Source organism: Variovorax sp. Soil_C_17, assembly GCF_057657265.1.
On sequence record NZ_JBDGIT010000013.1, the window covers coordinates 54,084 to 108,896 of the forward strand.

At 69.9% G+C, this 54,813-nt stretch carries 52 protein-coding genes and 2 pseudogenes (1 of these 54 cut by a window edge); 20 read left to right on the forward strand and 34 right to left on the reverse strand.

Annotated features, from left to right (window positions below; translation table 11 throughout):
• A protein-coding gene (locus tag AC3A6Y_RS31415) for a MaoC family dehydratase (RefSeq protein WP_487872134.1) crosses the window boundary here: on the reverse strand, positions 1 to 518 show its 5' portion. The gene continues 340 nt to the left of window position 1, outside the view; only the first 518 of its 858 coding nucleotides appear in the window; the start codon lies at positions 516 to 518; its stop codon lies off the left edge, out of view.
• Between the two features lie 176 nt (positions 519 to 694).
• On the opposite strand from AC3A6Y_RS31415, the gene AC3A6Y_RS31420 reads away from it, so the two are divergent.
• Genes AC3A6Y_RS31420 through AC3A6Y_RS31430 form a run of 3 tightly spaced genes read left to right on the forward strand, consistent with a single transcriptional unit; the run spans position 695 to position 3,758 of the window.
• Entirely contained in the window at positions 695 to 1,870 is a 1,176-nt protein-coding gene (locus AC3A6Y_RS31420; protein WP_487872135.1) for a CaiB/BaiF CoA transferase family protein, read from the forward strand.
• Positions 1,867 to 2,787, forward strand: a complete 921-nt coding sequence (locus AC3A6Y_RS31425) for an NAD(P)-dependent oxidoreductase (RefSeq protein WP_487872136.1) — start codon at positions 1,867 to 1,869, stop codon at positions 2,785 to 2,787. The genes AC3A6Y_RS31420 and AC3A6Y_RS31425 overlap by 4 nt, the downstream gene beginning before the upstream one ends.
• The gene (locus AC3A6Y_RS31430; protein WP_487872137.1) at positions 2,784 to 3,758 is read left to right on the forward strand and encodes a tripartite tricarboxylate transporter substrate binding protein; all 975 of its coding nucleotides are present in this window, start codon (positions 2,784 to 2,786) and stop codon (positions 3,756 to 3,758) included. The genes AC3A6Y_RS31425 and AC3A6Y_RS31430 overlap by 4 nt, the downstream gene beginning before the upstream one ends.
• A gap of 61 nt (positions 3,759 to 3,819) precedes the next feature.
• Here AC3A6Y_RS31430 and AC3A6Y_RS31435 read toward each other — a convergent pair whose 3' ends face one another.
• The 19 genes from AC3A6Y_RS31435 to AC3A6Y_RS31525 form a co-directional block, all read right to left on the reverse strand.
• Positions 3,820 to 4,806 (reverse strand): Bug family tripartite tricarboxylate transporter substrate binding protein, encoded by a 987-nt coding sequence (locus AC3A6Y_RS31435; protein ID WP_487872138.1) that lies wholly within the window; start codon positions 4,804 to 4,806, stop codon positions 3,820 to 3,822.
• Positions 4,807 to 4,952: 146 nt separating this feature from the next.
• On the reverse strand, positions 4,953 to 5,948 hold the full coding sequence (locus AC3A6Y_RS31440) for an NAD(P)H-dependent flavin oxidoreductase (RefSeq protein WP_487872139.1): 996 nt from the start codon (positions 5,946 to 5,948) through the stop codon (positions 4,953 to 4,955).
• Entirely contained in the window at positions 5,945 to 7,153 is a 1,209-nt protein-coding gene (locus AC3A6Y_RS31445) for a CaiB/BaiF CoA transferase family protein (RefSeq protein WP_487872140.1), read from the reverse strand. The genes AC3A6Y_RS31440 and AC3A6Y_RS31445 overlap by 4 nt, the downstream gene beginning before the upstream one ends.
• A gap of 19 nt (positions 7,154 to 7,172) precedes the next feature.
• Entirely contained in the window at positions 7,173 to 7,904 is a 732-nt protein-coding gene (locus tag AC3A6Y_RS31450) for an enoyl-CoA hydratase/isomerase family protein (RefSeq protein WP_487872141.1), read from the reverse strand.
• Positions 7,901 to 8,842 carry an SMP-30/gluconolactonase/LRE family protein gene (locus AC3A6Y_RS31455; protein ID WP_487872142.1) on the reverse strand — a complete coding sequence of 314 codons (942 nt, stop codon included), beginning with the start codon at positions 8,840 to 8,842 and terminating at the stop codon, positions 7,901 to 7,903. The genes AC3A6Y_RS31450 and AC3A6Y_RS31455 overlap by 4 nt, the downstream gene beginning before the upstream one ends.
• A 17-nt stretch (positions 8,843 to 8,859) precedes the next feature.
• On the reverse strand, positions 8,860 to 9,663 hold the full coding sequence (locus tag AC3A6Y_RS31460; RefSeq protein WP_487872143.1) for an enoyl-CoA hydratase-related protein: 804 nt from the start codon (positions 9,661 to 9,663) through the stop codon (positions 8,860 to 8,862).
• A gap of 26 nt (positions 9,664 to 9,689) precedes the next feature.
• On the reverse strand, positions 9,690 to 10,895 hold the full coding sequence (locus tag AC3A6Y_RS31465; protein WP_487872144.1) for a CaiB/BaiF CoA transferase family protein: 1,206 nt from the start codon (positions 10,893 to 10,895) through the stop codon (positions 9,690 to 9,692).
• 10 nt (positions 10,896 to 10,905) lie between these two features.
• Positions 10,906 to 11,895: an NADPH:quinone oxidoreductase family protein gene (locus AC3A6Y_RS31470; protein WP_487872145.1), complete on the reverse strand. Its 990-nt coding sequence runs from the start codon at positions 11,893 to 11,895 to the stop codon at positions 10,906 to 10,908.
• The gene (locus tag AC3A6Y_RS31475; protein WP_487872146.1) at positions 11,892 to 12,764 is read right to left on the reverse strand and encodes a MaoC/PaaZ C-terminal domain-containing protein; all 873 of its coding nucleotides are present in this window, start codon (positions 12,762 to 12,764) and stop codon (positions 11,892 to 11,894) included. Before AC3A6Y_RS31475 ends, AC3A6Y_RS31470 begins: the two co-directional genes overlap by 4 nt.
• An 18-nt stretch (positions 12,765 to 12,782) precedes the next feature.
• Positions 12,783 to 13,598 (reverse strand): enoyl-CoA hydratase/isomerase family protein, encoded by an 816-nt coding sequence (locus AC3A6Y_RS31480; RefSeq protein WP_487872147.1) that lies wholly within the window; start codon positions 13,596 to 13,598, stop codon positions 12,783 to 12,785.
• Positions 13,595 to 14,647 (reverse strand): DUF7064 domain-containing protein, encoded by a 1,053-nt coding sequence (locus tag AC3A6Y_RS31485; protein WP_487872148.1) that lies wholly within the window; start codon positions 14,645 to 14,647, stop codon positions 13,595 to 13,597. The genes AC3A6Y_RS31480 and AC3A6Y_RS31485 overlap by 4 nt, the downstream gene beginning before the upstream one ends.
• Before the next feature lie 19 nt (positions 14,648 to 14,666).
• Entirely contained in the window at positions 14,667 to 15,884 is a 1,218-nt protein-coding gene (locus tag AC3A6Y_RS31490; protein WP_487872149.1) for an acyl-CoA dehydrogenase family protein, read from the reverse strand.
• A 7-nt stretch (positions 15,885 to 15,891) separates the two neighbouring features.
• Positions 15,892 to 16,803 (reverse strand): SMP-30/gluconolactonase/LRE family protein, encoded by a 912-nt coding sequence (locus tag AC3A6Y_RS31495; protein WP_487872150.1) that lies wholly within the window; start codon positions 16,801 to 16,803, stop codon positions 15,892 to 15,894.
• Positions 16,804 to 16,817: 14 nt separating this feature from the next.
• On the reverse strand, positions 16,818 to 17,534 hold the full coding sequence (locus AC3A6Y_RS31500) for an ABC transporter ATP-binding protein (RefSeq protein WP_487872151.1): 717 nt from the start codon (positions 17,532 to 17,534) through the stop codon (positions 16,818 to 16,820).
• Entirely contained in the window at positions 17,531 to 19,333 is a 1,803-nt protein-coding gene (locus tag AC3A6Y_RS31505) for a branched-chain amino acid ABC transporter ATP-binding protein/permease (RefSeq protein ID WP_487872152.1), read from the reverse strand. Before AC3A6Y_RS31505 ends, AC3A6Y_RS31500 begins: the two co-directional genes overlap by 4 nt.
• Entirely contained in the window at positions 19,330 to 20,196 is an 867-nt protein-coding gene (locus AC3A6Y_RS31510) for a branched-chain amino acid ABC transporter permease (protein ID WP_487872153.1), read from the reverse strand. The genes AC3A6Y_RS31505 and AC3A6Y_RS31510 overlap by 4 nt, the downstream gene beginning before the upstream one ends.
• Before the next feature lie 39 nt (positions 20,197 to 20,235).
• Positions 20,236 to 21,414 carry an ABC transporter substrate-binding protein gene (locus AC3A6Y_RS31515; protein WP_487872154.1) on the reverse strand — a complete coding sequence of 393 codons (1,179 nt, stop codon included), beginning with the start codon at positions 21,412 to 21,414 and terminating at the stop codon, positions 20,236 to 20,238.
• A gap of 141 nt (positions 21,415 to 21,555) precedes the next feature.
• A complete protein-coding gene (locus tag AC3A6Y_RS31520; protein ID WP_487872155.1) occupies positions 21,556 to 22,590 on the reverse strand; it encodes a phosphotransferase in 1,035 nt (344 codons plus the stop codon).
• Complete coding sequence (locus AC3A6Y_RS31525; RefSeq protein ID WP_487872156.1) at positions 22,587 to 23,360, reverse strand: SDR family NAD(P)-dependent oxidoreductase; 774 nt, start codon at positions 23,358 to 23,360, stop codon at positions 22,587 to 22,589. Before AC3A6Y_RS31525 ends, AC3A6Y_RS31520 begins: the two co-directional genes overlap by 4 nt.
• Positions 23,361 to 23,436: 76 nt before the next feature.
• On the opposite strand from AC3A6Y_RS31525, the gene AC3A6Y_RS31530 reads away from it, so the two are divergent.
• The 5 genes from AC3A6Y_RS31530 to AC3A6Y_RS31550 are packed head-to-tail and all read left to right on the forward strand — an operon-like array spanning position 23,437 to position 28,206.
• Complete coding sequence (locus tag AC3A6Y_RS31530; protein WP_487872157.1) at positions 23,437 to 24,603, forward strand: thiolase domain-containing protein; 1,167 nt, start codon at positions 23,437 to 23,439, stop codon at positions 24,601 to 24,603.
• A gap of 4 nt (positions 24,604 to 24,607) precedes the next feature.
• On the forward strand, positions 24,608 to 25,006 hold the full coding sequence (locus tag AC3A6Y_RS31535; protein ID WP_487872158.1) for a Zn-ribbon domain-containing OB-fold protein: 399 nt from the start codon (positions 24,608 to 24,610) through the stop codon (positions 25,004 to 25,006).
• 10 nt (positions 25,007 to 25,016) lie between these two features.
• Positions 25,017 to 25,829: an enoyl-CoA hydratase/isomerase family protein gene (locus tag AC3A6Y_RS31540; protein WP_487872159.1), complete on the forward strand. Its 813-nt coding sequence runs from the start codon at positions 25,017 to 25,019 to the stop codon at positions 25,827 to 25,829.
• A complete protein-coding gene (locus AC3A6Y_RS31545) occupies positions 25,826 to 26,638 on the forward strand; it encodes an SDR family oxidoreductase (protein WP_487872160.1) in 813 nt (270 codons plus the stop codon). The genes AC3A6Y_RS31540 and AC3A6Y_RS31545 overlap by 4 nt, the downstream gene beginning before the upstream one ends.
• A gap of 14 nt (positions 26,639 to 26,652) precedes the next feature.
• Positions 26,653 to 28,206: a malonate--CoA ligase gene (locus AC3A6Y_RS31550; RefSeq protein WP_487872161.1), complete on the forward strand. Its 1,554-nt coding sequence runs from the start codon at positions 26,653 to 26,655 to the stop codon at positions 28,204 to 28,206.
• A 54-nt stretch (positions 28,207 to 28,260) separates the two neighbouring features.
• Here AC3A6Y_RS31550 and AC3A6Y_RS31555 read toward each other — a convergent pair whose 3' ends face one another.
• From AC3A6Y_RS31555 to AC3A6Y_RS31580, 6 genes are all read right to left on the reverse strand, one after another.
• On the reverse strand, positions 28,261 to 29,943 hold the full coding sequence (locus AC3A6Y_RS31555; RefSeq protein WP_487872162.1) for an MBL fold metallo-hydrolase: 1,683 nt from the start codon (positions 29,941 to 29,943) through the stop codon (positions 28,261 to 28,263).
• Positions 29,940 to 30,953, reverse strand: coding sequence for a Bug family tripartite tricarboxylate transporter substrate binding protein (locus AC3A6Y_RS31560; RefSeq protein ID WP_487872163.1), 1,014 nt, complete (start codon positions 30,951 to 30,953; stop codon positions 29,940 to 29,942). Before AC3A6Y_RS31560 ends, AC3A6Y_RS31555 begins: the two co-directional genes overlap by 4 nt.
• 39 nt (positions 30,954 to 30,992) lie before the next feature.
• The gene (locus AC3A6Y_RS31565) at positions 30,993 to 32,234 is read right to left on the reverse strand and encodes a CaiB/BaiF CoA transferase family protein (protein ID WP_487872164.1); all 1,242 of its coding nucleotides are present in this window, start codon (positions 32,232 to 32,234) and stop codon (positions 30,993 to 30,995) included.
• Between the two features lie 10 nt (positions 32,235 to 32,244).
• Positions 32,245 to 33,132: a CoA transferase subunit A gene (locus AC3A6Y_RS31570; RefSeq protein ID WP_487872165.1), complete on the reverse strand. Its 888-nt coding sequence runs from the start codon at positions 33,130 to 33,132 to the stop codon at positions 32,245 to 32,247.
• Positions 33,133 to 33,153: 21 nt separating this feature from the next.
• Positions 33,154 to 33,948 (reverse strand): CoA-transferase, encoded by a 795-nt coding sequence (locus AC3A6Y_RS31575; RefSeq protein WP_209501231.1) that lies wholly within the window; start codon positions 33,946 to 33,948, stop codon positions 33,154 to 33,156.
• A 215-nt stretch (positions 33,949 to 34,163) separates the two neighbouring features.
• The gene (locus AC3A6Y_RS31580) at positions 34,164 to 35,075 is read right to left on the reverse strand and encodes a FadR/GntR family transcriptional regulator (protein ID WP_487872166.1); all 912 of its coding nucleotides are present in this window, start codon (positions 35,073 to 35,075) and stop codon (positions 34,164 to 34,166) included.
• Positions 35,076 to 35,231: 156 nt separating this feature from the next.
• On the opposite strand from AC3A6Y_RS31580, the gene AC3A6Y_RS31585 reads away from it, so the two are divergent.
• From AC3A6Y_RS31585 to AC3A6Y_RS31595, 3 genes and pseudogenes are all read left to right on the forward strand, one after another.
• The gene (locus AC3A6Y_RS31585; protein WP_487872167.1) at positions 35,232 to 37,487 is read left to right on the forward strand and encodes an acyl-CoA dehydrogenase family protein; all 2,256 of its coding nucleotides are present in this window, start codon (positions 35,232 to 35,234) and stop codon (positions 37,485 to 37,487) included.
• Between the two features lie 104 nt (positions 37,488 to 37,591).
• A pseudogene (locus tag AC3A6Y_RS31590) lies at positions 37,592 to 37,699 on the forward strand (tripartite tricarboxylate transporter substrate binding protein); the annotation flags it as partial.
• Between the two features lie 139 nt (positions 37,700 to 37,838).
• Positions 37,839 to 38,171, forward strand: a pseudogene (locus AC3A6Y_RS31595) (tripartite tricarboxylate transporter substrate-binding protein); the annotation flags it as partial.
• 97 nt (positions 38,172 to 38,268) lie between these two features.
• Here AC3A6Y_RS31595 and AC3A6Y_RS31600 read toward each other — a convergent pair.
• Complete coding sequence (locus AC3A6Y_RS31600; protein ID WP_487872168.1) at positions 38,269 to 39,054, reverse strand: FadR/GntR family transcriptional regulator; 786 nt, start codon at positions 39,052 to 39,054, stop codon at positions 38,269 to 38,271.
• Between the two features lie 107 nt (positions 39,055 to 39,161).
• On the opposite strand from AC3A6Y_RS31600, the gene AC3A6Y_RS31605 reads away from it, so the two are divergent.
• Genes AC3A6Y_RS31605 through prpB form a run of 8 tightly spaced genes read left to right on the forward strand, consistent with a single transcriptional unit; the run spans position 39,162 to position 47,189 of the window.
• Complete coding sequence (locus AC3A6Y_RS31605) at positions 39,162 to 40,793, forward strand: FAD-dependent oxidoreductase (protein WP_487872169.1); 1,632 nt, start codon at positions 39,162 to 39,164, stop codon at positions 40,791 to 40,793.
• A 17-nt stretch (positions 40,794 to 40,810) separates the two neighbouring features.
• Complete coding sequence (locus tag AC3A6Y_RS31610; RefSeq protein ID WP_487872170.1) at positions 40,811 to 42,229, forward strand: FAD-dependent oxidoreductase; 1,419 nt, start codon at positions 40,811 to 40,813, stop codon at positions 42,227 to 42,229.
• Positions 42,226 to 43,110, forward strand: coding sequence for a fumarylacetoacetate hydrolase family protein (locus tag AC3A6Y_RS31615; RefSeq protein WP_487872171.1), 885 nt, complete (start codon positions 42,226 to 42,228; stop codon positions 43,108 to 43,110). The genes AC3A6Y_RS31610 and AC3A6Y_RS31615 overlap by 4 nt, the downstream gene beginning before the upstream one ends.
• A complete protein-coding gene (locus AC3A6Y_RS31620) occupies positions 43,091 to 43,486 on the forward strand; it encodes a hypothetical protein (RefSeq protein ID WP_487872172.1) in 396 nt (131 codons plus the stop codon). The genes AC3A6Y_RS31615 and AC3A6Y_RS31620 overlap by 20 nt, the downstream gene beginning before the upstream one ends.
• 17 nt (positions 43,487 to 43,503) lie before the next feature.
• Positions 43,504 to 44,499 carry a cupin domain-containing protein gene (locus tag AC3A6Y_RS31625; protein ID WP_487872173.1) on the forward strand — a complete coding sequence of 332 codons (996 nt, stop codon included), beginning with the start codon at positions 43,504 to 43,506 and terminating at the stop codon, positions 44,497 to 44,499.
• Positions 44,500 to 44,521: 22 nt separating this feature from the next.
• A complete protein-coding gene (gene prpF, locus AC3A6Y_RS31630) occupies positions 44,522 to 45,706 on the forward strand; it encodes a 2-methylaconitate cis-trans isomerase PrpF (protein WP_487872174.1) in 1,185 nt (394 codons plus the stop codon).
• 14 nt (positions 45,707 to 45,720) lie between these two features.
• Positions 45,721 to 46,302, forward strand: a complete 582-nt coding sequence (locus AC3A6Y_RS31635; RefSeq protein WP_487872175.1) for a nuclear transport factor 2 family protein — start codon at positions 45,721 to 45,723, stop codon at positions 46,300 to 46,302.
• Positions 46,302 to 47,189 (forward strand): methylisocitrate lyase, encoded by an 888-nt coding sequence (gene prpB / locus AC3A6Y_RS31640; protein WP_487872176.1) that lies wholly within the window; start codon positions 46,302 to 46,304, stop codon positions 47,187 to 47,189. The genes AC3A6Y_RS31635 and prpB overlap by 1 nt, the downstream gene beginning before the upstream one ends.
• 4 nt (positions 47,190 to 47,193) lie before the next feature.
• On the opposite strand, the gene AC3A6Y_RS31645 is transcribed toward prpB, so the two are convergent.
• The gene (locus AC3A6Y_RS31645) at positions 47,194 to 47,820 is read right to left on the reverse strand and encodes a DsbA family protein (protein WP_487872177.1); all 627 of its coding nucleotides are present in this window, start codon (positions 47,818 to 47,820) and stop codon (positions 47,194 to 47,196) included.
• A gap of 10 nt (positions 47,821 to 47,830) precedes the next feature.
• Positions 47,831 to 48,526: a glutathione S-transferase N-terminal domain-containing protein gene (locus AC3A6Y_RS31650; protein ID WP_487872178.1), complete on the reverse strand. Its 696-nt coding sequence runs from the start codon at positions 48,524 to 48,526 to the stop codon at positions 47,831 to 47,833.
• 124 nt (positions 48,527 to 48,650) lie between these two features.
• Here AC3A6Y_RS31650 and AC3A6Y_RS31655 point away from each other — a divergent pair, with 124 nt between their 5' ends.
• Positions 48,651 to 49,622, forward strand: coding sequence for a Bug family tripartite tricarboxylate transporter substrate binding protein (locus AC3A6Y_RS31655; RefSeq protein WP_487872179.1), 972 nt, complete (start codon positions 48,651 to 48,653; stop codon positions 49,620 to 49,622).
• Between the two features lie 24 nt (positions 49,623 to 49,646).
• On the opposite strand, the gene AC3A6Y_RS31660 is transcribed toward AC3A6Y_RS31655, so the two are convergent.
• From AC3A6Y_RS31660 to AC3A6Y_RS31680, 5 genes are read right to left on the reverse strand one after another with little or no spacing between them, the layout of a single operon-like run.
• On the reverse strand, positions 49,647 to 50,405 hold the full coding sequence (locus AC3A6Y_RS31660) for an SDR family NAD(P)-dependent oxidoreductase (RefSeq protein WP_487872180.1): 759 nt from the start codon (positions 50,403 to 50,405) through the stop codon (positions 49,647 to 49,649).
• Positions 50,406 to 50,420: 15 nt separating this feature from the next.
• Positions 50,421 to 51,236, reverse strand: a complete 816-nt coding sequence (locus AC3A6Y_RS31665; RefSeq protein ID WP_487872181.1) for an enoyl-CoA hydratase/isomerase family protein — start codon at positions 51,234 to 51,236, stop codon at positions 50,421 to 50,423.
• Position 51,237: 1 nt separating this feature from the next.
• A complete protein-coding gene (locus AC3A6Y_RS31670; RefSeq protein WP_487872182.1) occupies positions 51,238 to 52,395 on the reverse strand; it encodes an acyl-CoA dehydrogenase family protein in 1,158 nt (385 codons plus the stop codon).
• Positions 52,396 to 52,432: 37 nt separating this feature from the next.
• On the reverse strand, positions 52,433 to 54,046 hold the full coding sequence (locus AC3A6Y_RS31675; RefSeq protein ID WP_487872183.1) for an MFS transporter: 1,614 nt from the start codon (positions 54,044 to 54,046) through the stop codon (positions 52,433 to 52,435).
• Positions 54,047 to 54,055: 9 nt separating this feature from the next.
• Positions 54,056 to 54,754, reverse strand: coding sequence for a nitroreductase (locus AC3A6Y_RS31680; RefSeq protein WP_487872184.1), 699 nt, complete (start codon positions 54,752 to 54,754; stop codon positions 54,056 to 54,058).
• Positions 54,755 to 54,813 lie beyond the last annotated feature (59 nt).

The window sequence follows — 54,813 nt, forward strand, 5'->3', positions numbered from 1 at the left end:
GCGCACGTGCCGTCGGGGTAGCGCGCGGGGATCGCCTGGCGCACGATCGGCGCAGCGCCCTCGTCGCCGCCGCGTCCGCCCTCGTCGACGCAGAAGCTGCTCGAGGTGAGCGTCGCCAATGCCTCGCCGCTGCCCGCGTCGCGGATCTCGGTGCGGTAGTAGATCAGGAGCCCGCGGCCCGGGCCCTTGTCGAGCCGATGCACCACGCGGGTTTCGCCTTCCAGTTCGGCCTCGACCGGCAGCGGCCGGTGCAGCTGGAAGCGCTGTTCGCCGTGCAGCACGCGGTGCGGCACGATTCCGGCCGCCTCGTAGGCTGCGAGCAGCGGCGGGTACGTGAGCGTGATCGCCAGCGTCGGCAGCGCCTTCAAGCCGTCTTCGTGCACGTAGCGCAGTTGCTGCTCGTCGAGCGGGTCGGCACCGAGGCCGACGCCGAGCGCATAGAGCATCACGTCGCGCGGCGTCAGGGTCTGGCGGCGGGTCAGCCGCAGACCGTCGATCGCTGCGAGGTCGACCGTCACCGCGCCACGGCGTCGCGGCGATCGAACGTCGGCAGGACGGCAAAAAGATACTTCGGGAACGGCATCGGAACTCCAGACCCGGCCGGGGTCGCATTCGGGATCGCCCCATGTTATCAATGGTTGGACCAACATACAATCCGGCGGGTGCCGAATAAACCCTGCGACTGGAGCAACATATGACCCCGTCCCGTTCCGGCCCGCTGGCCGGCCTGAAAGTCGTCGAGTTCGCCGGCCTCGGCCCGGCGCCGATGGCCGCGATGCTGTTGGCCGACCAGGGCGCGACGGTGCTGCGCATCGAGCGCACCGAGGCGGTCGAACTCGGCATGAAGCGGCAACTGCGCCACGACCTGCTGCAGCGCAATCGGGAGCCGCTCGCGCTCGACTTGAAGAGCGCCGCTGGCCGCGCTGCGGCAATGGAGATCGTCGCCGACGCCGACGCGCTGATCGAGGGCTTCCGCCCCGGCGTGATGGAGCGCCTCGAACTCGGCCCCGCGCCCTGCCTCGCACGCAACCCGCGGCTGGTCTATGGCCGCATGACCGGCTGGGGCCAGCACGGCCCGCTCGCACAGGCCGCCGGCCACGACGCCAACTACATTGCGTTGACTGGCGCGTTGCATGCGATCGGGCGGCGCGGCGAGCCGCCGACGATCCCGATGAACCTGGTCGGCGACTTCGGCGGCGGCTCGCTGTACCTCGCGTTCGGCCTCATGGCGGCACTGTTCGAAGCCCGCCGATCGGGCCGCGGCCAGGTCGTGGATGCCGGCATCGTCGACGGCGCACTGTCGTTGCTGACGATGCAGTACGGCAGCCTTGCCGCCGGCCTGGTGAGCACCGCGCGCGGCAGCAACGTCGGCGACGGCGGCGCGCCGTTCTACAACGTCTACCGATGCGCCGACGGCGAGTGGGTGTCGGTCGCGGCGGTCGAGACGCGCTTCTTCGACGAACTGCTGCGGCGCCTGGAGATTCCCGAACAGCGCGTGCCCGATCGCTGGGACCGCAGCAACTGGCCGGCGCTGCACGAACTGTTGACGGCGCGCTTCGAGACCCGCACCCGCGCGCAGTGGTGCGCGCTGCTCGAAGGCAGCGACGCCTGCTTCGCACCGGTGCTCGCGATGGACGAGGTCGCGTCGCACCCGCACATGGCCACACGCGGCGCGATCGTCGAGGTCGACGGCGTGCCGCAGCCGGCCCCCGCACCGCGTTTCAGCCGCACGCCCGCGGGGCCGGTGCGTGCGCCGCACAAGGCCGATCGCACGGCGGCGCTCGCCACGCTGTCGGCATGGTTCGGTGCCGATCGCTTCGAGGCGCTGCGCGAAGGTGGCGTGCTCGACGCGGTGCGCGGCACGGCATGAAGCGCGACACGGACACCGCCGCATTGCGCGTCGGCTTCGCCGGCCTCGGCGCGATCGGGGCGCCGATGGCGCGGCGCATCCTCGATGCCGGCTTCGCCCTGCAGGTGTGGAACCGCGATCCGGCCAAGTCCCAGGCGCTGGTCGATGCGGGCGCGCAGCGCGCCGCGAGCCCGGCCGCGCTGGCGCGTTCGGTCGACTTGCTGTGCCTCTGCGTGACCGACGGCGCTGCCGTAGAACAACTCGTGTTCGGCGACGAGGGCATCGCGCATGGCGCCCGCGCCGGCCTGGTCGTGGCCGATCATTCGACCATCCACCCGGCTGACGCGCGTCGCCTTGCCGCACGGTTCGCCGCGGACTGCGGCGGCGCCTGGGTCGACGCACCGGTGTCCGGCGGCGTGGCCGGTGCCCGCGCCGGCACGCTGTCGGTGCTGGCCGGCGGCGCGGCGGCGGACATCGAACACATCCGCCCGGTCGTGCTGTCCTTCGCCGCCAAGCTGACCCATCTCGGCCCGGCCGGCAGCGGCCAGATCGCGAAGGCCTGCAACCAGATGATCAGCTTCGGCACTGCCGCCGTGCTGGCCGAGGCGCTGAACCTGGCCGCGCGCTCGGGCCTCGACGTCGCACGGTTCCCCGAGGCGATCGAAGGCGGCTTCGCCGACTCGACCGTACTGCGCCGCTGCGCGCCGGCCATGCTGAGCGGCGAGCTGATCGGCTCGACGCTGATTGCGCTGAAGGACATGGAGATCGCGCTCGACCTCGGCCGCGCGTCGCTCGCGCCGATGCCGATGATCGGCCTGCTGACCTCGTTGCTGCGGCTGCTGGTCAGCCAGGGGCACACGGTCGGCGGCCTCTCAACCCCGATCCGCCTCTACGCGGACGGCCCGCTCACGCCCACCGAACAGGAGCCTTCGCCTTGAACACCTCCAACACCTCGATTTCCCGTCGCACCACGCTCGGCCTGCTGGCCGCGCTCGCCGTTCCGCTCGCGCGGGCCGACGACGCGGGGCCGCTGCACATCATCGTGCCGACACCGCCCGGCGGCACCAACGACGGCGTCGCGCGTGCATTGCAGCAGCCGCTGCAGAAGCTGCTCGGCCGTACCGTGGTCGTCGAATACAAACCGGGCGCCGCGGGCTCGGTCGGCTCGGCCTTCGTGGCGCGCAGCAAGCCGGACGGCAACACGCTGCTGCTCAACAACAACGCGGTGCTGATCAACCCGCTGATCTCGCGCGACACCGGCTACACGATGGCCGACCTGAAACCGCTGGTGGTGGCGGCGGTCTCGCCGCTGGTGCTGATCTGCAACGCGGCCATCCCGGCCACCGACGTCAAAGGCCTGATCGACTACGCGAAACAGCAGGCCCAGCCGCTCGCCTATGCGTCGGCCGGCGGCGTCGGCTCGCTCGGGCACCTGGCGATGGAGAGTTTCGCGCGCGAGGCCGGCATCAAGCTGCTGCACGTGCCCTACACCGGCGGCGGACCGGCCCAGCAGGCGATCACCTCCGGCGAGGTCGCGTGCGTCATGACCACGCTGAACGCCGGGCTGAAGGGCCAGGCCGATGCCGGGCGCATCCGGCTGCTCGGCGTCGCGGCCGCGAAGCCGACGCCGCTGGTGCCCGGCGTGCCGACCATCGATGCCGCGCTGCCCGGTTTCGCGCTCGACGCCTGGTTCGGCCTGCTGGCGCCATCGAAGACCGACCCCGCCGTGCTCGGCCGGCTCGAGCAGGCGCTGCTGCAGGCATTGGCCACGCCGGAGACGCGCACCATCCTCGGCAACATCGGCGTGCAGCCTTCCAGCATCGGCAGCGCCGCCTTCGCGGCCATGGCGACCGAGGAATCGCGGCAGTGGAGCGAGGTCGTGCGCGAACGAAGGATCAGCAAGGAATGAACGCCCTCGCCGAGAAACGCCCGCGCAGTGGCGGCACCGGTAGGGCGCGTGGCGCCGCGCCCTATTCCACCTTCACGCCCGACTGGCGGATCACCTTGGCCCATTCGTCGGCCGAGGTCTTCATGACCGTGGCGAACTGCACGCGCGTGGTCACGGCCGGCACCTCCAGCGCGTAGCTGAGGATCTGATCGCGCACCTCGGGTCGCGCGGTGATGCGTTCGATCTCGGTCGAGAGCCGGTCGACGATGGGCGACGGCGTTCCCTTCAGCATGAAGAAGCCGACGAAGCCCTCGACGTCCATGCCGGGGATCTTGAGTTCGTAGCCGGTCGGCACGTCGGGGAAGTTGGTGAGGCGCTTGCGCACGCTCACCGACATCAGCGGCCGGATGTCCTTCTGGAACTGCTTGGTCAGCACGCCAGTGAGCCAGCCTGCATCCAGGCGGCCGGTCGCGAGATCCGGTGCCAGCGCGGTTTCGCCGCGGTACGCGATGTGCGAGACCTTGAAGCCCGCATGTTGAGCCAGGACCTCCATGTACACGTGCGTCGCCGATCCGTTGCCCGGCGTGCCGTAGTTGATCGGCACGGGCGACTTCTTCGCGTACTCGATGAACTCCTGCATCGTGCGCACCCCGAGCGAACTGTGCACGCACAGCAGGCTGCTGGTGCTGGCCATCTGCGACACCGGCACGAACAGCTCGAACGGGTCGTACTTCATGCTCGTATAGAGCAGCGGCACGCGCACCAGTTCGGTCGAGGCCTGCAGCAACGTGTACCCGTCCGCCGGCGACGAGGTGACGGCCGAGATGCCGATGGTCTGGTTCGCGCCGGGCCGGTTGTCGACGACGACGGTCTGGTTGAGGGCCGTCTTCAGGTGCTCGGAATAGATGCGCGCCAGGTTGTCCACCGACGTGCCGGCCTGCGACGGGACCACGATGCGCAGCGGCCGGGACGGCCAGTCGGCCTGGGCGCGTGCAACCGCGGGCAACAGGGGCAAAGCGGCGGCAGCGAGGGCGCGGTGCGTGAAATCTCGGCGGTGCAGATATCTCATCGATGGCCTTCTTTGTGGTTGGCCATAGTCTGGTTCAACCATTGATTAGTGATATTCGGTGAAAACCCTGGGTCGCATGTGGCGAGGCCGGTGAGTTCCGCCGGCGCCGGGGTCCGCGCGCGCCGCATGCCTGAAGGCGTTGCCGCCTATTCGGCCCCGAAGCGGTCGATCAGTGCCCGTGCGTGTGCCATTGCCGCGACGTACTCGGCGCGCGTGCGGGCAATCAGTTCGGCCACCGGCTCGATGTGATCCACGCCGCTCACCGAATGCCCGGCGCTCCAGATGTCGCGCCAGCGTTGCGGGCCGGCCGGCGCGCCGGCATTGTCGAAGGTCGAGCGCGAGGCACTGAACAAGGCTTTGGTCTGCTCGGGCGTCGCCTGCTCGTCGAGCGACTCCGGATCGAGGCCGGCCGCGAGGATCGAAGGCCGCAGCATGCTGGTGCGCAGGCCGGTGAAGGCGCGCGTCAGCAGCACGTCGTCGAGGCTGGAGTCCACCAGCATCCGGCGGTACGCGGGCGTGGCGCCGCTCTCTTCGGTGGCGATGAACCTGGTGCCCATGTAGGCCAGGTCGGCGCCCGCGGCCTGCGCAGCCCAGAGCGCCCACCCGTCGGCGATGCCGCCCGCGAGCACGATCGGGCCCTCGAAGAACGCGCGCACCGCCCGGATGAAGGCGAGGCCGTTGAGCCAGCCGGTCTGCCCGCCGGCACCGGCACTCAGCAGCACCAGGCCGTCGACGCCGGCCTGCACCGCCTTCTTTGCATGCGCGAGAGTGCCCACATCGGCGAAAACGGTGCAGCCGGCCGCGTGCAGCGGCGCGAGCACCGGCGCCGGCGAGCCGACGCTGGTGATGACCAGCTCGACGCGATGCCGCCGCACCGCATCGATGTCGGCGGCAAGCGCCTCGGGCGAGCGGTGGACGATGATGTTGGCGCAGCACGGCGCATCGTCCGGCCCGAGGGCGGACTGGATCCGCGTGAGCCATGCGTCCAGGCCTTCGGCGCCACTGGCGTTGGCGGTCGGGAAGGCGCCGATCACGCCCTGCCGGCACGCCGCAATCACGAGTTCGGGCCGCGACGCCTTCAGCATCGGCGCGGCCACGAGCGGCAGCGCGAGGCGTCGCGCGAGCGCGTCGGGCAGGCTCATCCGGCCACCACGCGGTCGCGCCGCAGCGCGGCGATCTCGGCGGCATCGAAGCCGTGCTCGCGCAGTACCTCGTCGCTGTGTTCGCCGAGTTCGGGCGCGCGACGCGGCCGCACCTTGTCGATGCCGGCGATGCGGAACGGGCTGTCGACCGTACGGTCGGTGCCGCCGATGCCGTCGGCCGGCACGATTGCGCCGGCATGCACGGCCTGCGCGTCGTTCGGCACGTCGGCCAGGCGCGTGACGACCGAGACCGTGAAGCCGCGGCCTTCGAAACGCGCGAGCCAGTCGGCCGCATCGCGGGTCGCGAACACGCGGTCGAACTCGGCCGTCAACGCAGGCGCGTTGGCACGCCGCTCGGGCAGCGCGGCGAAGCGCGGGTCCTGCGCCAGCGCCTCGAGCCCGAGCAGCTCGACCAGCCGCGGCCAGAGCTTGTCCTCGGCCGTCATCGCGATCTGGAACCAGCGCCCGTCGCGGCACGCGTAGACGTTGCTGAGCGCGCTGCGCGGCGCCTCGCGCGGCCAGCGGTAGCGGATCTCGGCGCCGCACAGGGCGGCCTGCACCATCGGGCCGTTCGACCAGATTCCGTTCGCCAGCAGCGAGGTCGTCACGCCGGCGCCCTGGCCGGTGCGCTCGCGCTGGTAGAGCGCGGTGACGATCGCGCCGTACAGCATGGCGGCGGTCGGGCCATCGCCCTGCGCCAGCGCCGGCGAGACCGGCGCCGCGTGCTCGTGCGGGCGCGTGACGTCGGTCAGGCCGGAGCGCGCGAAATACGCGGTGGCGTCGAAGCCGAGCTGATTCGCATCGGGCCCGGTCTCGCCGTAGCCGCTGACGGCGGCATGGATCAGGCGGGGGTTCAGCGCGGCGAGCGTCGCATGGTCGAGCCCGAGCTTGGCGCGCACGTCCGGCGGGTAGTTGGTGATCAGCACGTCGGCCGCTTCGACCAGGCGCCGGAGCACGCGCTGCCCGGCAGCGGATTTCAGGTCGAGCGCCAGCCCGCGCTTGTTGCGCGACACCAGTGCCCAGGTGTAGTTGTGCTCGCTCTTCGGCAGGTTCGGCAGCGCCGACATCCAGCGGTAGCCGTCGCCGCCTTCGGGCGGCTCGATCTTGATCACGTCGGCACCGAAGTCCGACAGGATCGTGGCGGCGGCCGGTGCCGCCACGTAGCTCGCGACATCGATCACCTTCAGCCCGTTGAATATGCTCATGGCGGTTCCCGTGTGTGGATCAGGCCTGCGCGCCCGGCACGCGCTTTTGCGATCCGGGCGAGCGGAACAGCTCGTGCGCCATGCCCTGCCCGAGGCTCATGCCGTCGGTGTCGTGCACCAGCCGCTTGTTGACCGTGTTGCTGTGGCGCGCGTTCGCGAGGATCGCGCGCGCCAGTGCGGCCACGCCCGCGTCGAACTGGTCGTCGGCGATGCAGCTGTTCGCGAGGCCGATGCGCTCGGCCTCGTGCCCGTCGACGCGCCGGCAGGTGGTCATCAGCTCGAGCGCACGCGCCGCGCCGACCCGTCGCGGCAGGCGCTGGCTCATGCCCCAGGCCGGCACCAGGCCGTATTTGCCGTGCGTGTCGGCGAAGCGTGCCGACTCGGCCGCGACGATCCAGTCGGCCGCGAGTGCGAGCTCGAGCCCGCCGGTGATGCAGTGGCCGTGCACCGCGGCGATCACGATCTGCGGCAGCTGCGCGAACATCTCGAGCGTGCGCGACTCGTGCCGCAGCCAGGCCAGGTCCATCGCGCCGACCTCGGCCAGGTCGTGGCCGGCGCAGAAGCTCTTGCCCGCGCCGCGCAGCACGATCACGCCGAGCGCGTCGCCGTCGGCCGCGATCGCGTCGAGGTGCGCGCGCAGTTCGGTGAACAGCGCGGGCGTCACCGCGTTGAGCTTGTCGGGGCGGTTCAGGGTCAGCGTGCAGATGCCGTCGGCATCCTCGCGCAGCACCAGTGCGGTGGCGCCGCTCATGGGTTCAATGCCAGTCCGGGCCGCGCCCACTGCAGCTGCGCGAGCCGGCCGGTGCGCGAGAGCGTGATGCTCGCAGTGCGCAGGTCGGCGCCGCCGAAGCAGAGGTTGGTGGTCGAGCGATCGGGCATCGGAACGCGCTCGACCAGTTCGCCCTGCGGCGAGATCACCGTGATGCCTGCGATGCCGGGCGGCCCGATGGTCGCGACGCAGACGTTGCCGTTGGCCTCGACCGCGAGCGAGTCGAACATGCAGTAGACGCTCGACGCATAGAGCAGCGTGCCCGGCGTCAGCGCGGGGAACGGCCGCAGCGCCAGCTCGCCCGGCCCGCCGACCTCGAAGGCCCAGACGCGCGCGGTCACGGTCTCGGCCACGTAGAGCGTCTTGCCGTCCGGCGCGAGGCCGATGCCGTTCGGCGTGAGCATCGGCACCACCACGTCGCGGACCATCGAGCCGTCGGCGCGTGCATAGCAGATGCGGCCGCGCTCGATCTCGCGCTCGCCCATCGCGCCGAGGTCGGTGAACCAGAAGCCGCCGTGCGCATCGAACACGATGTCGTTCGGCCCTGAGAGCGGCCCGCGCTCGGTGCGCTCGTAGAGCCGCTCGACCTTGCCCGTGGCCAGGTCGATGCGCTCGATGCGGCCGCCGGCATAGTCGGGCGCGCGGCCATGCGGATAGCGCCCGCCGTTCGGGTCGGTGTGCCAGACGAAGCCGCCGTTGTTGCAGACGTAGCAGGCGCCGTCGGGGCCGATCGCGGCGCCGTTCGGCCCGCCGCCGGGCTTCGCGACCGCTTCGACGCTGCCGTCCGGCCGGCATCGGCTCAGTTGTCCGGCGCCGATCTCGACGAACACGACCGAGCCGTCGGGCATCGCGATCGGCCCCTCGGGAAAGTCCAGGCCGGTGGCCAGGATCTTCAGGTCGTCATGCGCATCGGTGGTCATCGTGCTTCCGCCTTTTCTCAACGGCCTTGCCAGACCGGCTCGCGATGTTCGGCGAACGCGCGCGGGCCTTCCTTCGCGTCCTCGCTCGCGTGGATGCGTTCGGTGACGTGGTGCGCCAGGCCGCGCGCCGTCACGTCGTCGAGTTCGTGCGCGCGGCGCGCGAGTTCGAGGCTCAGCGCCACGGCGAACGGCGCATTGCGGCTCACCCGTTCGGCAATGCGCAGGGCCTCCAACAGCACCTCTTCGGGCGCGACCAGGCGGTTGACCAGCCCGAGCGCCTGCGCGCGTTGCGCATCGATCGGCTCGCCGGTCGCGATCATCTCGAGCGCGATGCCGCGCGGCACACGGCGCGGCAGTCGGTAGATGCCGCCTGCCGTCGCCGCCAGCCCGCGCTGGACTTCGGGCAGGCCGAAGATCGCCGCGCTGGAGGCCACCGCCATGTCGCAGGCGAGCATCAGCTCGAAGCCGCCGGCGACCGCGGCGCCATTGACGGCGGCGATCCACAACTTGCTGCGCGGCGCGAACACGAAGCCGGCGAAGCCGCCCTCGGGCGTGGAGCGCTGCCGCGAGCTCGCGCCGGCCGACATCTCCTTCAGGTCTGCGCCGGCGCAGAAGGCCTGCGTGCCGGCGCCGGTCAGGATCGCGACGCGGATCGTCGGGTCGGCCTCGATCGTCTTGACGTGCGCGGACAGCGCCTGCGTCAGTGCGGTGCTGACCGCGTTGCGCGCGTGCGGGCGGTTCAGCGTGACGACGGCGATGTGCGCGCCGACGCGTTCCATGCGGACGACCTCGTCGACGTTCTCGGTGCTGGTGAAGCTCATGGGGACTCTCGTGATGGAAAGCAGGTTCAGGCGACCACGCCGGCCTGGCGCAGCCGGGCGATCTGTTCCGCGTCGAAGCCGGCATCGCGCAGCACCGCATCGCTGTGCTGGCCGACCGCGGGCGCGGGCTGCGGCCGCGTCTTGGCCTCGCCGTCGATGCGGAACGGGCTGTCGACCGTGAGGCCGGTGCCCGGGATGCCGTCTGCCTCGATCAACGCGCCGCACAGGCGCATCTGTTCGTCGGTGACGACATCGGCGGTGCGCGCGACCAGCCCGACCGTGTGGCCGGCGGCCTCGAACAGCGCCTGCCATGCGACGCTGTCGCGCTGCGCGAAGGCGCCGTCGAGCTGCAACGTCAACTCCGCGGCATGGGCGCGCCGCTGCGCCAGCGTCGCGAAGCGCACGTCGTCGCGCAGGTGGCCGAGACCGACCAGCGGTGCGAAGTTCGGCCAGTCGCGCTCCTCGCTGATCAGGCTCAGGATGAACCAGCGGCCATCGGCGCAGCGGTAGAAATTGGTCAGCGCGTTGCGCGGCCGCGAGCGCGGCTGCCGGTAGACCACGTCGCCGCCGACCAGCGCGGCCTGGATCTGCATCGCATTGGCCCAGGCACCGTTGGACAGCAGCGAGGTGGTGACTCGCCCGCCCCGGCCGGTGCGCTCGCGTCGGTACAGCGCGGTGACGATCGCGCCGAACAGCATGCCTGCGGTCGGCTGGTCGCCCAGGCCGTTGGCCGGGTTCGCGGGCGGGCCGTCCGGGTCGGGCCGGGTCAGGTCGGCCAGGCCGCTGCGCGCCCAGTAGGTCGTCGCATCGAAGCCGGGCTTGTCGGCCTCGGGGCCGGTCTCGCCATAGCCGGTGAGCGACGCATAGACCAGGCGCGGATTCAGGGGCTCGATCTGCTCCCACGCCAGGCCGAGCCGCGCGCGCTGGTGCGGCGGGTAGTTGGTGATCAGCACGTCGGCCGACGCCGCGAGGCGGTGCAGCACCGCCCTCCCCTCGGCCTGCTTCAGGTCGAGCGCGAGCGCACGACGGTTGCGGGCGACCTGCATCCACAGGTAGTTGTGTTCCGAGACCGGCTGGTTCGGGATCCGGAAGACCTTGCGGAAGCCGTCGCCCTCGCCCGGCGGCTCGATCTTGATGACCTCGGCACCGAAGTCGGACAGGATCGTCGCCGCGCCCGGCGCGGCGATGAAGCCGGCCGCGTCGATCACCTTCAGGCCTTCGAAGATCTGCATGGATCGTCCCTCAGAACTCGAGCCAAACCTTGCCGACACTGGCGCGGCCGTCGAGCGCCGCGAGCGCCTCGGGCGCCTGCTCGAAGCCGTAGCCGCGGCCCGGCAGCAGCTGCAGGCGGCCGTCGCCGTGCCAGCCGTAGATCTCGCGCGTGAGTTCGGCCGCAAACGCCGGGTCGCGCTTGCGCACCTCGCCCCACAGCACGCCGACCGCGCTCGCGTTGTGCAGCAGCAGGCGGTTCGCCGGCAGCGCCGTCAGCGTGCCGCCGGCGAAGCCGATCACCAGGTAGCGCGCGCCGAACGTGAGGCAGCGCAGGCTCTGCGCCCCCGTCTCGCCGCCGACGGGGTCGTAGACCACGTCGACGCCGCCGGGCGCGAGCTGCTTGACCTCGGCGACCCAGTCCGCGTCGCGGTAGTCGATCGCCGCATCGGCACCGGCATCGAGGCAGGCCTGCACCTTGGCTGCGCCGCCGGCGGTCGCGATCACGCGCGCGCCCATCAGCTTGCCGAGTTGCACCGCGGCGCTGCCGACGCCGCCGGCACCGGCGTGGACCAGCAGCGTCTCGCCGGCCTTCAAGTGGCCGGCATGGCGCAGTGCGAACAGCGAGGTCGGGAAGTTGCTTCGCAGCGCGAGCGCGGCACCGGCCGGCGTGCGCGCGTCGAGCGGCCAGGCCGCGTTCTGCGGCGCCACCGCGTAGTCGGCGAAGCCGCCCTGCTGGCAGGAACTCGCGATGCGCGTGCCGACCGCGAGCGGGCCGTCGCCGCGGACGATGGTGCCGACGATCTCGGAACCGGGCGTGAACGGCAGCGGCGGCTTGACCTGGTACTTGCCACGCACGATCAGCGTGTCGCCGAAGGCCAGGCCGGCGGCCTCGACGCGCACCAGGTACTGGTCGGCAGCCGGCGTGGGCACCGCGATCTCGCGCTGCTCCAGCGTGCCGGCTTCGCTTAACGCCTCCACGCGCCAGGCGCGCATCGTCCGCGGGATCGTGGGCAGGGTCATGGCCGGAGCGTGGCGCGCCCGTTGGTCAGCACCACCACGTCGCGCGCCGGAACGCGCGCACGGAACGCGACCTCGCCGGCACCGGCGCGCCAGAAGTCCATGCTCAATGTCTCCCCCGGAAAGACCGGCGACGACAGCCGCGCGCGGATGGACGTGAGCCGCGCCGGGTCGGCATCGCAGAACTGCTGCACCACGGCGGCGCACGCCATGCCGTAAGTGGCCAGCCCGTGCAGGATCGGCTTCGGAAAGCCTGCTTTGGCAGCGAATGCGGGGTCGATGTGCAAGGGATTCAGGTCGCCCGAGAGGCGGTACAGCAAGGCCGCATCGGGGCGCGTCGGCAGCTCGATGGTGAGGTCGGGCGCGCCGCCGGGCATCGCGGCCGGCGCCGGTGCCGGCGCGTCGCCGCCGCTGCCCTTGGAAAAGCCGCCGTCGCCGCGCAGGAACAGCACCTGCTCGGCGCTCGCGATGAGCTGGCCGCTGGTCTCGTCGGTCAGCTCCTTCTCGACGTGCATCACCGCGCCCTTGCCCTCGCCCTTGTCGACGATGCGCGTGACGCGGCTGCGGCCGATCAGCGTGCCGGCGGCCGGCATTGGCGCGTGCATCGTCACGCCCTGCTCGCCGTGCACGAGCTTGAAGAAGTCGATGCCGAGCTCGGTGCGCTCGCGCATCCACGGGCCGGGCGAGGCCAGCACCGCCGCCATCGTCGGCAGCGCGACCAGGTCCTTCTCGTAGGTGAAGCGCAGCTGCTTCGCGTCGAGCGGGTCGGCACCGATGCCCAGGCCGAGCGCATAGAGGATGGTGTCCTTCGAGGTGTAGCTATGGCGCACGTCGGCAGAGCGCCAGGCGCGGGTCTTGTCGTAGTCGATCATGAAGTGGTGTCGTTCGGATCAGGTCTTGGAGGAAGGTGCGGCGGCGGGCCAGCGGAACTGCGCCGGCTCCTTGGCGCCGAAGCGGCGCACCGCCTCGGCGGCGTAGTCGCTGCCCGCGGCGATCGGCTGTGACAGCGCTTCCAGGTCGAGCATGGTCGCGAGCTCGCTCTGCAGCGACGACTGCAGCGCCTTCTTGCTCAGGCTCATCGCGGTCGCCGAAGCGCCGACAAAGCTCTGCGCGATCGCGCGGGCGCGCGGCATCAGGTCGTCGGGCGCCAGCACTTCGAGCGCCAGGCCGATGCGCTGCGCCTCGTCGGCGCCGACCTCGCGCGCCGAGAAGATCAACTCCTTCGCGCGCTGCAGCCCGACCACGCGCGGCAGCGTATACCAGGCACCGACGTCCGGCACCAGGCCGATGCGGTGGAACACCATGGCCAGGCGCACGCGGCTGCTGACCAGCACGATGTCGGCCGTCAGCGCCATGCTCATGCCGGCGCCGTAGGCGACGCCGTCGAGCGCCGCCACGAGCGGCTTGTCGAGGCCGAGCAGCGCCAGCGCCAGCTCGCGGTAGCGCGTCATCGCGGCTCGGCGCTGCTCGGCGTTGCGCGGACCGCCCTGGCCCATGCCCTTCACGTCGCCGCCGGCGCAGAAATCCCCGCCGGCGCCGGTCAGCACGATCGCGCGCACGCCGTCGTCGCGCTGCAGTTCCTGCAGCGCGCCGGCGAGTGCATCGGTCAGCGCGATGTCGAGCGCGTTCTTCGAGCTGGGCCGGTTCAGCGTCAGGATCGCGACGCCGCCGTCGCGCTCGATCAACAGATTGCTCGCTGCACTCATGCCGTCGCCTTGGCCGTGCCGGCTTCGGAGATCGGCACGCCTTCGTTCATCACGTCGCAGAACTCGGTCATGCCCAGCACGGTGCGGCCGTTGCAGGTGTATTCGGTCATGCTCTCGGTGATACGCGTGTAGGTGCGCCAGTCGCTGCTGCCTTTGCGCTTGTGCCGCAGCGGCACGGTCGACAGGACCTTGCCCTCGATCACGTAGACGCCCTGCGCGGTGGTCATCGTGACGGTCAGGCCGCGCGGATACCAGGCGTCGTCGTAGTCGGTCTCGATGCGGCCGTCGACGACCGGCTCGTAGACGCCGTTGCGCAGCACGTTGCCGCTGATGCGGTTCGGCCCGCCTTCGGGGCGGCCCTTGATCGAGAGCAGCACGCCGAAGTCGCGGTCGAAGGTGACCGGAATCCACTTGTACCAAAAGAAGCTGTGCCAGTGGCGCGGGCCCCAGGACTTGTCGCGGTAGCCGGTGCCGTCGGTGAAGTCGTGGCGCTGGCCGTCGACCGTGATGTGGCCGGTCACCGCCATGTTCTGCTCGGTGTGGCCGCGGTAGACGGACTCCTCCGGGTCGACCTCGATCGGTTGGCCGTCCATCGTGACGATCTCGCCGCCGTGCATCGGCGAGATGCCCTCGAAGTCGAGCACGAAGGAACCGGGCTTCTTCGGGTAGGCCTTGAACGCCTTGCTCGGGTCGGCCATCGCATGCGGGTCGTCCATGATGAGCAACTCGCCCTCGTAGCTGCAGCGCAGCCGCTTGAAGGGTTCGACCACGTCGAAGCGCATGCCGGCCGCGTCCATCGCGTCGTTGTTCGCGATGCTCGGCCGGTTGAACATGAAGGCGACCTTCCCGTTCGGCAGGTAGATGCAGCAGCTCATCTCGGCATGGCCCTCGTTCGGCCGGTTGCCGATGCGGAACCACGCACCGATGCCGACCTTCGAGTCGAAGGCATTGAAGTACATGCTCTCGTTGTAGTTGCCGGCGGCTTCGGGCGTGTGGGTGTATTCGTCCTTCGGATCGAGCTTGAGTCTGGAATTCGGCGGCATGTACATGGGGGGTTCTCCGGTTGGCTCAGTGGGCCGTGGGTTTGAAGCGGGCCAGCTCGAGCCGGCCGATCTGGTTGCGATGGACTTCGTCGGGGCCATCGGCGATGCGCAGGCCGCGTGCCTGCGCATACGAGCGCGCCAGCAGGAAGTCGCCCGAGACGCCGGCCGCGCCGTGCGCCTGGATCGCCCAGTCGATGACTTTGCAGGCCATCGCCGGCGCGGCGACCTTGATCATCGCGATCTCCTTGCGCGCGTGCTTGATGCCGTGCGCGTCCATCTTCCAGGCCGCGTGCAGCGTCAGCAGCCGGACCTGGTCGATCGCGACGCGCGCCTCGGCGATGCGCTCCAGCGTCACCGTCTGGTTCGCGATCGGCTTGCCGAACGCGACTCGCTGGCCGACGCGCTGGCACATCAGGTCGAGGCAGCGCTCGGCGCGGCCGATCAGCCGCATGCAGTGGTGGATGCGGCCCGGGCCGAGGCGGCCCTGGGCGAGTTCGAAGCCTCGGTCCTCGCCGAGCAGCATGTGATCGAGCGGCACGCGCACGTTCTCGTAGAGCACCTCGGAGTGGCCGTGCGGCGCGTCGTCATAGCCGAACACCGTCAGGTTGCGCACGACCGTGATGCCGGGCGTGTCGCGCGGGATCAGCACCATCGATTGCTGGCGGTACTGGTCCGGGTTGGTCGGGTTGCTCTTGCCCATGAAGATGATCACCGCGCAGCGCGGGTCGGCGATGCCGGAGGTCCACCACTTGCGTCCGTTGATCACATAGTGGTCCCCGTCGCGCACGATCTGCGCCTCGATGTTGGTCGCATCGGACGACGCCACGCCCGGCTCGGTCATCGAGAAGCAGGAGCGGATGCGGCCTTCGAGCAGCGGCCCGAGCCAGCGCTCCTTCTGCGCCGGGCTGGCATAGCGCGCCAGGATCTCCATGTTGCCGCTGTCGGGCGGCGAGCAGTTGAAGACTTCGGGCGCTATTGGCGAGCGGCCCATGATCTCGGCCAGCGGTGCGTAGTCGAGGTTGCTGAGACCGCCGCCCTGGCCGTCGTCCGGCAGGCACAGGTTCCACAGGCCGGCCTGCCTGGCCAGCGCCTTCAGCTCCTCCATCACCTCCGGCTCGTGCCAGCGCCCGCCGGCATCGAGTTCGGCGGCGAAGCGGGCCTCGGCCGGGTAGACGTGGCGCTCCATGAAGGCGAGCAGTTGGTCCTGGAGTTGCTGGGCGCGGGGCGAAAGCGTGAAATCCATGACGGTCCTAGAAGTTCAGCCGCAGCCCAGGCCGCGGCCACGGCACCGCGACCAGCCGGCCGGTGGACGACAGCGTGATGTACGCGGTGCGCATGTCGGGGCCGCCGAAGCAGATGTTGGTGGTGAACAGGTCGGGCATCGGTACATGCTCGATCGATGCACCGTCGGGCGAAATCACCGTGATGCCGCCGTTGAACAGCGTCGCAACGCAGATGTTGCCGCCGGCCTCGACCGCCAGCGAATCGAACAGCTGGTAGCCCGGCAGGCCGGCGACCAGCGTGCCGCCGTGGGCCGCGAGCGAGGACGCATCGCGCACGATCGTGCCGGGCTCGCCGAGGGTCCAGGCCCAGAGGCGGCCGGTCGTGGTCTCGGCGACGTACAGGCGCTTTCCGTCGGGCGACAGGCCGATGCCGTTCGGCGTCGTCAGCGGCTGGATCACCTCGCGGCAGCCGCTGCCGTCCGGCAGGGCGTAGCAGACGGCGCCATGGTCGCCGTCGCGCGGGCGGCGCTTGCCGATGTCGGTGAACCAGAAGCCGCCGTGGGCATCGAACACGATGTCGTTCGGGCCGCGCAGCGGTGCCTTGTCGCTGTGGGTGTAGAGCACGCTGGCGGCACCGGTCGCGAGGTCGACGCGGGCGATGCTGCCGCCTGCGTAGTCGGCCGGCTGCAGGCCCGGGCGCACGCTGCCGTCAGGCTGCGGGTGCCATTCGAAGCCGCCGCCGTTGCAGACGTAGCAGGCGCCGTCGGGGCCGATCGCGGCACCGTTCGGGCCGGGGCCGGGGTGCGCGATCGTCTGCCGGCGGCCATCGGGCCCGACGCGCGTCAGCAGGCCGGACCGGATCTCGACCAGCAGCACGCTGCCGTCGGCCAGCGCGATCGGCCCTTCGGGAAAGCCGAGCGGCTCGGTCATCGATTGCATCTCGCCGTCCTTCATCAGAGGCCCAGGTAGGCGCTGCGCACCTCGGGCCGAACCGCCAGTTCGGCGGCCGGGCCGTCCATCACGATCTCGCCGTTCTGCAGCACGTAGGCGCGGTCGGCCACGCCGAGCGCCATCTCGGCGTTCTGCTCGGCCAGCACCACCGCGACGCCGGCGGCGCGGATCTCGCCCACGAACTGCGCGATCTCGCCCACGATGCGCGGCGCCAGGCCGAGCGTCGGCTCGTCGAGCAGCAGCACGCTCGGGTCGGCCATCAGGGCGCGGCCGATCGCGAGCATCTGCTGCTCGCCGCCGGACAGCGTGCCGGCGCGCTGCAGCCGCCGTTCGAGCAGACGCGGAAAGCGTCTGCAGACGACCGCGCGGCGGACCTGACGTTGCGCGAGATCGCGGCCCAGGTCGCCGAGGTCGAGGTTCTCCTCGACCGACAGGTCAGGGAACACGCGCCGCCCTTCCGGTGACAACGCAAGGCCGGCCGCGATGCGGGCGCGCGTCGGCAGTCCGTCGAGCACGGTGGTGCCGCAACGCAGGCGCCCGCCTGCGGCCGGCACCAGGCCCATCAGCGCGTTCAGCAGCGACGACTTGCCGGCGCCGTTGGCACCGATCAGGGCGATCACCTCGCCGCGCGCGACCGCGATCGAGACGCCGCGCAGCGCCGTGGTTTCACCATAACGCACCGCAAGACTCTCGACCTTCAAGATCGCATCGGAAGTCATGCGCTGGCCTCCGCCATTTCTTCGGCCGGAGCGGCCGCCTGGCCCAGGTACGCCTGCACGACCTCGGTCCGCGTCGTCACCTCGTGCGGTGCGCCATCGGCGATCTTGACGCCGTGGTGCAACACGACCACGCGGTCGACCAGCGACATCAACATCTTCAGGTTGTGATCGACCACGACCAGCGTCATGCCCTTGGCGCGCAGTTCGCGCAGCACGCCGGCCAGGCGCGTGGCCTCGGTGTGGTTGAGGCCGGCGGCGGGCTCGTCGAGCAGCAGCACGGCCGGCTCGGCGGCGAGTGCCATCGCGACGCCGAGCAGCTTCTGCTCGCCATAGGGCAGGCTGCCGGCCAGTGCGTCGAGCCGGTCGACCAGCCCCACCTCCTGCAGGCAGCCCAGTGCATGCGCGAGGCGCTCGCGTTCGCGCAGGCGCGCCGCCGTCGTCCCCACCAGCGCACCGAAGAAGCCGACCGGCCGGTGCAGGTGCGCCGCGATGCGCATGTTGACCAGCACGGTCTGCGACGCGCACACCGCCGTCTGCTGGAAGCTGCGCACCACGCCGCCGCGTGCGACGCGGTGCGGCGCCAGGCCCGCGATGTCCTGGCCGAACGCCTGGATGCTGCCGTGCGTGGTCGGCAGGAAGCCGCTCAGCATGCTCAGCAGCGTCGTCTTGCCGGCGCCGTTCGGACCGATCAGGCCGACGATCTCGCCGCTGCGCACCTCGAAGGACACATCCTCCACCGCCTTCAGGCCCTTGAAATGGCGGCTGACCTGGCGCACCTGCAGCGCGGGATCGGCCCGGTGTGCGCGCGCGACCAGTGGCGTGGCCGGCGGCAGCGCATCGCCTGCAGCGCGGCGCGCGAAGCGGCGTTGCAGCGCCGTGCGCTTCATGAGCCAGCCGACGATGCCGTCCGGCAGCACGCGTACCGCGATCAGCAGCATCAGCGCGAACGCGGCGAAGTTCAGTTCGCCCAGGAAACGCAGCGCCTCCGGCAGCGCCGCGAACAGCGCGCCGCCGAGCAGCGGCCCGAACAGCGTGGCCTTGCCGCCGAGGATCACCGCGAGGATGCCGGTGGCCGAGTTGGTGACGCCGAACAGCGCCGGCGACAGCACGAACACCTTCGGGACCAGCAGGCCGCCGGCCAGCGCCGCGAGCCCGCCCGAGAGCGCGATGTTGAGCACCCGCGCCTGCGCCGTCGCGATGCCGAGCGACTCGGCCAGCGCCGGCGCCTCGCGGATCGCATCCCAGCAGCGGCCGGTGGCGCTCGCGCGCAGGTTGCGCAGCAGCACGAAGGCCGGCACCAGCGCCGCGCCGACCACCGCCAGATAGGCCTGCTGCGCATTCCACCCGATCGCCTGCGCGCCGGGCACGGGGGATACCGACACCATCAGTCCCATCGGCCCGTGCGTCAGCTCGACCCAGTGGCTCGCGAGCAGCAGCAGCATCTCGGCGACGACCAGCGTAGCGATCGCGAAGTAGGCGCCGCTCAGCCGCGCCGAGATCACGCCGAGCAAGGCGCCGAGCAGCAGCCCGGGGATCACGCAGAGCGGCAGCACGGCCCAGTAGTTCCAGCCCAGCGCGGTGACGAGCAGCCCTGCCGTGTAGGCGCCCAGCCCGAGGAAGGCGGCATGGCCGAAGCTGACGTAGCCGAGCTGGCCGAAGGCCACTGCGACGCCGAGCGCGAACACTGCGAGCACGCCGGCGTAGGCCGCGACGTCGAGCCAGTAGGCCGAGCGCAGCACGGTGGCGACGATGGCGACCAGCAGCAGGCCGAGCAGCAGATCTCTCACGCTGCGGGTCATGTGCGCGACCCCAGCAGCCCCTGCGGCCGCAGCAGCAGCGTCAGCAGCATCAGGCCGTAGACGCAACCGGTGGCGACGCTCTCGTCGACATACAGCCCGAGCATCGCCTCGATCACGCCGATGCCGAGCGCACAGACCACCGCGCCGAGCGCGCTGCCGAGCCCGCCCATGACGACGATCACGAAGGCCTTGATCAGCACCGCCTGGCCGAGCGCCGGCGAATAGGAAGTGATCGGCGCAAGCAGGCCGCCGCCGAAGCCGGCGATCCCGGCGGCGAGGATGAAGGCGCGCGAGCCGAGCGACTTGACGTCGATGCCGACCACGCGCGCCGCGTGCTCGCTCTGCGCGACGGCGCGCAGTTCGACGCCGAAGCGCGTGCGCCGCGCCAATTGCTCCAGCGCGAGCAGCGTGGCAATGCTGGCGCCGATGATGAACAGGCGCTGCGCCGTCAGGGCGACGCCACCGAGCTCGAAGCGGCCCTGCAGCCCGTCGACGCGCGCCGGCGCCGGACCCCAGATCGACAGCACCACCTGATAGGCCAGCACGCCCATCGCGAAGGTGGTCAGCAGGATGTCGGTGCGGCCACTCTCGCGCGGCAGCAGCGGCGCGACCGCGAGGCGGTTGAAGACCCAGCCGACCAGCGCGCCGACCAGCGCCGCGAGCGGCAACGCGATCAGGTACGGCAGGCCGAGCTTGGTGGTCGCGATCACGACCGTCAGCGCGCCCAGCATCACCACCTCGCCGTGGCCGAAGTTGATGACGTGCAGCACGCCAAAGGCCAGCGTCAGCCCGAGCGCGATCAGCGCATAACCGAAGCCGACCGACAGGCCGTTGACGATTTGCTGGAGCAGCGCTTCGGACATGGAGAAGGATGGGTCGCGGCAGCGCCTACAGCCGCACGATCATTCGCCGACGACGATCTTGCCGTCCTTCACCACCAGCGTGACCCACTTCTCCGAGGTCGCCTGGCCGGCAGGGAACTTGACCGGCCCGCGCGGCGAATCCCAGGTGCCGGCGCGCAGCGTGGCGGCGAGCTTGGCGGTGTCGGTCGCCGTCTCGGCCTTGCGGATCGCATGCCCGAGGATCCATATCGATTCGAAGCCGAGGAAGTCGACCTTGCCCGGCATCTCGTTGAACTTGGACTGGAATGCGGCGACAAACTTCTTGTTGGTCTCGGTGGCCATGGTCGGCGCCCAGATGTCGACCGTGAACGAGCCTTCGACGGCCGGGCCGGCGACCTGGAGCAGCACCGGCGTGATCGAGCCCGGCAGGATGCAGCGCTTGGCGGTCACGCCCGCTTCGGCCAGCGTGCGCAGCAGGTTGCCGCCCTGCTCGGGCGCCGACCAGGCGAAGCAGACCACGTCCGGATTGGCCGACTTGATGCGCGAGGCGAGCGTGCTGAAGTCGCTCTGCTTCAGGATCTCGAACATCTCGCTGGCGACGACGGCGCTGCCGAACGCGGCCTTCATGTTGGTGATGATCGAGCGGCCGTAGTCGCCGTTCTCGACCACGATCGCCAGCCGCTGCGGCTTGACCTTGTCCTTCAGGTAGGCGTTGAAGACCTCGCCGTCGGTCGAGACCAGCGGGTTGAAACGGAACGCGCGGTCGTAGTCGGTGATGGCCGGCGCCTTGGTCACGGCAGCCAGGAACATCATGCCGTTCTGCTGGGCGACCTGGTTGATGCCGAGCGACACCGAGGTGTTGATCGCGCCGACGATCACCGGCACCTTGTCCTCGCTGGCGAGCTTGCGCGCTGCGGCGACGCCGTCGGCCGGCGTGTAGTTGTCGTCGTAGACCACGAGCTTGAGCGGGGCGCCCCTGAGCACCCCGCCGCTCGCATTGAGCATCTCGGCCGCCAGCTCGGCGCCGCGCTTGCCCTGCTGGCCGAGCATGGTCTTGATCGGATAGACGACGCCCACCGTGACCGGCGCCGGCTGGGCCATCACCAGCGTGCAGGTGAGGCTGGAAAAGGCGACGGCATAGCCGGCAACGAGGAAGCGCGCGGCCGAACGCAGCTGCGCGCCCCGACGGAAAAATGCGCCGGCGCGGCGGGCGATGGGAAGTCCGAGGATCGATGGCATGGGGAGTCTCCAGGAAAGGCTGGCGGCCGGTTGGCGCGGTGCCCCGGATATTGACTTCAATGGTACAACCAAATAGGGATTCACACCACATCGGATGGCTACGGGAAAACCCCGGCGCCGCGACCCTCTCCGCTCGGGCGCTCAAAGGCGGCGCGCAATCTCCCAGCCGGCCGTCGCGGTCGCCTCGACCCGCGCCGCGACCGCCTGCGCACGGCTGTTCGCCGCATTGCCTTCGAGCGCACGGCGTGCGATGCCCTGCTGGATCGCCGCCAGGCGGAACATGTTGAACGCCAGGTAGAACGACCAGTTCGGGATCTGCCCGCTCTCTCCGCGCCCGGTGCGCGCGCAGTACGCGGCGACGTGTTCGGCCTCGGTCGGGATGCCGAGCGCGGCGAGGTCCGCATCGCCCATGCCGACCAGCGTGCGGTGCACGCCGAGCGCGAGCCGCCAGCTCAGGCAGTGGTAGGCGAAGTCGACCAGCGGGTCGCCGATGGTCGACAGCTCCCAGTCGAGCACGGCGACGATGCTCGGCTCGGTGGCATGGAAGATCACGTTGTCGAGCCGGAAGTCGCCATGCACGATGCCGGCGCCCGCCTGCGCGGGCACGTGCGCCGGCAACCAGGCCAGCAGCGATTCCATCGCTTCGATGCGGCGCGTCTCGGCGCCGCGGTATTGCTTCGTCCAGCGCTCGATCTGGCGCTCCAAGTAGCGCTCCTCGCGCCCGTAGTCGGCCAGACCGATCGCGCGGTGGTCGACGCCGTGCAGCGCCGCCATCACGCGGTTCAACTCGGCATAGTGGGCGCGGCGCTGTTCCGGCGTCATGCCGGGCAGCGTCTGGTCGGTCAGGATGCGGCCGTCGACGAAGTCCATCAGGTAGAACGCGCTGCCGAGCACCGAGAGGTCTTCGCACAGCGCACGCGCACGCGGCACCGGCACGGTCGAGCCCTGCAACGCCCGAAGCACGCGGAACTCGCGGTCGACCGCATGCGCCGACTGCAGGATCTGGCCGGCGGGCTTGCGCCGCAGCACGTACCGGCGCGCGCCGGCGTCGACGATGAAGGTCGGGTTCGACTGCCCGCCTTCGACCTTGCGCACCGCCAGCGGGCCGTCGAAGGCCTCGACGTGCTCGCGCATGTAGGCCGCGAGGCGCGCGGCATCGGGCACCTCCGCGCTCACAGGCTGATGTGGAAGCCGCCGTTGACGCCGATGTGCTGGCCGGTCATGTAGCTGGCCGCATCGGATAGCAGGAACGCCAGCATGCGCACCGCCTCCTGCGGGGTCGACCAGCGCCCGAGCGGGATCTGCGCCAGGATGTTGTCCTTGAACTTCTCGCCGCGCACTACCTCGGTCATCGGCGTTTCGACCACGCCGAAGCAGATCGAGTTGGTGCGGATGTTGTAGCGGCCCCATTCCTTCGCGGCCGTCATCGTCATGCCCAGCATGCCGGCCTTGGCGGCGGCGTAGTTGATCTGGCCGATCGAGCCCTTGCGCCCGGCGTCGGACGAGATGTTGATGATCGAGCCGCCGGTGGTGTCGCCGTCGCGCGAGCGCGCCAGCATGTGGCGGCCGACCGCCTGCAGCCAATAGAAGCTGCCGGTGAGATGCACGTCGATCACGTCCTTCCACTGTTGCGCGGTCATCTTCTCGATCATGGCGGGGCGCGTGATGCCGGCGTTGTTGACCAGGCCGTGGATGGCGCCGAAGCGCTCCACCGCTTCCGCGACCGACTTCGTCGCGAGGTCCAGGTCGGCGACGCTGCCGACCACCGTCATCACGCGTTCGGCGGGCAGCGGCGCCATCGCGGCCTTCAGCGTGTCGCCGTTCATGTCGACCGCGACGACCTGGCCTTCGAGTTCGATGACGAGTTCGGCCAACGCCTTGCCGATGCCCTGGCCGGCGCCGGTGACGACGACGGTGTGGCCTTTGAGAGAGACGAGAGGCGTCATGGTTCTGATCCTTGTTTGATGGTAGAACCAATGATATGCTTTACCAGCAAATCGCGTCAACACGAAAGACTCTCGCATGTCCCTCAAACGACAGGCCTGCATCGCAGGCGCGTTCGAACACCCCACCCGCAAGGCCCCCGACAAGACCATCGCCCAGCTGCATGCCGAATGCGCGCGCGGCGCGCTGCAGGACGCCGGGTTGTCGCTGAAAGACGTCGACGGCTACTTCTGCGCCGGCGATGCGCCGGGCCTGGGCGCCAACAACATGGTCGACTACCTCGGGCTGAAGGTCCGCCACATCGACAGCTCCGACACCGGCGGCTCGGCCTACCTGCTGCATGTCTCGCACGCGGCGCAGGCGATCGCGGCGGGGAAGTGCAACGTCGCGCTGATCACGCTGTCGGGCCGGCCGCGCAGCGAAGGCTCCAGCGGCGTCGCGCCGCGCTTCACCATGCCGATCACGCCCGATGTGGCCTGGGAGCAGCCCTACAACCCGGTCACGGTCAACATGTATGCGCTCGCCGCGGCGCGCCACATGTTCGAGTACGGCACCACGGCCGAGCAGCTCGCCTGGATCAAGGTCGCCGCGTCGACCCATGCGCAGTACAACCCGAACGCGATGCTGCGCGACGTGGTCACGGTCGAGGACGTGATCGACTCGCCGATGATCTCCGACCCGCTGCACAAGCTCGACTGCTGCGTGGTCAGCGACGGCGGCGGCGCGCTGCTGGTGGTGCGCCCCGAGATCGCGCGCTCGCTGAAGCGCCCGGTGGTCAATCTGCTCGGTGCCGGCGAGGCCATCAAGGGCCAGGACGGCGGCCATGTCGACCTCACCTACTCCGGCGCGGCCGTGTCCGGCCCGATCGCGTTCGCCGAGGCCGGCGTGAAGCCGTCCGACATCCAGTACGCATCGATCTACGACAGCTTCACGATCACCGTGCTGATCCAGCTCGAGGACCTGGGCTTCTGCAAGAAGGGCGAAGGCGGCCGCTTCGTGATGGACGGCAACCTGATCTCCGGCATCGGCAAGCTGCCGTTCAACACCGACGGCGGCGGCCTGTGCAACAACCACCCCGCCAACCGCGGCGGCATCACCAAGGTGATCGAGGCAGTGCGCCAGCTGCGCGGCGAGGCGCACCCGAAGGTGCAGGTGCCCAACTGCACGCTGGCACTCGCGCAAGGTACCGGTGGACTGCTCGGCTCGCGCCACGGCAGCGGCACTCTGATCATGGAAAGGGCTTGAGATCATGACCACCCCCCAACAGGACCGCCCGCTCGCCGCGCCGATCATCGACGCGGCGACCGAGCCCTACTTCACCGCCGCGAAGCAAGGCGTGCTCAAGCTGCGCCGCTGCACCGCCTGCCAGAAGCCGCACTTCTACCCGCGGGCGCTGTGCCCGTTCTGCCTCGGCGACACCGAGTGGATCGATGCCAAGGGCACCGGCGAGATCTACAGCGTCAGCGTGACGCGCCGCGCCGGACCGATCCCCTACGCGATCGCCTATGTGAAGCTCGACGAAGGCGTGACCATGCTGACCAACATCGTCGACTGCGACCTGGATGCGTTGCGCATCGGCCAGCGCGTGAAGGTCTGCTTCAAGCCGGCCGAAGGCGATGCCGCCATCCCGATGTTCACCCCTGCATAAGAGTAGACGCATGGACACGGTGAACTTCGAAGTCAAGGATTCGATCGGCTGGATCCGCCTGGCGCGGCCCGAGAAGCGCAACCCGTTCGACAGCGAGCTGCGCCGCGACCTGATGACGGTGCTCGACCGCGTGCGCGACGACCAGGGCATCCGCGTGCTGGTGCTCGCCGGCAGCCCGGGCGCCTTCTGCGCGGGCGGCAACCTGAACGACCTGAACACGAACCTCGACGCCGGCGCGGCCTACTGGCAGCAGCGCATCAACGGTGGGCTGCGCCTCATCAACGACCTGCTGCGCCTCACGCGACCGCTGATCGCGGTGGTCGACGGCCCGGCCTTCGGCGCCGGCTTCTCGCTCGCACTGACGGCCGACCTGGTGATCGCGTCGCCGCAGGCCCGCTTCTCGATGGCTTACCTGAAGCTCGGCCTGATCCCCGACCTGGGCCCGATGTACCTGCTGCCGCGCATCGTCGGGCTGCAGCGTGCGAAGGAGCTGATCTTCTCCACGCGCGAGATCGACGCGGCAGAGGCCAGGTCGATGGGCATCGTGATGGAGATCCACGAAAGCGCACGCCTCGAAGCGCGCGCGCAGCAGATCGCACTGAGCATGACCCAGGCCTCGCCCACCGCGCTGGCGCTGACCAAGTCGGCGCTGAACGCCTCGCTGGACAGCGACCAGGCCACCATGTTCACGCTCGAGGCGAACAGCCAGGCCGCCGCGTTCATGACCCCCGAGCCGCGCGCCGCGATCACCGCGATGCTGGGCAAGAAGGCGCCGCCCTACAAGGGCTTCCCGCCCATCGAGAAAACGGAGCCCTCGACATGAGTGACCTGAAGGGCAAGACGTTGTTCATCAGCGGCGCGAGCCGCGGCATCGGCCTGGCGATCGCGCTGCGTGCGGCGCGGGACGGCGCCAACATCGTGATCGCCGCCAAGACGGCCGAGCCGCATCCGAAGCTGCCCGGCACGATCTACACCGCCGCGAAGGAGATCGAGGCCGCCGGCGGCCAGGCGCTGCCGCTGGTGGTCGACATCCGGCACGAGGAGCAGGTGCTCTCCGCCGTCGAGCAGGCGGTGGTGCGCTTCGGCGGCATCGACATCTGCGTGAACAACGCCAGCGCGATCAGCAAGACCGGCACGCTTGCGACCGACATGAAGCGCTTCGACCTGATGCACGGCATCAACGCCCGCGGCACGTACCTGGTGAGCCGCGCCTGCCTGCCGCACCTGCTGAAGGCGCCGAACCCGCACGTGCTGATGCTCTCGCCGCCGCTCAACATGGAGGAGCGCTGGTTCGCACCGAACGTGGCCTACACGATCGCCAAGTTCGGCATGAGCATGTGCGTGCTCGGCATGGCCGGCGAGTTCCGCGATCGCGTCGCGTTCAACGCGCTGTGGCCACGCACCGTGATCGGCACGGCGGCGGTGCAGAACCTGCTCGGCGGCGACTCGACGATGCAGCGCACGCGCAGCCCGCAGATCATGGCCGATGCGGCGCACCGCATCCTGACCGCTCCGACCTCGTTCAGCGGCAACTTCTGCATCGACGAGGACCTGCTGCGCCAACACGGGCAGACCGACTTCTCGATGTACAGCCCGGCTGGGGCGGAGTTGATTCCCGACGTCTTTCTCTGACAACTCCACTTCCGATGCCCGACGCCAATCTGTTCAGCGCGCTGCGCCGCGCTTTCCCGGCCGACCTCGACCAGATCGCGATCGAGGCCGTCGACGCGATGCCGCCGCGCCACTACACATGGCGGGAGCTCGACGCCGGCAGCGCGCAGCTGGCCAACCTGCTCGCATCGCTCGCGCTGCCGTCGGGCTCGCGCATCGCGGCGCAGGTCGAAAAGAGCGTCGAGGCGCTGATGCTGTACCTGGCGGTGCTGCGCGCCGGCCACGTCTTCCTGCCGCTCAACAGCGCCTATCAGGCGGCCGAGATCGAGTACTTCGTCGGCAATGCCGAGCCGGCGGTGGTGGTCTGCGATCCGCGCCACGTCGACTGGATCGAGCCGATCGCGCTGCGCGCCGGCTGCCGCATGGTCTGCACGCTGGCCGGCGACGGCAGCGGCACGCTGATGGCGAGCGCGGCCGGATTCGGCGACGAGCAGACGCCGGCCGCCGTTCGACGCTCGGACCTGGCGTCGATCATCTACACCAGCGGGACGACCGGGCGCAGCAAGGGCGCGATGCTGTCGCACGACAACCTGCTCAGCAACGCGCGCACGCTGAAGACCTATTGGGACTGGCAGCCCGACGACGTGCTCATCCACGCGCTGCCGACCTTCCACGTGCACGGCCTGTTCGTCGCGATCCACGGCGCGCTGCTGAACGGCAGCAAGATGATCTGGTTCGGCAACAAGTTCGATCCGAAGCGCGTGATCGCGCAGATGGCGCGTGCCACCGTTTTCATGGGCGTGCCGACGCTGTACTCCCGGATGCTGGCCGAGCCCACGCTCACGCGCGAGGCGAGCGCCTCGATGCGCCTCTTCATCAGCGGCTCGGCGCCATTGCTGGTCGAGATCTTCGACGCCTGGACCGATCGCACCGGCCACGTCATCCTCGAACGCTACGGCATGAGCGAAACCGCGATGCTGGCCAGCAACCCGTGCCGCGCCGCCGACGGCCAGCGCCGCCGCGGTACCGTCGGTCCGGCGCTGCCGGGCGTCGACGTGCGCGCGGTCGACTACGACGGCACCGGCCCGGCTGGCGCGCCCTGCCCGCCCGGTGCCATCGGCAACCTGGAGGTACGCGGCCCGAACGTGTTCGCCGGCTACTGGCGCATGCCGGAAAAGACGAAGGAAGAGTTCACGTCCGACGGCTGGTTCAAGACGGGCGACGTTGGACGGATCGAGGCCGACGGCTACATCACCATCGTCGGCCGCAGCAAGGACCTGATCATCAGCGGCGGCTACAACGTGTACCCGGCCGAGATCGAAGGCTTCATCAACGAGCTGCCCGGCGTCGAAGAATCAGCCGTGATCGGCGCGCCGCACCCCGACTTCGGCGAAGCCGTGGTCGCCATCGTCGTCGCCAAACCCGGCGGCACGCTCGACGCCGGCGCAATCGTCGCGCGCCTGAAAGCCGACATCGCGAACTTCAAGGTGCCGAAGGAGCTGTACGTTCTGCCCGACCTGCCGCGCAATGCGATGGGGAAGGTCCAGAAGAATTTACTGCGGGAGCGGTATAGGGGGCTGTTCGGCTGAAGGGGACTTGTGCTGGCCGCCTCTAGCCGTCGAATGTCGGGAAGCGCGGCAAGCCTATTTCCTTATCCACCACCGCCCCTGCCCATCCAGCCCCACCGCCCGTTCCCCATGCAGCTTCTGCAGGTGCGCCTGCAGCGACCGCAGCGCCACCCCGTGCAGACGCACTGGCGTGTCGGCATAGACGATGGGCAGCAGCGTCGCCGCTTCGGCCGGGCCGTGCGCCGTCACGGCCGCAAGCACCTTGGCCTGGCGCCCGAGTCGGTGTGCGATCGTCATGCGCACCACCGCGTGCGGCTCGTCGATGAGGAAGCCGTGCCCCGGCGCCAGCCATTCGATGTCTTCGGCAAGTAGCCGCTCCAACGAGGCAAAGTACGCGGCCATGTCGCCGTCCGGCGGGTTGATGACAACGGTCGAGCCCTGCATCAGGTGGTCGCCGGTGAAGAGCAGCTTTTCTTCCTCGAGCAGATAGCACAGGTGGTTGCTCGCATGGCCCGGCGTGTGGATTGCGCGCAGCGTGACGCCCTCCCCCAACGCGATTCGCTCGCCGTCCTCGACCCTATGGTCAGGCACGAACGCGGTGTCCTGCCACTCGGAAAAGTCGGCGACACGGCCGAAGGTCGGTGCGCCGGTCGCTTCCTTCAGCGCGGCGGCGGCGGGCGAATGGTCCTTGTGGGTGTGCGTAACGAGGATGCGGGTGACCTTGCCCGGTGCCGCTTGGCGCAGCGCCTCCACGTGCGCGGCGTCGGCCGGGCCGGGGTCGAGCAGCGCCCATTCGTCGCCGCCGGGGGCGCCGATGAAGTAGCTGTTGGTACCCGGGCCGGTCATCATGTTGCCGTTCGGCGCGGTGACGCGCAGCACGCGCGGCGACAGCCACACGCCGCGGCCCGGCAGCAACTCGGTACTGACGTGGCCACGGCCCTGCGGGTCGAGGCGGCCGATCTCGGCGAAGGCCCATGCCCCGCGGTCCACCGGCGTGCGGCCCTTCGGGCCGATCGCCAAGCGCGGACGCGTCACCGGGACGACGTCTTGCGCGCGTGCCGCAGCCACGGCCTCGGCGGCAGTCGCGAAGCCGGCGAGATGCTTCAGCGTGACCGAGGTCACATGCATGAGCTTCAGCGCGCGCGCCTTGTCGAGCGCCTCGGCAGGCGTCAGCCACAGCACCTCGACGGACTCGCCGCCGTCGTGCAGCGCGGTCTGGCCGGCCGGCGCCTCGGCGATGAAGAAGCGCGTGTCGAAGATTTTTGGCATGCCGAGCGGCGTGATCCAGTGGCTGTAGTAGGCCAGGTCGGCCGCGCTGAGGCGCACATTCAGGCGCGCGCAGAGCTCGGCCATGCCGATCTTGTTGGCATGCAGCGACCGGCGCAGCGCGAACAGCTCGTCGGCCGGGAAGCGGGCCAGGTCGACCATTGCGCCCGAGGCGTCGGTCGCGAACAGCAGGCCGGACTCTTCGAAGCATTCGCGGATCGCGCCGATCCAATAATTCAGCCCCCCCGCCGGCAGGCCGAGGCGCGCGCTTGCCGCAACGTCGTCGAGTCCGCCGCACAGCGCGTGGTGGCTGCCGTCGGCCGGGTCGAGCAGACCACCGGGGAAGACCGCTGCACCGCTGTTCTGGTCGCCTGGGCGCTCGGCGCGGCGGAGCAACAGCACCTCGAGGCCGCGCGGCCCGTCGCGCAGCACGATCAGCGTGGCCGCGACACGCGCCTCGATGGGCAGCGGCGGCGTGGCGCTCATCGTCATTCCGGCTTGATACCGGCGTCCTTGATCACCGCGGCCCAGCTTGCGTACTCGTCGGCGATGCGCGTTCCGAGCTGCTCCGGCGTGCTGGACGCAGCCAGCGCCCCAGCCTGCTCGAAGCGGGTCTTGATGTCGGGGGTCGCCAGCACCTTGACGATTGCGTCGTTCAGGCGCGCAACCACGTCGGGCGGCGTACCGGCCGGCGCGAACAGCCCGAACCACACCTCGAGGTTGAAATTCGGCAGCGTCTGGCTCAGCGGCACCGCGCCCGGCGCGAGGGTCGAGGGCTGGGCCGAACCGGTGCCGAGCATGCGCAACCTGCCCTCCTTGGCAAATGCGTTGAGCTGCGGCGAAGTCGTCGACAGCAGCATCTTGACCTCGCCTGTCAGCACCGCCTGAGTCGTTGGCGCTTGACCCTTGTACGGGACGTGCAGCAGTGAAATGCCCGCGCGGCGCGCGAACAGTTCGCTCGACAGTTGGCCGAACGAGGCCGGCCCGGCGCTTGCATACTCGACCTTGCCCGGGTTGGCCTTCGCATAGTCGATGAACTGCTGCGTCGTGGTCGCCGGCACGCTAGGGTTGATCACCAGGACCATCGGCTGCAGCGAGACCAGCGAGACCGGGGCGAAGTCCTTCAGCGGCGCATAGTTCGCCTCCTTGGAGACCTGCGGCGAGATCACCAGGCCGTTGTTCGGGAACAGCAGCGTGTAGCCGTCGGGCGCCGCCTTTGCGACCAGCTTGGTGCCGAGCACCGCCGACGCGCCGGGCCGGTTGTCGATGACGACCGGCTGGCCGAGCTGCTTCTGCAGCGGCTCCTGCATCAGCCGCGCCAGCGCGTCGGTGGTGCCGCCTGGGGGGTACGGCACGACGATGGTGATCGGCTTGTTCGGGAACGCCTGGGCGAACGCGGCGCCGGGCAAGCCGATAGCGGCTGCGGCGGTGCCGAGCGTCAGTGCCAGCGCAAGGCCGCGGCGGCGTGCATTCGATGGAGGGGCTTGTCTCGTGTGGGTCATGGTCATCCTCGTCGGGGCGTTTGGCAAGAGGTTCACGCGTCAGTGCGCAGCAGCGGCCGACGCCGGCAGATGCAGCACGCCCTCGGTCGCCAACGCGTCGATCGCATCGTCGCCCAGGCCGAGTCCGCGCAGCACGTCGGGGCCGTCGGCGCCGAGCTCGGAGACGCTGTTGCGTGCGTGCGCCGCGGTGTGCAGGAAGCGGAAGGCCGGGTTCGGCACCGCGAACAGGCCGGAGCCGTCGTCGATGGTCTGCATCGCCTGGCGCTCGACGATCGGCGGCAGCTGCATCGCCTGGCCGACGCTCAGGTAGCGCGAACAGGGCACGCCGCCGGCGTGCATCGCCTCCTCGCATTCGGCCGCGCTCAATTCGCCGGCCCAGTCGTCGAGCAGGCCCATCAGCTCGCCCCAATGGTGTTCGCGCGCGTGGATGGTCGCGAAGCGCTTGTCCTGAACCCATTCGGGATGGCCGGTCGCGCGCGCCAGCGCCTCGAAGTTGTTCTGGCTCACCGGCGCGATCAGCACGAAGCCGTCGCGCGCCTTGGTCGGCTGGTAGAGCGGACGGCGCCGCTCGGCCGGGAACTGCGCCTCCTGGCATTCGTAGACCAGCAGGCTCAGCATCGCGTCCATCAGCGACAGGTCGACCTGGTCCCCCTTGCCCGTGCGCGCTGCGCGGAACAGCGCCGCCTGGATCGCGCCGAACGCGAGCGAACCGCCGAGCACGTCGGCCACGAAGATGCCGTTTTTCAGCGGGCGCTCGATGCCGTCCTGGTAGTTCAGCGTCGCCATGTCGTAGCCGCTGCCGGCATGCAGCACCGGCGCATAGGCGCTGCGTCCGGCCCACGAACCGGTCTGGCCGAAGCCCGAGATCGAGCAATAGACCAGTTTCGGATTGATCGCCGCGAGCGTCTCGTAGTCGAGGCCGAGGCGCTTCATCACGCCGGGCCGATAGTTCTCGACGACGACGTCGCAGCTTTCGACCAATTGCTTGATGAGCGCGACCGCGGCGGGCTTCTTCAGGTCGAGCGCAAGGCTCTTCTTGCCGCAGTTGAGCTGTGCGAAGTAGGTGCTGCGGCCCTCGCGCGTCGGCGGACGGCTACGGATGTGGTCGCCTTCGGGCGGCTCGATCTTGATGACCTCGGCACCCATGTCGGCCATCATGCGCGTGGTGTAGGGGCCGGACATCATCGCGGTGAAGTCGAGCACCCGCACACCGTCGAGAATGCCGGGGCGAGAATCGGCTTTGTCAGCCACGGTCCTGGCGGCCGGCTTCGGGTTCGACATGCGAAGTCCTTCAGGTCAGGTTGGATTCGGACGTCGTGAGGGTGCCGAGCCGTGCGCCGCCGAGCGCATCGAGGTAGGTCGGCTGCGTCGCTGCATCGCCTGCGTATTTCTTCAGGTAGGCGGCGAAGGCCTCGTCGCTGACGCTGGCCTTGACGTATTCCTTCAGGTGCTTCTCGTCGCCGCGGTAGAGGCTGGGCGACGCGGTCGGGTGCGCGCCCCATGGCGCCTCTACGACCATGTCGACCATCGCACTGGGGATCTTCGTCAGGTGGTTGTTGCGTCGGATGGTCTCGGTCGAGACGATGCGGTCGACCGACACGATCACCTTGCGCGAGGCCTGCGCCAGCATGGCGTCGAAGAACGGAGAGCCGAGGTACTGCACGTTGCCATATTCGTCGGCCTGCTGCGCGTGAAGCAAGCACACGTCAGGTTTGACCGCGGCGGCCGCCAGCATCTTGCGTTCGCCCGGCTTGCTCGGCAGCGGCAGGTAGAACTCAGGTGCGTGGCGCGGCAGATCGGTGCCGAGGTCGGGGATCGGCATGTACGGCAGATCGCAGATCGCCGCGCGCAGGCCGCCGGCAATGGCCGGGCCGTCGAGGTCGTACACCTTCAGCGTGCCGGCCTCGGCCTGCTTGCGAAAGTGCGGCGCGAGGCCGAACTGCTCGAAGCTGATGAACACGCAGACGGTGCTGCGCGCGCAGCCTGCGCCGATCAGCATGTCGGGCGCGATCGAGCCCGGCGTCGGGATCAGGTCGAGATTGCGGGCGCCCTTGCGGATCAGCGCACGCACCAGCGCCATCGGCTGCGCATTGAAGATCCAGCCGCCCATGCCGACCTTGCTGCCGTCGGCGATGTCGGCGACGGCTTCGTCGAGGGAAGCGAGTTTGCTTTTGATCATGTGGTCTGTCTCGTCAGGCGATCAGGGGAACTTGCGCAGCAGCGTGCGGCGCGTGTCGACGCGGGTGCGCAGCAGGTGCAGCTCTTCGGCGGTCGGCATCGTCGTGACGGGGGGCGTGCCTTCGACGACGAGGTCGAAGCCGGTCGCATCGCGCACCTGCTCGAGCGTGACGCCGGGGTTGACCGACAGCACGCGCATCGCCTTGGTGCCGGGCTGGAAGTCGAACACGCCGAGCGGCGAGATCACCAGCTTCGGCCCGCCGGCCGGGATGCCCATGCGCTCGCGCGAATCCCCGCCTTCCATGTGGCCGGCGCCGCAGAGGAAGTCGACGCGCGGCACGAACGCGCTCTTGTCGTGCCGCGTGAGCACGACGTAGAAGCGCTTGGCCAGCCCGCAGAGCGCGCTGATGCCGACCGTGCCGGGGCCGCGCACCTTCGGCTTGGCCTGCTCGCCCACGACCACCGTGTTGATGTTGCCGAAGCGGTCGACCTGCAGCGCCGACAGGATCGCGAAATCGAAGAAGTGGATCTTCCAGTCGATGAAGTCGATCATGTTCGGCAGGTCCATCCAGGCCTCCGACGATTCGAGGTTTTCGAAATCGGCAGTCGGCAGCAGGTGGTCGCGCGTCGGGTTCACCATGCCGCCGGGGCCGGAGATCCACCACAGGCGCGGCGCCTGCATCTGCCGCGCCAGGTTGCAGGCAGCCAGCTGGATGTCGGAGTTGGTGCCGATGATGACCTTCTCGCCATCGACCATGTCGCGCGCCAGCAATACCGCAAGCGTCTCGCCCAGTGCGGGCGCTTCTGAGTTTTCCATTCGTGTGTCCTGCCGTCGGTTCAGGGATTCTTCAATGGTTTTGGTTCAACCATTGCGATCATCGTACGGGCGTAAGCGCGGGCTGTCAACGGTGCAAACCGGAATCGGCGGGCGTGCAGGGGCGCGGGGGCGCGCCGGCGCGACATTGGTCGTACCAAATACACTCGGCGCTGTCGCGCCGCTTCCGCGCCGCCGCTGGCGGGCCGGCCGAGACCTCAGGCCCTGGTCTTGGGAGCCGGCTTGGCGGCCTTCTCGGACTGGCTGGATTCGGCGGACTTCGCCGCCGCGCGCTTGCGGGCCGGCGCCTGCGCGACGGCCTGTACCGGCGCCTCGTCGGCCGGCTCGACCTTCGAAAGATAGGCGCGCTGCAGCCGCTTCAAGCTGCTCTCCATCTCGGCGACCGCGGCCTCGACGTTGCCTTCTTCCATGTGCTTCATGAAGCGGCGCCGCGAAGGCAGGACGAACGCGTTCTGGTACTCGCCGATGGTGCGCACGAAGTGGTGCAGCACGTCGAGCACGCCGTCCATCACGATGATCATGATGGGGTTGCCGGTCATGCGCGCGAGCAGGCGGTGGAAGTCGATGTGCTTGGCCGCGCGCGCCGGGAAATCGCCGCGCGCCGAGGCTGCCTCGGCCTCCTCGATGTTCTTCTCCAGGGCGGCCAGGTCCTCCTCGGTCGCCCGGGTGCAGGCTTCGCGCACGATGATCGATTCGAGCCAGATCCGCGCCTCGGTCACCTGCGCCGGCCGGATCGTGCCGACGTGGTAGAGATCGAACAGGCCGGTCACGATCGCATCCCCGCTGCGCTCGCTGATGAAGGCCCCGCCGCTGGCGCCCTTCAGCAGCTGGATCAGGCCGGCATGCTCGAGCGAGCGGAGCGCCTCGCGCAGGGTGTTGCGCGACACGCCGAACTGCTCGGCCAGGGCGCGCTCCGACGGCAGCCGGCTGCCGACCTTGAGCCGGCCCTCGGCCAGTTCGTTTCGGATCTGCGAGGCGATCTCCTCGAAGGCCCGCGTGGAGCGGATCGCCTGGAACTTCGCCGCGGGCGGCAGCGCCGTGCGTGCTTCGGGCGCCGACTTGGGCGCGGCGGTGGCGGTCTTAGCGGCAGGGGCCTTGGCAGTGGACATTCGGGCGCTTTCGCTGGGTGGAGGGCAGGCCAAACAAGGCCGCTTCAATGATAAGACCATGCGCGCAGCAGCCGCTGGCTGGCGTCGAACCCTTCCGACGAATACAATGGTTGGACCTTTAAATCCCGCGCGGCGGGACCGCCCCCTGGAGACCCGATGAGCACCGCCCTGTCGCCCGACCTTTCCGCCTTGCCCTCCGACGACGAGCGCACCATGTTGCGCGACTCAGTGCGCGGCTTCCTCGAGCACCACTGGCCGGCGGCCGGCGCGGTGCAGGCGGCAGCCGACCCGGCACGCGTCGCGTCGGTCTGGCAGCAGCTTGCCGAGCAAGGTCTGACCAGCCTCGGCACCGACCCGAGCGAAGGCGGCTTGCGCGAGATCCTGATCGTGATGGAGGAGCTCGGCCGCGCCGCCTGCCCGGTGCCGCTGCACCATGCAGCGCTGCTGAACCTGTCGGCGCTGGACGCGGCGCCGCTCGCGGCGATGCGCGGGGGCAGTGCGCTTATCGCCCTCGCCTTCGCACAGGCCGATGGCGACGCCGCGGCCGGCGCGCTGCGTTGCGACGGCACGGCGGTCAGCGGAGAAATCGCGTTCGTCGAGGCGGCCGCATCCGCGACCCACTTCGCGCTGGTGCTGCCGGGCCCCTCGATCGCGTTCGTCGAGGCCGGCGCGGCCGGCGTCGTCGTCGAAGCCACTCCGGCGATGGGCACGCAGGGCCTGTCACGCGTGCGCTTCGAGCGTGCGGCGGCGACGCTCGTCGCCTTGATGCCCGACACGCTGGCCGACCTGGTTGCGATCTCGCGCCTGGCCCTCACCGGCCGTGCCGTCGGCGCGGCGGCGCGCGCATTCGAGATGGCGGTCGACTATGCGAAGGAGCGCCGCCAGTTCGGCCAGCCGATCGGCCGCTTCCAGGCGATCCAGCACAAGCTCGCCAATGCCTACATCGCTCTGCAGGGCGTGCAATTGACCGCGCGCAATGCCGCGCACCAGCACGACGTGCAGGCGCCGGCCTGGCGCCTGTTTGCGGCGGCCGCGGCGGTGCTGGCCGGCACCACGCTGCGCACGGTGTCGCTCGAAACGCAGCATGCGTTCGGCGCGATCGGCTACAGCGAGGAGCACGAGGCACCGCGCCACTTCAAGCAGGTCCACCTCGACGTGCTGCGCCACGGCGGCGCACGGCGCGCGCGCGCCGAGCTCGCGGCCTACTACCTCGACGGCCCACTCGACCAGCCGGCGCGCACCATGCCCGAATACGACCTGGGCCCGGCCGGCAATGCGTTCCGCCGCGAGGTGCGGGCCTGGCTCGACGAACACTGGTCGGACGCGCTCAAGGCCGCGCACGAGAAGCTCTCGTTCAAGGAACGCGAATACGACCGCGCGTTCGCGCGCGACCTGGGCCGCACCGGCTGGATCGGCCTGGCCTGGCCTGAGCGCTTCGGCGGCCAGGGCCGCAGCGCCTTCGAGCAGCTCGCGTTCATCGAGGAGATGGAGCGCGCCGAGGCGCCGCGTGCCGGTGCGCCGGTGCAGGCCGCGATGCTGCAGGTGTACGGCACGCCCGAACAGCAGGCGCGGTACCTCCCCGAGATCCTGCGCGGCGAGGCGATCTACGGCATGGGCTACAGCGAGCCCGATTCGGGCTCCGACCTGGCATCGATGCGCACGCGCGCGGTCCGCGACGGTGACGAGTGGGTCATCAACGGCCAGAAGATCTGGACCACGACCTACTGGGGCGACTACATGCTGCTGGCCACGCGCACCGACCCGGACGCGAAGCCGGCGCACGCCGGCCTCAGCATGTTCATCGTGCCGATGGACACGCCCGGCATCACGGTGAAGACCTCGACGACGATGTACGGCGGCGCCTTCGCCAACGTCTTCTACGACAACGTGCGGCTGCCGTCCGACGCGATGGTCGGTGAGGTCAACGCCGGCTGGAAGGTGCTGACCGGCGCGCTCGCGACCGAGCGCGGCTTCATCGGCGGCGGCATCGTGATGAAGGTGGCGCGCTCGTTCGAGCTGCTGTGCGCGCATGTGCGCACGGCGGAGGTTGACGGCCGGCCGCTGCGCGACGATCCGCTGGTGCGCGAACGCATCGCCACGCTCGCCGCCGAGATCGAGGCCGGCCGCCAGATGATGATGCACTGCGCCGCACAGGTCGATGGCGGCGAGACCCCGCCGGGCGACGCGGCGGCGAGCAAGGTCTATTCGGGCGAGCTGATGGAACGCTTCGGCGAGGTCGCGCTCGACATCCTCGGCATGCAGGCCACGCTCAGCGAAGGCAGCCCCGGAGCGATCCTGCGCGGGCGCATCGAGCAGAACCTGCGCCATTCGCTGATGTGGGTGATCAGCATCGGCACCAACGAGATCCAGCGCAGCCTGATCGCGCAGCGCGGGCTCGGGCTGCCGCGCTGATCGCCACCCCCAACACCGGAATTTCAACAACGCAGACGAATGAGCACACGCAGCAACCTGCTGATCCACCTACGCTGCTCGCGACCAACATGGGGCCGGCCGCGATGGCCGCCGCGGTCGAAACCAAGATGCCCTACAACCCGGTGACGGATTTCGCGCCGATCACGATGACTGCGTCGATGCCGCTGGTCCTGTGCGTCGCCGGCACCAGCCCGTTCCATTCCGTCAAGGACCTGATCGCCGCAGCTCGGGCCCGCCCCGGCGTGCTGAACTTGCGACCACCGGCAATGGCGGCACGGGCACCTCGTCAACACGCAGTTCGCACAGGCGACCGGCATCACGGTACAGAACGTGCCCTACAAGGGCGGCCCCGAGGTGTCGCAGGCCGTCATCTCCGGCCGGGGCGACTACCTGGTGCCGGTGCCGTCGGACGTGATGGGGCTGATGCGCGCCGGGCGATTGCGTGCGCTCGCCGTGGTGCAGAAGAAGCGCTCGCCCGTCATGCCGGAGGTGCCGACGATTGTCGAGTCGGGCGGGCCGGACATCGAGATCGACTAGTGGAACGCGATGCTCGCGCCCGCTGGCACGCCGCCGCGCATCGTCGAGATCCTGAACGACGCGATCGGCAAGGCGCTGCAGTCGGCGCCGATCAAGGCCAAGCTGGAAGGCATGGGCATGGTGCCGCAGTTCAACTCGCCGGCGCAGTTCCAGGCGGTGATCGCCTCGGATGTCGTGAAGTGGGACCCAGGTGGCCGCGGCAGCCGGCATCAAGCTGGAGTGATCAGGCGCCGTCGGCCGCCATCGTGCTCTGCTGCGCCTCGAGATAGCAGTTCAGCGACTCGAGGTGCGTCGTCATCTCGGCGGTCGCCTTCTCGACGTTGCGTGCGCGCAGCTGCTTCAGGATGAGGCGGCGCACGCCGATCACGTCGTCGCGCGGCTGCGGGCTGACCTTGGCCAGCAGCGTGCGCACGATCTCCGACAGCGAATCCAGCAGCATCACGATCACCTCGTTGTGGGTCGCGCGGGCCAGCACCCGATAGAACTCAGTGATGTAGGCATTGCGGCGCGAGAAGTCGCCCAATGCCGTCAGGCGCGCGGATTCCTCGATGTCGCGCTCGATCGCATTGAGGTCGGCCTCGGTGGCGCGCTCGCAGGCGAGCCGGATCGCCACGCCCGACAGCAGGATCCGCGCCTCGGTGATGCTCGCGCTCGGGATCTGGCCGAGCAGCACCATGTCGCGCACCGCCTGCGCGACCACGTTCGAATCGCTGCGCCGGATGAACGAGCCGCCGCCCATGCCCTGCTGGCAATGGATGATGCCGGCCACCTCCAGGCTGCGCAGCGCCTCGCGGATCGCGGTGCGGCTGACGCCGAACTGCTCACACATCTCGCGCTCGGCGGGCAGCCGGTCGCCCGGTGCGAGGGTGCCGGCCGCGACGGCGCGCCGCACCTGGTCGCAGACCTCCTCGAATGCGCGCCGCTGTCGCACCGGCACGAATTGCGCTGGCGGTGCCGAACGGTGAGGGTCGGCCTTGTTCAGCTGCAGCCCCTGGGCTTGCTCTCGCATGAAACGCTCCCGGTTGGATAGGTGATTCTGGGGCATCAACGGTTGAACCATACGGGTATTATTGTCATACCTTGCAGGCTGGTCCTGCAACAGGAAGGGTTCGATCGGTGAAATTCATTGAGACTGAAGTGCTGGTGGTCGGGGCCGGCCCGGTGGGCCTGGCCCTGGTCGGCGATCTCGGCTGGCGCGGGCGCCGCTGCGCGGTGATCGAGCGCTCCGACGGCGCGATCTACCAGCCGAAGATGGACGGCGTCGGCGTGCGCACCATGGAGTTCTGCCGTCGCTGGGGCATCGTGGCCGATGTCGAGGCCAGCCCGTATGTGCGCTCGTATCCGCAGGACAACGTCTACCTCACGTCGCTGAACGGCTATGAGCTCGGGCGCGAGCCCTTCCCCTCGGCGCAGGACGAGAAGCCCTCGAAGTTCAGCCCGCAGAAGCGCGAGCGCTGCCCGCAGAACATGTTCGACCCGATCCTGCAGCGCTTCGCCGCATCGCGGCCGACGGTCTCGGTCCACTACGGGCACAAGCTGCTGTCGTTCACGCAGGACGATGCCGGCGTGGAGGCGCTGGTCGAACGGCTGTCGGACGGCGAGCAACTCACCTTCCGCGCGCGCTACATCGTCGGCTGCGACGGCGCGCGCAGCGGCGTGCGCGACACGCTCGGCATCGAGGCCGGCGGCCGCGGCGTGCTGACCTACCCGACCAACGTGATCTTCGAATGCGCCGACCTGAACGCACTGCACGACAAGCCGCCCGGCTACCGCTACATCTTCGTCGGCCCGGAGGGCACCTGGGCGACGCTGGTCGCGATCAACGGCGCGGAGCGCTGGCGCTTCTCGATCGTCGGCGACGAGCGCGCGCGCGAACTGAGCCACGACGACATCCGTGCGCTTGCGGCACGCGCGATGGGCCGGCCCTTCGACTTCAAGATCCTGAGCGTGGTCGCCTGGCAGCGTCAGGAACTGATCGCGAACCGCTACCGCGAGCGGCGCGGCTTCATCGCCGGCGACGCGGCGCACGTGATGTCGCCGACCGGCGGCTTCGGCATGAACACCGGGCTGCAGGACGCGGTCGACCTGTCGTGGAAGCTCTCCGCGGTGCTCGAAGGCTGGGGCGGCGACGGGCTGCTCGCGTCCTACGGCATCGAGCGCAGGCCGGTCGGCGAACGCAACGTGCTCGAGGCCAGCGGCAACCTGGCGCGCATGCTCTCGCCCGGCGCCAACCCCGACCTGCTGGACGACACGCCGGCCGCGGCGCAGACGCGCGAACGCGTCGGTACCGCGCTCGCGCAGGCCATGAAGCGCGAGTGGTTCTCGGCCAACATCCATCTGGGCTACCGCTACCTCGCATCGCCGATCTGCGTCTACACCGACGTCGAAGATCCTGCGCAGCAGCAGGCCGAGTGGAACGATGCGAGCAACTACCGCCCAAGCAGCCGCGTCGGCTGCCGCGCGCCGCATGTGTGGCTGGCCGACGGGCGCTCGACGCTCGACCTGTTCGGGTGCGGCTACGTCGTGGTCGCGGCCCCGGGCGCGAGCGGCGAACTCGCGGCGCTGGCCGCGTCCGCGGCGCGCGCCGGCATGCCGTTCCGGATCGAGTCGCCGGCCGACCCTGCGGTGCGCGACGCCTACGAACGCCGCTTCGTGCTGGTGCGCCCGGACGGTCACGTCGCGTGGCGATCGGACAGCCCGCCGGCCGATGCCGACGCCCTGGTCCGCACCGTGGCCGGACACCACTGAACCGCAAGGATCCGCCGATGAACACACCCATTCCATCCACCGTCGACGTGATCGTGATCGGCGCCGGCATGGCCGGCCACTGCACCGCGCTCGAAGCCGCGCAATCGGGCGCCGCCGTGCTGCTGCTCGAGAAATCGGCGCACTACGGCGGCAGCACCGCGATGTGCGGCGGCGCCTTTGCGTTCGCCGGCACCGACGTGCAGCAGGCCAACGGCATCCAGGACAGCGCCGAGATCCTCGAGGAGGACCTGATGGTCGCGGGCAAGCACCGCAACGACCGTGCGCTGGTTCATGTCTATGCCACGCGCCAGCACGAGGCCTACCGCTGGCTGCAAGGCCTGGGCGTGCCGTTCGAGCAGGTGTCGCTGAGCGGTGCCCAATCGGTGCCGCGCAACCACGGCACCAACCCGGTCCATGTGCTCGAGACGCTGCATGCGCAGGGCCTGCGCGCCGGCATGGACTACCGCGCCAACGCGGGCGTCGCACGCCTGCTGACCGAGGGTGACTTCGAACGGCGCCAGGTCGTCGGCGTCGCGCTGGCGAGTGGTGAACGGATCCACGCGCGCGGCGGTGTCGTGATCGCGACCGGCGGCTTCTCGCGCGCGCCCGACATGGTCGAGCGCTTCGCGCCGCACCTGCGCCAAGCCAAGCCGATGGGCGGCGAAGGCAACACCGGCGACGGCCTGCGCATGGCCTGGGCGCTCGGCGCCGACCTGGTCGACATGGGCTTCGCGAAAGGCACCTTCGGCGCGCCGCTGGCCGAGCCGAAGCCGGGCCACGAGCACACGGTGCCGCGCATCCTCTCGGCCATGTACCGCGGCGCGATCGTCGTCAACGCGGCCGGGCGGCGCTTCGTCAACGAGTCGGTCTCGTACAAGACCATCGGCGACCGCTGCCTCGAACAGCAGGACGCGCGCGCGTTCCAGATCTTCGACCAGCAGGTGATGGACCAGTCGGCGCCGCTGCCGACAGTGGTCGACTTCCGAGCCGCGCTGGCGGCCGGCGTGCTGCTGCAGGCCGACTCGCTCGATGCGCTGGCCGCGAAGCTCGGCATCGACGTCGCCGGGCTCGCGACCACCATCGCGAACTACAACGCGGCCTGCGACAGGAAGCGCCCGGACGACTTCGGCCGCAGCTCGCTCAGCACCGGCTACGGAAAGCCGACCCGCGTCGAGCGCAGCCCCTTCTACGGCCTGGCCTGCACCACCGGCCTGACCTCGACCTACTGCGGCCTGCACACCGACACCACGGCGCGCGTGCTCGACGTCTACGGTCAGGCCATCCCCGGGCTCTACGCCACCGGCGAGGTGATGGGCGGCTTCCATGGCGAGACCTACATGAGCGGCTCCTCGCTGGCCAAGGGCTGCATCTTCGGCCGCATCGCCGCCGCCGATGCGATCGCGCGCGCACGCAAGCACACCGAGGTGACCGCATGAGACTCGCCGTGTTTGACAACCACCGCGTCGGCGTCGTCGAGGGCGACACGCTCTACGACGTCACATCGGCTGTGCCCGAGGCCGGCCCGCAGTGGCCGCCGGTCTACATGTCGCGCCTGATCGCCGACTGGGCGACGCGCCGGCCGCAGATCGAGGCCGCGCGCCGTGCCTCGACCGGCGTGCCGGTGGCCTCGGTCACGCTGCTGCCGCCCAACCCCTGCCCGGTGCATGTGTTCGCGGCACCGGTCAACTATGCCAGGCACGTCGGCGAGATCGGCGCGCGCTCGGTCAGCTCGGGCAAGTCGCCGAACGAGATGTGCTTCTTCATGAAGGCGACGGCCTCGCTCGTCGGCGCCGGCGGCACCATCGTGCTGCCGAAGGACTCGGCGCGCCGCTTCGACCACGAATCCGAACTCGCCGTGATCATCGGCCGCACCGCGCACCACGTGCCGCGCGCGCAGGCGATGGCCCACGTGTTCGGCTACGCCTGCCTGATGGACCTGACCATGCGCATCGAACCCGGCATCCCGCAGGAGGAGCGCGTGACGCGCAAGTCGTTCGAGAGCTTCACGCCATTCGGCCCCTACCTCGTCACCGCCGACGAGGTGCCGAACCCGCACGACCTGCGCAACCGGCTCTGGGTCAACGACGAGCTGCGGCAGGACGCGCGCACCAGCTCACTGATCGTCGACATCCCCGGCCTGATCGAGCTGATCTCGTCGGTCTGCACGCTGTACCCCGGCGACGTGATCGCGACCGGCACGCCCGAAGGCGTCGGCCCGATCGAGGCCGGCGACACGGTGCGTATCGAGATAGAGCACGTCGGCACGATGAGCCTGCCGGTTCGCCATGCAGAGGCAAATGCGCCGCGCCGCTTCTGACGCGCGCCGCACCTGCTGTACGGCGGTGGCCGCACTCGGCCTCGCGCTGCTGGCCGGCACCGCGCCGGCCGCGGCGCAGGGCTTCCCGAGCAAGCCCGTTCGCATCGTCGTGCCGTTCCCGCCCGGCGGCGGCGTCGATGTGCTGATCCGCGCGGTCGGCGCCGAGCTGTCGGCGCGCTGGGGCCAGCCGGTGGTCATCGACAACCGCGCCGGCGCCGGCGGACTGCCAGCGCTGGCCTATTGGGTCGTTCGGCAGCGGCAGCCAGCCGCACCTGCTGTACGAGCTGTTGAAGACGCCGAGTTCGCGGCCGCGATCCGCGACGACGTCGCGCTGACCGGCGCGATGGCCGCCACCGCCCGCGTGCAACCCGAATGACCGACCGGAGGACCGACGTGAACCTTGAAACCACCGCAACCGCCTCGCCTGCGACCAGCGCCACGCCCGATTTCGACGCGGCCGGCAACCTCGACCAGCTCCACGCGATGCTCGACGCGATCCAGGTCAAGAACGGCTGGAGCAAGCCGACGCCGTCGCTCTACCCGCAGCCGAAGCAACGCTTCGCCGGCGCGCGCTGGCGCTATGCCGACGCGCGTGCCGCACTGCGTGCGGCCGGCCGCCTGGTCGGCACCGAATGGGCCGAGCGACGCAACCTCATCCTCGCGAACCCGGTCGCGGGCAACGACTACCCGACCGTGACCACGCTGGTCGCGGCCTACCAGATGGTCAAGGCCGGCGAGACCGCGCGCAGCCACCGCCACACGCCGAACGCGATGCGCGTCGTGGTCGAGGCCGAAGAGGACACCTTCACGATCGTCGACGGCGCCAAGGTGCCGATGCTGCATGGCGACGTGCTGCTGACGCCGAACTGGAGCTACCACGGCCACAGCAACGAGAGCACGCGCGAGGCTTATCGGATCGACATCCTCGACGCGCCGCTGGTGCAGGCGCTCGGGCCGATGTTCTTCGAGCACCACCCCGACCAGGTGGAGGCGGCCGACCGCATCGAACCCGCCTCGCCGATGCGCTTCGCCTACGCCGATTACCTGCCGCGCCTGCTGGCGACCGCGCCGGTGGCGCCCGGGCTGCGCCAGCTCGAACTCGGCGCCGATCGCATCGACAGCTTCGACCGCGTCGCGACGCGGCTCGACGCCGGCGCCGACTGGGCCGGCGAGAAGAGCACCGCGAGCCGGATCCTGCTGGTGATCGACGGCCATGGCCACTCGACCATCGGCGGCCAGCGCTTCGACTGGTCGGGCGGCGACGTGCTCGCGGTGCCGAGCTGGATGGAGCACGCGCACCATGCCGACCAGGACGCGGTGATCCTCTGCGTCTCCGATGCGCCGATGCTGCGGGCGCTGCACTGGCTGCGCGGCGCCGATGCCGGATGAACCGGACGAACCAGACGCGCCGATGAGCCAGACCGCGATCCGCGCCACCTACATGCGCGGCGGCACCAGCAAGGGCGTGTTCTTCGCACACGACGACCTGCCCGCGGCCGCGCGCGTGCCCGGCCCGGCACGCGACCGCCTTCTGCTGCGCGTGATCGGCAGCCCGGACCCGTACGCCAAGCACACCGACGGCATGGGCGGCGCGACCTCGAGCACCAGCAAGGTCGTGATCGTTCAGCGCAGCGCGCGCGCCGACTGCGATGTGGAGTTCCTGTTCGGCGCGGTCGCGATCGACACGCCGCTGATCGACTGGAGCGGCAACTGCGGCAACCTCACCACCGCCGTCGGGCCGTTCGCGATCGCGCGCGGATGGATCGATGCGCCTGCCGACGGCACGGCCCTGGTACAGATCTGGCAGGCCAACCTCGGCAAGCGCATCCTGGCGCGCGTGCCGATGCGTGGCGGGCAGGTGGTCGAGACCGGCGATTTCGAACTCGACGGCCTCGCGTTCCCGTCGGCCGCGATCGAGCTCGAGTTCCTCGATGCGGGTGGTGGCGACGGCGGCGCGGCCGGGGCGATGTTCCCGAGCGGCGCGGTGCGCGATCGGCTCGACGTGCCTGGAGTCGGCGAAGTCGACGCGACCCTGATGAACGCCGGAAACCCGACCGTCTTCGTGGCTGCCTCGGCGCTCGGGCTCGCCGGCACCGAGCTCCAGCCCCAGGTCAATGCCGACAGGGCGCTGCTGGCGCGCTGCGAGGCGCTCCGGGCGCTGGCCGCGGTGCGCATGGGCCTGGCCGCGAGCCCCGAAGCGGCCAGTGCCGAACGGCCAGCGACGCCCAAGCTCTGTCTCGTGGCGCCACCTGCGGCCTACCGTTCTTCGAGCGGCAAGGCGGTGGCCGCGGACGATGTCGATTTGCTCGCGCGCATCCTTTCCATGGGCCAACTGCACCACGCGATGACCGGCACCGGCGCGGTCGCGATCGCGGCGGCCGCCGCAGTGCCTGGCAGCGTGGTCTCGCGCGCGATCGGCCGGCCGCTGCAGGGCGAGACGCTGCGCTTCGGCCATCCCTCGGGCGTGTTCTCGCTGCGGGCGAGTGCGAGCGAAGCGGCCGACGGCTGGCGCGTCGACTCGGTGGTGCTGTGGCGCAGCGCGCGCCGCCTGATGGACGGCCAGGTGTTCGTGCCGAACGACGATTCCGGAACCTGACAGGAGAGACCACCTTGAACGCGAAAGACGCCTATTCGATCGAGCGCATCGCCGATCGCATGCAGATCCAGGACGTGATGTACCGCTGGTGCCGCGCCATCGACCGGCTCGACTTCGACGAGATCCGCGCCGTGTTCCACCCGGAGGCGACCGACACGCACGGCCCCTACGACGGCGGCGTGGAAGGCTTGATCGACTGGATCCGTGAGCGCCACCAGGCGATCCCGTTCTCGATGCACGCGATCAGCAACATGCTGATCGAGTTCGCATCGCCCGACCAGGCCCTGGTCGAGACCTACGTGCGAACCATCCAGCAGTACCCGCCGGAGGCGAAGGCCGCGCTCGCGCAGTTCGCTGGTGGCCGCGAGGGCCAGGCCGGCGTCGGCGTCGACCTGTTCACCGGCTCGCGCTATGCCGACCGCTTCGAGCGCCGCAACGGCGAATGGCGCATCGCCAGACGCACGCTGATCCAGGACTGGAAGCAGCTGGTCGAGGTGTCGCCGAATGCGCCGAAGATTCTCGACCATTGGGTGAGCGGCAAGCGCAACAGGCAGGACTTCGTCTACCAGGAACGCGCCGCGATGGGGATCGCCTGATGGCGGCGCTGCCGAGCGCGGGCGCGGCGTTCCGCGCCGCACTGGCCGACGAGACACCGCTGCAGATCGTCGGCGCGATCAACGCCAACCATGCGCTGCTGGCGCAGCGCGCGGGCTACCGCGCCATCTACGTCTCCGGCGGCGGTGTCGCCGCGGGCTCGCTGGGCATGCCCGACCTCGGCATCAACACGCTCGAGGATGTGCTGACCGACGTGCGCCGCATCACCGCCGTCTGCGAGTTGCCGCTGCTGGTCGACATCGACACCGGTTTCGGCCCTAGCGCGCTGAACATCGCGCCCACGGTGCGCAGCCTGATCGCGGCCGGCGCCGGCGCGTGCCATCTCGAGGACCAGGTCGGCGCGAAGCGCTGCGGCCACCGGCCCGGCAAGGAGATCGTGCCGGCCGCCGAGATGGCCGACCGGGTCAAGGCCGCCGTGGATGCGAAGACCGACGCGGCGTTCTTTCTGATCGCGCGCACCGACGCGATCGCGGCCGAAGGCGTCGATGCGGCGATCGAACGCGCGCTGCTGTGCGTCGAGGCCGGCGCCGACGGCATCTTCGCCGAGGCGGTGCGCGACCTGCCGACCTACCGGCGCTTCGTCGACGCGGTGAAGGTGCCGGTGCTGGCGAACATCACCGAGTTCGGCCAGACGCCGCTGTTCACGGTGCCCGAACTGCGCGCCTCCGGCGTCGCGATGGTGCTGTACCCGCTGAGCGCCTTCCGCGCGATGAACCGCGCGGCCGAGAACGTCTACACCGCGATCCGCCGCGACGGCACCCAGCAGAACGTGCTCGACACGATGCAGACGCGCGAAGAGCTGTACGAGCGGATCGGCTATCACGCCTACGAGGCACGCATCGACGCGCTGTTCAAGGCGGGTGCCTGACGCCTCAGCGCCCGCGCAGGCGCAGCAGCGCCGCCTGCACCAGCGGCAGATGGTCGTTGCCGAAGTACATGTCGTCGCCGCCCACGAAGATCGTCGGCGAGCCGTAGCCGCCGCGGGCGATGAGCTCGTCGGTGTTGGCGCGCAGTTCGTCCTTCACGGCGGGATCGGCGATCGCCGCCAGCAGCGCGTCGGCATCGACGCCAGCCACCGCGCACACCTTGCGCACGCCATCGTCCTGCGAGATGTCGACGTCGTCGCGGAAGTAGGCCTCGAACGCGGCGCGCGCGAAGGCCGGCAGGCGGCCTTCGCGGTCCAGCACCAGGCAGCCGCGCATCACCTTGACACTGTTGACCGGAAACACGCTGAGCGGATGGGGCGTGATCTCGACGCCCGACCAGCGCGCCCAGTCGCGCAGGCTCTTCTTCGCGTAGGCCGACTTGGCCGGCACGCTGTGCTGGCGCGACGCGTAGACGGTCGGGTTGATCGTGTTGAAGACACCGCCGACCATGAACGGCCGCCAACGAATCCGCGCGTCCAGCGCCGCGGCCATCGGCTGAATGCTGTGGAACGCCAGGTAGGTCCAGGGGCTGGAGCAGTCGAAGAAGAACTCGATCTCGTGTGCGGATGTCATCGTGCGGCCCTCATGTCGGCGCGGCGCCGAACAGGTGACTGCGCGCCTCCTCGTCCATCGCCGGCGCGGCGGCCTTCAGCTCCTTGCCGACCGCCAGGCCTCGCTGCACCGCGGGCCGAGCGCGCACCTCGGCGAACCAGCGCTTGATGCGCGGGAAGTCGTCGAGCGTCAGCTGCTGCGCCTTGTGCGTCATCACCCACGGGAAGCAGGCGATGTCGGCGATGGAGTAGTCGTCGCCCGCGATGTGCGCACCCGTCAGCGCGAGCTGCTTGTCGAGCACGCCATACAGGCGCCGCGCCTCCAGGCGGTAGCGCTCTGTCGCGTACGGGATCTTCTCCTTCGCATAGAGGAGGAAGTGGCCGTTCTGGCCCAGCATCGGGCCGAGGCCGCTCATCTGCCACATCAGCCACGACATCACGCGAAAGCGCGCTGCGACGTCGGTCGGCAGCAGCAGTCCTGACTTCTCCGCCAGGTACTGCAGGATCGCGCCGCTCTCGAAGATCGCCAGCGGCGCACCACCGCCCATCGGCGCGTGATCGACGATCGCCGGGATGCGGTTGTTCGGGCTGATCGCGAGGAACGCCGGTGCGAACTGTTCGCCGCGGCCGATGCGCACCGGCACGACGCGGTAGGGCAGCCCGCATTCCTCCAGCATGATGCTGATCTTCCAGCCGTTCGGCGTCGGCCAGTAGTGCATGTCGATCATCAAAGCTCCTCGTTGACGGGTGAGTGGGCGCCGGCAGTGGCCGCATGTCAATGGTTGATCCACCGATGGACGAGTGCAGGTCGCGGAACTAAGGTGCTTCCCCCAACCTCCGCACACCGACGCCATGCATCTCAATCGCCGCGACACCCTCCGAACCGCCCTGTCGCTGCTTGCCGGCAGCGCCCTGCCCGGCCTGTCCCGCGCCCGGCCGCACTACCCCGAAGGCGTCATCAAGATCACGATCTGGACGCCGGCCGGGGGCGGTGCCGATGGCGCGATGCGTGTCGTCGGGCAGAAGCTGACCGAGTCGCTGGGCAACACCGTGGTGGTCGAATCGCGGCCCGGCGCCAACGGCGCGATTGCGATCCAGAGCGTCGCCAAGGCGCCGCCGGACGGGCTCAGCCTGCTCTACATCAACAGCAGCATCCTGAGCAACCTGGTGCTGATGTCCAATCCCGGCTACAAACTGTCGGAGCTGTCCCCGGTTTGCCTGATGGTGATGACGCCAATCGCGATCGGCGTGCGCGCACCGCTGTGCGTGTCGACGCTGCAGGAGTACGTCGCGCTGGCGAGGTCCAGGCCCGGCAAGCTCAGCTACGGCTCGTACGGCCAAGGCTCCGGTGGTCACTTCATCGGCGAACTGCTGAACCTGAGTGCCGGCATCGACGTGCTGCACGTGCCGTACAAGGGCGAGGCGCCGGCGATCCAGGATCTGCTGGGCGGGCAGATCGACGCGGCGATCACCTCGATCGGCGCGGTGTCGCGCCAGCCCGGCAAGATCATTCCGCTGGCCGTGTCATCGGACGTCCGCTTCAAAGGCTACAGGGACGTGCCGACCTTCGCCGAGGCCGGCTACCCGCAGGTTTACATGCCCGGATGGGGCGCCGTCTACGCGCCCGCGAAGACGCCCAAGCCGGTGCTGGACAGGCTGGCCGCGGAGATGAGCCGCATCGTCATGCTGCCCGAGGTCGCGACCCGGATGCTCGACTTCGGCTTCGAGTCGGTCGGCTGGGATCCGGCGAAGACGACGGCCTTCACCGACCAGCAACTGCCGCTGATCCGCAAGCTGGTCGAGTCGGGCCGTGTGAAGATCTGACCTGCATCGGCTGGGGCCGCACCCTCAGCCGCCACCGTCCACCGCGACGTTCTGGCCGTTGACGTAGGCGTTTGCGCCCGACACGAGGAACAGCACCACCGAGGCCACGTCCTGCGGCATGCTCACGCGGCCGAACGGCGCAGCCGCATCGAGGCTGTGGATATCGTCGTTGCCGCGCGCACGCACCACACGTTGGCCCATGTCGGTCACTGTCAGGCTCGGGCTGACGATGTTGGTGCGAATGCCATGGCGCCGTTCTTCCTTCGCGAGCGTCCGCGCCAGCGCCTCCATCGCCGCCTTGGCCATCGAATACGGCGAGCCGTTGGCACTGAACAGCCGCGTCACGATGCTCGAGATCATCACGATGTCGCCGCGCCCGCGCGTGCGCATCTGCGGCAGCAACCGCTGGCTGAGGTGGTACGGCCCGAACGCATGCACGCGCATCACGCGCTCGACCTCGTCGAGCTCGGTCTCGGCCACGGTCTGGCCGCGGCTGGCGATGCCGGCGTTGTGAACGAGGATGTCGATCGCGCCAAAGTCGGTCAGTGCAGCTTCGGCCATCGCTGCGCAGGCATCGCGATCCTCGACCGGCGCCTGGTAGATGCGGGCACGACGGCCAAGCCCTTCGATCTCGGTCGCCGTGGCGCGTGCCGCGGCTTCGTCGCGCCGGTAGTTGAGCGCGAGATCGGCTCCGGCCTGTGCCAATATCAGCGCGATGCTGCGGCCGATGCCGCGGCCGGCGCCCGTGACGAGTGCGGTCCGGCCTTGCAATGAAAGATCCATGACTGTCTCCAGTCCTCAGCAATCGCGGTACACCGGCGCGCGCTTCTCGATGAACGCGGCCTTGGCTTCGCGGAAGTCCTCGGTGACCGCGCACAGCACCTGGTTGCGGTCTTCCATCGCGATCACCGCCTCCATCCCGCCGGCATCGAGCGACAAGCCGAGCGCGTCCTTGGTGAGCCGCAAGCCGAGCGGCGAGGCGCGCAACATGTCGGCCACCAGCGCCTCGGCCTCGGTCCTCAGCTCCTCGAGCGGAGCGACGTGGCTGACGAGCCCGAGCGCAAGCGCGCGCGGCGCGGTGAGGAAACGGCCGGTGAGCATCAGCTCGGCCGCGACCGAGCTGCCGAGCATGCGCGGCAGGAAGTAGCTGACGCCCACGTCGCAGCCGCTCAGCCCGATGCGGATGAATGCGGCATTCATGCGCGCGTCCGGTGTCGCGAGCCGCACGTCAGCGGCCAGCGCGAGCGCAAAACCGCCACCGCTGGCCGCGCCTTGCACCAGCGCGACGATCGGCTGCGGGCAGCGCCGCATCGCGAGCATCACGTCGCGGATGCTGCGCTGCTGCGCGAGCACGTCGGCGACGCTGCGCGGCGCATCGCTCAACGGGCGCTCCTTCAGGTCGGCGCCGGCGCAGAACGCGCGGCCGGCGCCACCGAGCACGACGAGGCGGATCTCCGGATGCGCATACAGCGCCCCGAAGAAGTCGCGCAGCTCGGCCACCAGCGCGGCATTCAGCGCGTTCAACGCGTCGGGGCGGTTCAGCGTCGCGTGTACGACCGCGCCCTCGACGCGCACGTCGAGGTGCGCGTAGTCGGAACGGATTTCGGCGCCCACGTCAGGCCACCCGCTGCTTCAAGTCGCGGGCCACGAGCTCCTTCATGATCTCGTTGCTGCCGGCGAGGATGCGGCCGATGCGCGCGTTCTGGTAGATCCGCGCGATCGGGTACTCGGTCATGTAGCCGTAGCCGCCGTGCAGCTGCAGGCACTCGTCGACGATCTGGCCGAGCGCATCGGTGCACCACCACTTGGCCATCGCCGCAGTCGTGCTCGTCAGCTCGCCGGCGGCGAGCTGGTTCACGCACTGGTCAATGAAGGCGCGCGACACCGTGGCCTTGGTCTCGCACTCGGCCAGCTTGAGGCGCGTGTTCTGAAAGCCGAAAAGCGTGTCGCCGAACAGCTTGCGCTGGTTCACGTAGGCCAGAGTCTCGGCGATCGCGCGGTCCATCGAACCCTGTGCGCTCATCGCGGTGATGACGCGCTCGCGCGGCAGCTCCCTCATGAGTTGGCGGAATCCTTCGCCCTCGTTCGGGCCGAGCAGGTTCTCGCAGGGCACGCGCATGTCGTCGAAGAACAGCTCGGAGGTGTCCTGCGCGTGCATGCCGATCTTATCCAGCACGCGGCCGCGCCGGAAGCCCTCGACCTTCGCAGTCTCGAACACCAGCAGCGAGATGCCCTTGGCGCCGGCATTCGGATCGGTCTTGACGACGACCACTATCAACTCGGCCAGCTGGCCGTTGCTGATGAAGGTCTTGGCGCCGTTGACGATGTAGTGGTCGCCGTCGCGAACGGCACGCGTGCGGATGCCCTGCACGTCGGAGCCGGCGCCGGGCTCGCTGATCGCCAGCGCCGCGACGAGCTCGCCGCGCGCCATCTTCGGCAGCCATTCGCGCTTCTGCGCTTCAGAGCCGAAGTTCTCGATGTAGTGCGAGACGATGCCGGTGTGCACGCCGTTGCCCAGGCCCGGCGCGATGGCGCGCGTCTGCTCGTAGAACAGGATCGCCTCGTGCATGAACGATCCGCCGCCGCCGCCGTACTCCTCGGCGATGCTCACGCACAGCAGCCCGGCGGCGCCGGCCTTGTGCCACACCTCGCGGTCGACATGCTGCTGGCGGCCCCAGCGCTCCTCGTTCGGGACCAACTCGCGTTCGTAGAACCGTCGGACTGCGTCCTGGAACGATTCGAGCTCGGGGGTCATCCAGGTGGACAGGTGCATGGTGGTTCGATGAGTGAAGTGGAAGATCGGCCGCGCGTCAGCGCTCGGCCACGTAGTGATGGACGGTGATCGGAATGCCCGCCATCTGGAAGGCGCGCAAGCGTTCCTCGAGGTCGTGATCGGCGACGGTGGCACGGGCACGTTGCCGCAGATAGTCGAGCCATGAGGCGACGATGAAGCGTTCGACGTAGCGCCCGGACCCACCGAGATCGCGGTACGCGCGCCAGAAGGTCGCGCCGTCGCGGCGGCGTGGTGCGCGCAGCAGCGCGAGCGTGTCCAGGAAGGCGGCGGCGTCGGTACCTCGCACTTGGTAGGCGATCTCCACTGCGACCGGACCGGCCTCGGGCGGGGGCTCGTCCAACACCAGCAATTCGCCCCACGAGGCGGCCTGAGTGACCTCGCTGGCATCGAGTGCGCGCAGCGGATAGTGCCGGGCGAGCCGCATGCTCGCGAGCAGGCAAAGCGCCGCGACCGAGAGCGTCGCACTCACACCCAGCAATTCCGCGACTGCGCCCCACCATGCCGAGCCGAGCGCGAACGAGCCCATGGCGCAGAGCGTGAACATCGAGACCGAGCGGCCGCGCACCCACGCGGGGGCCGCGCTTTGCGTCGCGACGTTGAAGGTCGACATGACGCACATCCACGCACCGCCACCGCAGACGAACACCACGTAGACCAGCGCCGGCCAGGGCGCGAAGGCAGCAACCGCCATCGTCAGCACGAAGACCACGCAGCAGCCGGCGATCAGCGGATCGAGCCCGAAGCGCGCGCGCAGCCGCATCAGCGACAGCCCGGCCAGCACAGCCCCGCTGCCCAGGCAACCCATCAGCGCACCGAAGCCGGCCGCGCCCAGCCCCATGCGGTTGTGCGCGATCACCGGCACCAGCGCCCACAGCGCGGCACCGGCGGTGCTGAACGCAACCGTGCGCACCAGGTAACCCAGCGTCACCTGCGAATGCCAGGCATAGCGCAGCGCGCTGAGCATGCCGCCCCACAAGCGCTCGGGCGGCAGCTGGGTCGCGGGATGGGGCTTCGGACGCCAGCGACGCACGGCGACCAGCATCGTGAGGGAGGTGGCGACTGCAAGGCCGAAGACCATGCTGCTGCCCGCCAGCGTGAACACCAGCCCCGCCAGCGCCGGCCCCACTGCGCGGGCGCCGTTGAACGCGACGGCGACAAGCGTCAGCGCCTGCGGCATCTCGTCGCGCTCGACGCTGTCGTTGACGGCCGAATTCCAGGCCGGCGACTGCAGCGCCTGGCAGGCGCCCAGCAAGAAGGTGAGCGCGAGCAGGGTCGCCGGGCCGGCCAGGTCCTGCCATGCGAGACCGGCGAGCGCCGCGGCCGTCAGCGCGTAGACGGCCAACGCCGCCGTGATGATGCGCGCGCGGTCGGTGCTGTCGGCCAGCACGCCGGCCGGCAGCGACAGCAGGAACATCGGCAGGAACGCGGCCGTCTGCACCAGCGCGGCAAGCAACGACGAACCCGATACCTGAACCATCAGCCAAGATGAGGCGGTCGTGTGCATCGCGCTGCCGAGGAAGTGGATGCCGCCGCCGATCCACAGGCCGCGAAAGGCCGGCCGACGCATGGGCGTCCAGATCGACGCCGCGGTGTCGCCGCGGTCTGGACGCGGCAGGATCTCGCCGGCCACGGCGTTGGTTCAGTCGACCCAGCGGACGGCATCCGCGACATCAGCGCGCGGCGTGCGGAAGCCGTTGGCCCGATGCGACGGGTCCTCGAAGCCGAACGAGATGCCGCAGACGATATGCCGATCCGCCGGTATCTCGAACCAGTCGCGCAGGAAGGCCGAGCGCATCGCAAGCGCGGCCTGCGCGATGCTCGCCACGCCCAGGCTGCGCGCCGCGATCATGAAGTTGTGGACGTAGGCACCGCAATCGAGCACCGCATAGGGGCCGAGCGCGGCCTCGGTCGTGACGATCGCGACGTGCGGCGCGCCGAAGAAGGCGAAATTCTCCCGTGCCTGTTTGCCCGACGCGACGCGGTCGCCGTGCGCGATGCCGACGCTGTCGTAGAGCTGGAAGCCGCAGGCGCGGCGCCGGTCCTGGTAGACACCGCGGTAGTCGACCGGCGGCGCGATGTCGAACCCAGTCGGCGCATCGGCGGGCAGCGTCGTCAACGCATTGCGCAGAAGCTCGGTCTGCGCTGGTGAAGCCACGATCGTCTGCCACGGCTGCGAGTTGCACCACGACGCGGTGCGCTGCGCGAGACGCAGGATCTCGTCGATGGCCGCGCGCGGTACCGGATCGGAACGGTAGCCACGGCAGCTGAAACGTTCGGCCAACAGCTTGTCGAAGGCTCGGTGCTCCGCCAGGGCGGTCGAATTGGATGGGTCGGTCATGCGAAGATATCCAATGGTTGATCCATAGCGAGTGTACAAGTTATCATGCCGTGGCGTAC

Excerpts from the sequence above, each read along its gene's own strand:
- AC3A6Y_RS31420 (WP_487872135.1), top strand. The coding sequence starts at position 695 with ATGACCCCGTCCCGTTCCGGCCCGCTGGCCGGCCTGAAAGTCGTCGAG.
- AC3A6Y_RS31425 (WP_487872136.1), top strand. The coding sequence starts at position 1,867 with ATGAAGCGCGACACGGACACCGCCGCATTGCGCGTCGGCTTCGCCGGC.
- AC3A6Y_RS31435 (WP_487872138.1), bottom strand. The coding sequence starts at position 4,806 with ATGAGATATCTGCACCGCCGAGATTTCACGCACCGCGCCCTCGCTGCC.
- AC3A6Y_RS31440 (WP_487872139.1), bottom strand. The coding sequence starts at position 5,948 with ATGAGCCTGCCCGACGCGCTCGCGCGACGCCTCGCGCTGCCGCTCGTG.
- AC3A6Y_RS31445 (WP_487872140.1), bottom strand. The coding sequence starts at position 7,153 with ATGAGCATATTCAACGGGCTGAAGGTGATCGATGTCGCGAGCTACGTG.
- AC3A6Y_RS31450 (WP_487872141.1), bottom strand. The coding sequence starts at position 7,904 with ATGAGCGGCGCCACCGCACTGGTGCTGCGCGAGGATGCCGACGGCATC.
- AC3A6Y_RS31455 (WP_487872142.1), bottom strand. The coding sequence starts at position 8,842 with ATGACCACCGATGCGCATGACGACCTGAAGATCCTGGCCACCGGCCTG.
- AC3A6Y_RS31460 (WP_487872143.1), bottom strand. The coding sequence starts at position 9,663 with ATGAGCTTCACCAGCACCGAGAACGTCGACGAGGTCGTCCGCATGGAA.
- AC3A6Y_RS31465 (WP_487872144.1), bottom strand. The coding sequence starts at position 10,895 with ATGCAGATCTTCGAAGGCCTGAAGGTGATCGACGCGGCCGGCTTCATC.
- AC3A6Y_RS31470 (WP_487872145.1), bottom strand. The coding sequence starts at position 11,895 with ATGACCCTGCCCACGATCCCGCGGACGATGCGCGCCTGGCGCGTGGAG.
- AC3A6Y_RS31475 (WP_487872146.1), bottom strand. The coding sequence starts at position 12,764 with ATGATCGACTACGACAAGACCCGCGCCTGGCGCTCTGCCGACGTGCGC.
- AC3A6Y_RS31480 (WP_487872147.1), bottom strand. The coding sequence starts at position 13,598 with ATGAGTGCAGCGAGCAATCTGTTGATCGAGCGCGACGGCGGCGTCGCG.
- AC3A6Y_RS31485 (WP_487872148.1), bottom strand. The coding sequence starts at position 14,647 with ATGTACATGCCGCCGAATTCCAGACTCAAGCTCGATCCGAAGGACGAA.
- AC3A6Y_RS31490 (WP_487872149.1), bottom strand. The coding sequence starts at position 15,884 with ATGGATTTCACGCTTTCGCCCCGCGCCCAGCAACTCCAGGACCAACTG.
- AC3A6Y_RS31495 (WP_487872150.1), bottom strand. The coding sequence starts at position 16,803 with ATGCAATCGATGACCGAGCCGCTCGGCTTTCCCGAAGGGCCGATCGCG.
- AC3A6Y_RS31500 (WP_487872151.1), bottom strand. The coding sequence starts at position 17,534 with ATGACTTCCGATGCGATCTTGAAGGTCGAGAGTCTTGCGGTGCGTTAT.
- AC3A6Y_RS31505 (WP_487872152.1), bottom strand. The coding sequence starts at position 19,333 with ATGACCCGCAGCGTGAGAGATCTGCTGCTCGGCCTGCTGCTGGTCGCC.
- AC3A6Y_RS31510 (WP_487872153.1), bottom strand. The coding sequence starts at position 20,196 with ATGTCCGAAGCGCTGCTCCAGCAAATCGTCAACGGCCTGTCGGTCGGC.
- AC3A6Y_RS31515 (WP_487872154.1), bottom strand. The coding sequence starts at position 21,414 with ATGCCATCGATCCTCGGACTTCCCATCGCCCGCCGCGCCGGCGCATTT.
- AC3A6Y_RS31525 (WP_487872156.1), bottom strand. The coding sequence starts at position 23,360 with ATGACGCCTCTCGTCTCTCTCAAAGGCCACACCGTCGTCGTCACCGGC.
- AC3A6Y_RS31530 (WP_487872157.1), top strand. The coding sequence starts at position 23,437 with ATGTCCCTCAAACGACAGGCCTGCATCGCAGGCGCGTTCGAACACCCC.
- AC3A6Y_RS31535 (WP_487872158.1), top strand. The coding sequence starts at position 24,608 with ATGACCACCCCCCAACAGGACCGCCCGCTCGCCGCGCCGATCATCGAC.
- AC3A6Y_RS31540 (WP_487872159.1), top strand. The coding sequence starts at position 25,017 with ATGGACACGGTGAACTTCGAAGTCAAGGATTCGATCGGCTGGATCCGC.
- AC3A6Y_RS31545 (WP_487872160.1), top strand. The coding sequence starts at position 25,826 with ATGAGTGACCTGAAGGGCAAGACGTTGTTCATCAGCGGCGCGAGCCGC.
- AC3A6Y_RS31550 (WP_487872161.1), top strand. The coding sequence starts at position 26,653 with ATGCCCGACGCCAATCTGTTCAGCGCGCTGCGCCGCGCTTTCCCGGCC.
- AC3A6Y_RS31555 (WP_487872162.1), bottom strand. The coding sequence starts at position 29,943 with ATGACGATGAGCGCCACGCCGCCGCTGCCCATCGAGGCGCGTGTCGCG.
- AC3A6Y_RS31560 (WP_487872163.1), bottom strand. The coding sequence starts at position 30,953 with ATGACCCACACGAGACAAGCCCCTCCATCGAATGCACGCCGCCGCGGC.
- AC3A6Y_RS31565 (WP_487872164.1), bottom strand. The coding sequence starts at position 32,234 with ATGTCGAACCCGAAGCCGGCCGCCAGGACCGTGGCTGACAAAGCCGAT.
- AC3A6Y_RS31570 (WP_487872165.1), bottom strand. The coding sequence starts at position 33,132 with ATGATCAAAAGCAAACTCGCTTCCCTCGACGAAGCCGTCGCCGACATC.
- AC3A6Y_RS31575 (WP_209501231.1), bottom strand. The coding sequence starts at position 33,948 with ATGGAAAACTCAGAAGCGCCCGCACTGGGCGAGACGCTTGCGGTATTG.
- AC3A6Y_RS31580 (WP_487872166.1), bottom strand. The coding sequence starts at position 35,075 with ATGTCCACTGCCAAGGCCCCTGCCGCTAAGACCGCCACCGCCGCGCCC.
- AC3A6Y_RS31585 (WP_487872167.1), top strand. The coding sequence starts at position 35,232 with ATGAGCACCGCCCTGTCGCCCGACCTTTCCGCCTTGCCCTCCGACGAC.
- AC3A6Y_RS31600 (WP_487872168.1), bottom strand. The coding sequence starts at position 39,054 with ATGCGAGAGCAAGCCCAGGGGCTGCAGCTGAACAAGGCCGACCCTCAC.
- AC3A6Y_RS31610 (WP_487872170.1), top strand. The coding sequence starts at position 40,811 with ATGAACACACCCATTCCATCCACCGTCGACGTGATCGTGATCGGCGCC.
- AC3A6Y_RS31615 (WP_487872171.1), top strand. The coding sequence starts at position 42,226 with ATGAGACTCGCCGTGTTTGACAACCACCGCGTCGGCGTCGTCGAGGGC.
- AC3A6Y_RS31620 (WP_487872172.1), top strand. The coding sequence starts at position 43,091 with ATGCGCCGCGCCGCTTCTGACGCGCGCCGCACCTGCTGTACGGCGGTG.
- prpF (WP_487872174.1), top strand. The coding sequence starts at position 44,522 with ATGAGCCAGACCGCGATCCGCGCCACCTACATGCGCGGCGGCACCAGC.
- prpB (WP_487872176.1), top strand. The coding sequence starts at position 46,302 with ATGGCGGCGCTGCCGAGCGCGGGCGCGGCGTTCCGCGCCGCACTGGCC.
- AC3A6Y_RS31645 (WP_487872177.1), bottom strand. The coding sequence starts at position 47,820 with ATGACATCCGCACACGAGATCGAGTTCTTCTTCGACTGCTCCAGCCCC.
- AC3A6Y_RS31650 (WP_487872178.1), bottom strand. The coding sequence starts at position 48,526 with ATGATCGACATGCACTACTGGCCGACGCCGAACGGCTGGAAGATCAGC.
- AC3A6Y_RS31655 (WP_487872179.1), top strand. The coding sequence starts at position 48,651 with ATGCATCTCAATCGCCGCGACACCCTCCGAACCGCCCTGTCGCTGCTT.
- AC3A6Y_RS31660 (WP_487872180.1), bottom strand. The coding sequence starts at position 50,405 with ATGGATCTTTCATTGCAAGGCCGGACCGCACTCGTCACGGGCGCCGGC.
- AC3A6Y_RS31670 (WP_487872182.1), bottom strand. The coding sequence starts at position 52,395 with ATGCACCTGTCCACCTGGATGACCCCCGAGCTCGAATCGTTCCAGGAC.
- AC3A6Y_RS31680 (WP_487872184.1), bottom strand. The coding sequence starts at position 54,754 with ATGACCGACCCATCCAATTCGACCGCCCTGGCGGAGCACCGAGCCTTC.